Source organism: Pedosphaera parvula Ellin514, from assembly GCF_000172555.1.
Classification (GTDB): domain Bacteria; phylum Verrucomicrobiota; class Verrucomicrobiia; order Limisphaerales; family Pedosphaeraceae; genus Pedosphaera.
Window position 1 is genome coordinate 1 of the sequence record NZ_ABOX02000030.1, and the last position, 57,671, is coordinate 57,671.

50 protein-coding genes (1 of these 50 running past the window's edge) are annotated in these 57,671 nt (G+C 53.2%); 24 read left to right on the forward strand and 26 right to left on the reverse strand.

Going from position 1 to position 57,671, the window contains the following annotated elements:
• On the forward strand, positions 1–395 hold a 395-nt coding region (locus CFLAV_RS35635; protein WP_007416668.1), incomplete at its 5' end, for a HEAT repeat domain-containing protein.
• Between the two features lie 318 nt (positions 396–713).
• On the opposite strand, the gene CFLAV_RS20175 is transcribed toward CFLAV_RS35635, so the two are convergent.
• The 3 genes from CFLAV_RS20175 to CFLAV_RS20190 all read right to left on the reverse strand — a co-directional run bounded on the left by CFLAV_RS20175 (position 714) and on the right by CFLAV_RS20190 (position 5,552).
• Positions 714–2,339, reverse strand: coding sequence for a hypothetical protein (locus CFLAV_RS20175; RefSeq protein WP_007416670.1), 1,626 nt, complete (start codon positions 2,337–2,339; stop codon positions 714–716).
• A gap of 610 nt (positions 2,340–2,949) precedes the next feature.
• The gene (locus tag CFLAV_RS20185; RefSeq protein ID WP_007416672.1) at positions 2,950–3,852 is read right to left on the reverse strand and encodes a hypothetical protein; all 903 of its coding nucleotides are present in this window, start codon (positions 3,850–3,852) and stop codon (positions 2,950–2,952) included.
• The gene (locus CFLAV_RS20190) at positions 3,849–5,552 is read right to left on the reverse strand and encodes an RNA polymerase sigma factor (protein WP_007416673.1); all 1,704 of its coding nucleotides are present in this window, start codon (positions 5,550–5,552) and stop codon (positions 3,849–3,851) included. The genes CFLAV_RS20185 and CFLAV_RS20190 overlap by 4 nt, the downstream gene beginning before the upstream one ends.
• A gap of 506 nt (positions 5,553–6,058) precedes the next feature.
• Between CFLAV_RS20190 and CFLAV_RS20195 the strand changes: the two genes are divergently transcribed.
• The 5 genes from CFLAV_RS20195 to CFLAV_RS20215 all read left to right on the forward strand — a co-directional run bounded on the left by CFLAV_RS20195 (position 6,059) and on the right by CFLAV_RS20215 (position 10,982).
• Positions 6,059–8,554 (forward strand): DUF6600 domain-containing protein, encoded by a 2,496-nt coding sequence (locus CFLAV_RS20195; protein ID WP_007416674.1) that lies wholly within the window; start codon positions 6,059–6,061, stop codon positions 8,552–8,554.
• A 124-nt stretch (positions 8,555–8,678) separates the two neighbouring features.
• Positions 8,679–9,290 (forward strand): crossover junction endodeoxyribonuclease RuvC, encoded by a 612-nt coding sequence (gene ruvC / locus CFLAV_RS20200; RefSeq protein ID WP_050785892.1) that lies wholly within the window; start codon positions 8,679–8,681, stop codon positions 9,288–9,290.
• Positions 9,291–9,327: 37 nt separating this feature from the next.
• Entirely contained in the window at positions 9,328–9,933 is a 606-nt protein-coding gene (gene ruvA, locus CFLAV_RS20205) for a Holliday junction branch migration protein RuvA (protein WP_007416676.1), read from the forward strand.
• Positions 9,933–10,625 (forward strand): lysophospholipid acyltransferase family protein, encoded by a 693-nt coding sequence (locus tag CFLAV_RS20210; protein WP_007416677.1) that lies wholly within the window; start codon positions 9,933–9,935, stop codon positions 10,623–10,625. Before ruvA ends, CFLAV_RS20210 begins: the two co-directional genes overlap by 1 nt.
• Before the next feature lie 9 nt (positions 10,626–10,634).
• Positions 10,635–10,982 (forward strand): response regulator, encoded by a 348-nt coding sequence (locus CFLAV_RS20215; protein ID WP_007416678.1) that lies wholly within the window; start codon positions 10,635–10,637, stop codon positions 10,980–10,982.
• 30 nt (positions 10,983–11,012) lie between these two features.
• Here the strand turns inward: CFLAV_RS20215 and CFLAV_RS20220 are convergent, their stop codons facing one another.
• A complete protein-coding gene (locus CFLAV_RS20220) occupies positions 11,013–11,573 on the reverse strand; it encodes a lytic transglycosylase domain-containing protein (protein ID WP_150107516.1) in 561 nt (186 codons plus the stop codon).
• Positions 11,574–11,668: 95 nt separating this feature from the next.
• Here CFLAV_RS20220 and priA point away from each other — a divergent pair, with 95 nt between their 5' ends.
• A complete protein-coding gene (gene priA / locus CFLAV_RS20225; RefSeq protein ID WP_007416680.1) occupies positions 11,669–13,990 on the forward strand; it encodes a replication restart helicase PriA in 2,322 nt (773 codons plus the stop codon).
• Positions 13,991–14,245: 255 nt separating this feature from the next.
• On the opposite strand, the gene CFLAV_RS20235 is transcribed toward priA, so the two are convergent.
• Complete coding sequence (locus tag CFLAV_RS20235; RefSeq protein WP_007416682.1) at positions 14,246–15,169, reverse strand: SCO family protein; 924 nt, start codon at positions 15,167–15,169, stop codon at positions 14,246–14,248.
• Positions 15,170–15,283: 114 nt separating this feature from the next.
• Between CFLAV_RS20235 and mntR the strand changes: the two genes are divergently transcribed.
• Positions 15,284–15,721: a transcriptional regulator MntR gene (gene mntR / locus CFLAV_RS20240; RefSeq protein WP_007416683.1), complete on the forward strand. Its 438-nt coding sequence runs from the start codon at positions 15,284–15,286 to the stop codon at positions 15,719–15,721.
• Between the two features lie 49 nt (positions 15,722–15,770).
• Here mntR and CFLAV_RS20245 read toward each other — a convergent pair whose 3' ends face one another.
• Positions 15,771–16,355: a TMEM175 family protein gene (locus CFLAV_RS20245; protein WP_007416684.1), complete on the reverse strand. Its 585-nt coding sequence runs from the start codon at positions 16,353–16,355 to the stop codon at positions 15,771–15,773.
• Between the two features lie 10 nt (positions 16,356–16,365).
• Positions 16,366–17,592 carry a Glu/Leu/Phe/Val family dehydrogenase gene (locus tag CFLAV_RS20250; RefSeq protein ID WP_007416685.1) on the reverse strand — a complete coding sequence of 409 codons (1,227 nt, stop codon included), beginning with the start codon at positions 17,590–17,592 and terminating at the stop codon, positions 16,366–16,368.
• Positions 17,593–17,733: 141 nt separating this feature from the next.
• Here CFLAV_RS20250 and CFLAV_RS20255 point away from each other — a divergent pair, with 141 nt between their 5' ends.
• From CFLAV_RS20255 to CFLAV_RS20275, 5 genes are read left to right on the forward strand one after another with little or no spacing between them, the layout of a single operon-like run.
• Positions 17,734–18,468, forward strand: coding sequence for a radical SAM protein (locus CFLAV_RS20255; protein ID WP_007416686.1), 735 nt, complete (start codon positions 17,734–17,736; stop codon positions 18,466–18,468).
• Between the two features lies 1 nt (position 18,469).
• Positions 18,470–19,783 (forward strand): aspartate aminotransferase family protein, encoded by a 1,314-nt coding sequence (locus tag CFLAV_RS20260; RefSeq protein ID WP_007416687.1) that lies wholly within the window; start codon positions 18,470–18,472, stop codon positions 19,781–19,783.
• A gap of 11 nt (positions 19,784–19,794) precedes the next feature.
• Entirely contained in the window at positions 19,795–20,616 is an 822-nt protein-coding gene (gene rsmA, locus CFLAV_RS20265; protein ID WP_202796929.1) for a 16S rRNA (adenine(1518)-N(6)/adenine(1519)-N(6))-dimethyltransferase RsmA, read from the forward strand.
• Complete coding sequence (locus CFLAV_RS20270) at positions 20,617–21,186, forward strand: 3'-5' exonuclease family protein (protein WP_007416689.1); 570 nt, start codon at positions 20,617–20,619, stop codon at positions 21,184–21,186. It begins immediately after the preceding gene.
• 52 nt (positions 21,187–21,238) lie between these two features.
• Positions 21,239–21,772 (forward strand): NUDIX hydrolase, encoded by a 534-nt coding sequence (locus tag CFLAV_RS20275; protein ID WP_007416690.1) that lies wholly within the window; start codon positions 21,239–21,241, stop codon positions 21,770–21,772.
• Between the two features lie 25 nt (positions 21,773–21,797).
• Here CFLAV_RS20275 and CFLAV_RS20280 read toward each other — a convergent pair whose 3' ends face one another.
• The gene (locus CFLAV_RS20280) at positions 21,798–22,196 is read right to left on the reverse strand and encodes a VOC family protein (RefSeq protein WP_007416691.1); all 399 of its coding nucleotides are present in this window, start codon (positions 22,194–22,196) and stop codon (positions 21,798–21,800) included.
• Between the two features lie 142 nt (positions 22,197–22,338).
• Between CFLAV_RS20280 and clpP the strand changes: the two genes are divergently transcribed.
• The gene (gene clpP / locus CFLAV_RS20285; protein ID WP_237712431.1) at positions 22,339–22,971 is read left to right on the forward strand and encodes an ATP-dependent Clp endopeptidase proteolytic subunit ClpP; all 633 of its coding nucleotides are present in this window, start codon (positions 22,339–22,341) and stop codon (positions 22,969–22,971) included.
• A 5-nt stretch (positions 22,972–22,976) separates the two neighbouring features.
• The gene (gene clpX / locus CFLAV_RS20290; RefSeq protein ID WP_007416693.1) at positions 22,977–24,275 is read left to right on the forward strand and encodes an ATP-dependent Clp protease ATP-binding subunit ClpX; all 1,299 of its coding nucleotides are present in this window, start codon (positions 22,977–22,979) and stop codon (positions 24,273–24,275) included.
• An 18-nt stretch (positions 24,276–24,293) separates the two neighbouring features.
• On the opposite strand, the gene CFLAV_RS20295 is transcribed toward clpX, so the two are convergent.
• From CFLAV_RS20295 to CFLAV_RS20320, 6 genes are all read right to left on the reverse strand, one after another.
• On the reverse strand, positions 24,294–26,735 hold the full coding sequence (locus tag CFLAV_RS20295) for an outer membrane protein assembly factor BamB family protein (protein ID WP_007416694.1): 2,442 nt from the start codon (positions 26,733–26,735) through the stop codon (positions 24,294–24,296).
• A 2-nt stretch (positions 26,736–26,737) separates the two neighbouring features.
• Positions 26,738–27,364 (reverse strand): prepilin-type N-terminal cleavage/methylation domain-containing protein, encoded by a 627-nt coding sequence (locus tag CFLAV_RS20300; RefSeq protein WP_040549584.1) that lies wholly within the window; start codon positions 27,362–27,364, stop codon positions 26,738–26,740.
• A gap of 60 nt (positions 27,365–27,424) precedes the next feature.
• Positions 27,425–27,862, reverse strand: a complete 438-nt coding sequence (locus CFLAV_RS20305; RefSeq protein WP_007416696.1) for a nucleoside deaminase — start codon at positions 27,860–27,862, stop codon at positions 27,425–27,427.
• 9 nt (positions 27,863–27,871) lie between these two features.
• The gene (gene leuB / locus CFLAV_RS20310) at positions 27,872–28,999 is read right to left on the reverse strand and encodes a 3-isopropylmalate dehydrogenase (protein ID WP_040549586.1); all 1,128 of its coding nucleotides are present in this window, start codon (positions 28,997–28,999) and stop codon (positions 27,872–27,874) included.
• Between the two features lie 713 nt (positions 29,000–29,712).
• The gene (locus CFLAV_RS20315) at positions 29,713–31,293 is read right to left on the reverse strand and encodes an NHL repeat-containing protein (protein WP_007416699.1); all 1,581 of its coding nucleotides are present in this window, start codon (positions 31,291–31,293) and stop codon (positions 29,713–29,715) included.
• A 180-nt stretch (positions 31,294–31,473) separates the two neighbouring features.
• Positions 31,474–33,099, reverse strand: a complete 1,626-nt coding sequence (locus CFLAV_RS20320) for an RNA polymerase sigma factor (RefSeq protein ID WP_083809056.1) — start codon at positions 33,097–33,099, stop codon at positions 31,474–31,476.
• 1,000 nt (positions 33,100–34,099) lie between these two features.
• Between CFLAV_RS20320 and CFLAV_RS20330 the strand changes: the two genes are divergently transcribed.
• Entirely contained in the window at positions 34,100–35,299 is a 1,200-nt protein-coding gene (locus tag CFLAV_RS20330; protein ID WP_160164625.1) for an LVIVD repeat-containing protein, read from the forward strand.
• 556 nt (positions 35,300–35,855) lie between these two features.
• The gene (locus tag CFLAV_RS35055) at positions 35,856–36,245 is read left to right on the forward strand and encodes a DUF6869 domain-containing protein (protein WP_007416703.1); all 390 of its coding nucleotides are present in this window, start codon (positions 35,856–35,858) and stop codon (positions 36,243–36,245) included.
• A gap of 114 nt (positions 36,246–36,359) precedes the next feature.
• Here CFLAV_RS35055 and CFLAV_RS20340 read toward each other — a convergent pair whose 3' ends face one another.
• Positions 36,360–37,658 (reverse strand): tetratricopeptide repeat protein, encoded by a 1,299-nt coding sequence (locus CFLAV_RS20340; RefSeq protein WP_007416704.1) that lies wholly within the window; start codon positions 37,656–37,658, stop codon positions 36,360–36,362.
• Positions 37,659–37,785: 127 nt separating this feature from the next.
• Between CFLAV_RS20340 and CFLAV_RS32760 the strand changes: the two genes are divergently transcribed.
• Together CFLAV_RS32760 and CFLAV_RS32765 are read left to right on the forward strand one after the other, a co-directional pair.
• Complete coding sequence (locus CFLAV_RS32760) at positions 37,786–38,622, forward strand: HEAT repeat domain-containing protein (RefSeq protein ID WP_007416705.1); 837 nt, start codon at positions 37,786–37,788, stop codon at positions 38,620–38,622.
• Between the two features lie 190 nt (positions 38,623–38,812).
• Entirely contained in the window at positions 38,813–39,658 is an 846-nt protein-coding gene (locus CFLAV_RS32765; protein ID WP_007416707.1) for a HEAT repeat domain-containing protein, read from the forward strand.
• A 523-nt stretch (positions 39,659–40,181) separates the two neighbouring features.
• On the opposite strand, the gene phaC is transcribed toward CFLAV_RS32765, so the two are convergent.
• The 5 genes from phaC to CFLAV_RS20375 all read right to left on the reverse strand — a co-directional run bounded on the left by phaC (position 40,182) and on the right by CFLAV_RS20375 (position 44,641).
• The gene (phaC, locus tag CFLAV_RS20355) at positions 40,182–41,276 is read right to left on the reverse strand and encodes a class III poly(R)-hydroxyalkanoic acid synthase subunit PhaC (RefSeq protein ID WP_007416708.1); all 1,095 of its coding nucleotides are present in this window, start codon (positions 41,274–41,276) and stop codon (positions 40,182–40,184) included.
• 32 nt (positions 41,277–41,308) lie between these two features.
• Positions 41,309–41,818: a hypothetical protein gene (locus CFLAV_RS20360; protein ID WP_150107517.1), complete on the reverse strand. Its 510-nt coding sequence runs from the start codon at positions 41,816–41,818 to the stop codon at positions 41,309–41,311.
• Between the two features lie 152 nt (positions 41,819–41,970).
• Positions 41,971–43,149: a thiolase family protein gene (locus tag CFLAV_RS20365; RefSeq protein ID WP_007416710.1), complete on the reverse strand. Its 1,179-nt coding sequence runs from the start codon at positions 43,147–43,149 to the stop codon at positions 41,971–41,973.
• Between the two features lie 66 nt (positions 43,150–43,215).
• On the reverse strand, positions 43,216–43,707 hold the full coding sequence (locus CFLAV_RS20370; protein ID WP_007416711.1) for a hypothetical protein: 492 nt from the start codon (positions 43,705–43,707) through the stop codon (positions 43,216–43,218).
• A 316-nt stretch (positions 43,708–44,023) separates the two neighbouring features.
• The gene (locus CFLAV_RS20375; RefSeq protein WP_007416712.1) at positions 44,024–44,641 is read right to left on the reverse strand and encodes a polyhydroxyalkanoate synthesis regulator DNA-binding domain-containing protein; all 618 of its coding nucleotides are present in this window, start codon (positions 44,639–44,641) and stop codon (positions 44,024–44,026) included.
• A gap of 288 nt (positions 44,642–44,929) precedes the next feature.
• Between CFLAV_RS20375 and CFLAV_RS20380 the strand changes: the two genes are divergently transcribed.
• Together CFLAV_RS20380 and fabG are read left to right on the forward strand one after the other, a co-directional pair.
• On the forward strand, positions 44,930–45,745 hold the full coding sequence (locus CFLAV_RS20380; RefSeq protein ID WP_040549608.1) for an SDR family NAD(P)-dependent oxidoreductase: 816 nt from the start codon (positions 44,930–44,932) through the stop codon (positions 45,743–45,745).
• Positions 45,746–45,894: 149 nt separating this feature from the next.
• The gene (fabG, locus tag CFLAV_RS20385; protein ID WP_007416714.1) at positions 45,895–46,641 is read left to right on the forward strand and encodes a 3-oxoacyl-[acyl-carrier-protein] reductase; all 747 of its coding nucleotides are present in this window, start codon (positions 45,895–45,897) and stop codon (positions 46,639–46,641) included.
• An 87-nt stretch (positions 46,642–46,728) separates the two neighbouring features.
• Here fabG and CFLAV_RS20390 read toward each other — a convergent pair whose 3' ends face one another.
• Positions 46,729–48,045 (reverse strand): patatin-like phospholipase family protein, encoded by a 1,317-nt coding sequence (locus tag CFLAV_RS20390; RefSeq protein WP_050785893.1) that lies wholly within the window; start codon positions 48,043–48,045, stop codon positions 46,729–46,731.
• Between the two features lie 317 nt (positions 48,046–48,362).
• Here CFLAV_RS20390 and CFLAV_RS36575 point away from each other — a divergent pair, with 317 nt between their 5' ends.
• The 3 genes from CFLAV_RS36575 (at position 48,363) to CFLAV_RS20410 (ending at position 52,857) form a co-directional block, all read left to right on the forward strand.
• Complete coding sequence (locus CFLAV_RS36575; RefSeq protein WP_007416716.1) at positions 48,363–48,809, forward strand: HEAT repeat domain-containing protein; 447 nt, start codon at positions 48,363–48,365, stop codon at positions 48,807–48,809.
• A gap of 449 nt (positions 48,810–49,258) precedes the next feature.
• A complete protein-coding gene (locus tag CFLAV_RS20405; protein ID WP_040549610.1) occupies positions 49,259–51,622 on the forward strand; it encodes an FdhF/YdeP family oxidoreductase in 2,364 nt (787 codons plus the stop codon).
• A gap of 278 nt (positions 51,623–51,900) precedes the next feature.
• Positions 51,901–52,857: a hypothetical protein gene (locus tag CFLAV_RS20410; RefSeq protein ID WP_007416718.1), complete on the forward strand. Its 957-nt coding sequence runs from the start codon at positions 51,901–51,903 to the stop codon at positions 52,855–52,857.
• Here the strand turns inward: CFLAV_RS20410 and CFLAV_RS20415 are convergent.
• The 5 genes from CFLAV_RS20415 to CFLAV_RS20440 form a co-directional block, all read right to left on the reverse strand.
• Positions 52,766–53,353: an LOG family protein gene (locus tag CFLAV_RS20415; protein ID WP_007416719.1), complete on the reverse strand. Its 588-nt coding sequence runs from the start codon at positions 53,351–53,353 to the stop codon at positions 52,766–52,768. The genes CFLAV_RS20410 and CFLAV_RS20415 overlap by 92 nt on opposite strands.
• A 67-nt stretch (positions 53,354–53,420) precedes the next feature.
• Positions 53,421–54,515 carry a sugar-binding protein gene (locus tag CFLAV_RS20420; protein WP_007416720.1) on the reverse strand — a complete coding sequence of 365 codons (1,095 nt, stop codon included), beginning with the start codon at positions 54,513–54,515 and terminating at the stop codon, positions 53,421–53,423.
• Positions 54,516–54,970: 455 nt separating this feature from the next.
• Positions 54,971–56,173 (reverse strand): serpin family protein, encoded by a 1,203-nt coding sequence (locus tag CFLAV_RS20430; RefSeq protein ID WP_040549594.1) that lies wholly within the window; start codon positions 56,171–56,173, stop codon positions 54,971–54,973.
• 18 nt (positions 56,174–56,191) lie between these two features.
• A complete protein-coding gene (locus CFLAV_RS20435; RefSeq protein WP_007416723.1) occupies positions 56,192–57,421 on the reverse strand; it encodes a serpin family protein in 1,230 nt (409 codons plus the stop codon).
• A 12-nt stretch (positions 57,422–57,433) separates the two neighbouring features.
• Positions 57,434–57,671: the 3' end of a serpin family protein gene (locus CFLAV_RS20440; RefSeq protein WP_063816446.1), read on the reverse strand. 986 nt of this gene lie beyond the right edge of the window; 238 of the gene's 1,224 nt are visible here — the last part of the coding sequence; the start codon falls outside the window, past its right edge — the gene reads right to left on this strand; its stop codon occupies positions 57,434–57,436.

The following is a 57,671-nucleotide window of genomic DNA, read 5'->3' on the forward strand; positions in this document are numbered from 1 at the left end:
GATTTGACCAGGTGCGCTTGAAGGCACTTTGCGAACTTACACCCACCAACACGCCGGAAACGTCAGTGCCCCTTTTGATACAAGGGCTGGCCGATCCGTCGCCGATGAACCGGAGTATCGTTGCCTCCAAGCTTTGCAAATTTGGAACGAATGCGTTGCCGGCCGTTCCCGCTCTGGTGCCTTTGGCTGCGATGAGTGCGACGAACCCCGGTTATGGTCCCGCAAGACACGCGTTAATTGTGCTGGACCGGGCCACTGCGGCCAAGGTGCTGACGAATGGACCTTGGACGTATGAACGGTTTACCAATCGGATGGGCATGATGAAAAATCGGAGACTGCAGGAATTTAAGAAAAGTGTTTCTCGAGGTTCGGTGGATGGGAGTCAGACGAACTGATGGGGTGGCGAGTATCGGCAGTGCGTGACTATTTACGCTTGCTCGGGGAGAAGTTTGATCCGGCTCACCTCCTGATGCTACGAGGGTTAATTGCTGGCGCGGAGGATTGCATCGTTGGTCGCGTACGCGAATTGAGGTGGAGAGATGGATTGGAATCGTGGGCCGTGTCAGTGCGGCGCGGTAGGGACACCGCAGCCCTACCTGGTAGAACGAGCCTGGCGGTGGGATTGTATCGCAGGTCGCGGGAGCGCTGGGGGTGATGAATTATTTGAGGGCGCTGATTTCGAGGCGAAAGCGAAACTGGTTGGTTTGCCCGGCTTAGGGCGTTTTAAGGATGAAAAACCGGCGTGTGTCTGAAGCACCAGGGGCGATGGTGTTGGTGAAATGCCCTCCGGCTCCGAAGAGTCCTGTTGTATTTGTCGTCCAAGTGGTCAGCGGGGCGTCCAAATTAGTTGAACTCAGCACGGAATAGGTGTCCCCGGCTGTACCGGTGACATTGGTGCCTGACACGACCAGGTTGCCGCTGGTATCGAGGTAAGGAGGATAGAATGCCGTCGGCGAGGCATGGGCATTCCAGAAGCGAAATAAATCTCCGGTGCCGCCTTCCAAGTTCCAGTCCAGAAAGTACTGCGAGCCGGTCAGATGTGTCAGCGGGATCAATTCGATCTGGCCAGTATCGCGGCTGAGGAGTTGCAATGAGTCGAAGCCTGAGGTGCCGAAGTCGAAAGTGATATGATACCATTGTGACTGTCCCGCAGCGGTACCTGTCGATGCTCCGTTGACAATCATGAAATGCGTCCCATCGGCGAAAGGATAGGCACTATTGTTGGTCAGTAACGGTTCCAGGTAACCGATCAGGACATCGCCATAACTGGTGCTATTGTTTCCTCCCGGTGTTGTGATGGGTGTGATTGAAGTGATGTAGCTGTTGTTCCCGGCTCCTTGAGCCCAGGCAGAGATGCCGGTGGGCAGTGAGTGGCCGGTGCCGGGAATCATGCGGAGGTCTGTGCTGGTCAGCCGGATTAGCGCAGGGCCGAGATTGAGGCTTTGGCGGTTCGCTTCGGCGACTTCATTAAATATGACCGTGGGTTGATTGTCGCCATCGCTTGCAAAAAGAGCGGGATAGACGGTTGGGTTATTCGGCTTGTTGTAAACAAAGGCGGTGACAAACGTGTAGCCGAACGCCCAACTGGCGAATTCCTGCAGGCGCACAAAGGACTCATCCGGCAGGGAGGCGGTGTAGCTGGTGCGATACAGATCCAGATACTGGGCATAAGGAATCGGTTGCTGGCCGGTGCCATCAATACCGGCGAGTCCGGCGATACGGTACTTCTGCATCTCAGCATACCAGGTCGACAGCGTTACATACTGGCGAGGGTAAGCGTCGAACATGAGCATGTCAGGGTTCGTGGCCCGCATGTAGCTGGCGAGGCCGGCGGCGGTCATCGATTTCGATGCATTGTTGGCGCCAAAGTTTGAGTAAGCCAGAAAATTGCTGCCAAACTGAGTATGCCAGGTTGCGTAGTTTGTGGCCATGGTGCTTAACGTGGCGGCGTCGATCGTGCCGGTGCCATGCTGGTTCAGCTCGTCACCATATTGCAAGCTCACCAGATCGTTCGGGTGCTGAGTCTTCTCGTTATTGGTTAAGGGATTGCTGCCATCGGTTTTTATCCAACGGCTCCAAGGCATCGTCCACCCCAGCGTTTTTTCCGAGTTTGCATCATTCCAAGAATTGAAGGTGGTGAAGTTGGCACTGGCCCATACGGAATAGTTGGTGGGCGGGGCGGGAGTACTCGTGATAAAGGCCAGTGACTGAATCTGCAGACCACGGTTCAGTATGACCTGCCGTCCGTAGCCAAGACTTGCGCATGATGCATCCGTGGCGCCACCCCACAAGCTTAAGGCGCACAAAGCGCCGATGGAGAAAGTCTGGCTGAGTCTCATGCTGAGTTCTTTTTTTGGCGATGGCAAACGGTCGGGTCTGTCTTCAATCGGGGCGTGTCGTTCCTCCCTGTGGTGCCGGTTTGGTCGGCTCCCGCCTTCAGCATCACGGATTTTTTCTGTGTTGAATCAGGTGCCATATTGAAGATTTCAAATCGCAGAGTAAGGGGCTGTATTTCCATTAAAGCGTGATTAAAAGAGACGTTGCGATATTTGAGTGGGTTACAACGTTTTTCATACGGTTTGTGATGACTTTCATACGTTCTGGGGTACGTCTTGCGTGTGGAGAGATTTGATCAGGCTCACGCTGGGTGAATGGAATCATGGTTTTATTTATTAATTGTCGGTGAGGAAAAAGAAAAGTTAGATCCCGCTCATGCGGAGATGCTACGCAAGTGAACGTGCCTGGGGTTGGCTCCATGGGTCGCGTACTCGAGTTAAATTTAAAGAAGGTCTGAAATCACGAACCTGACGGAAAATTTTTGCGGCGTTGGCCGCGTACGCGGGTAGAGGCAGCGGATTGATTAGAATCCCGGGCCATGTCACGGAATCGACGCAGCGAGTTCCCTACCGATTAGAACGTGCCTGGCGGTTGGATTGGGAGTTCGGAAGTTTATTTTATGGTGAAGGGGCAGGGGCCATTGGGGCCGAAGAGGTGGAGGTATTCCCATTGGTTGGTGCGGTTGGGGACCTTGATGTAGGTTCGGGATTTCAAGGAGGCATCGCTGCCATCCGTGTAAACGTATCGGACGGTGAGGGCGCTTCCATTCTGGAGGAATTCGCGAGGGACAGAACCGAGGCAGTCGCCGCGCCCGTTGAAGAAGATTGCGGCTTGTTTTTCCAAGAGTTCGGTACGGGTGGTTCCGATTGTGGATTCCAGGGATTCATGGGCTTCTTTCCGCAACGGGGCGACTTCGGATTTGAGCGAGGGGATGCGGGCGAAGACATTGCCGGATTGGTCTGTTTGCGGTGGATCGACGCGTTGGATGTTTGCGGCTTCGAGGTCGCGGACTTTTTGGGTGAGGTTGTCATAGGTTTGTTCGACGGAGCTTTTTTCAGCTTCGGTGAAGCCGAGGAGTATGGCCATGTGTTCGTTGAGGTGATTGGTTTGGAACAAGCGATTTGAAATTGTGCGGAGGCGAGGCTGTCCGGGTTTGGGGTCTATCCGCTCAGAGGTGAGATCACGAATACGAACTGTTTTCAGAAGGTCTTTGTGCAAATAGAAATAGGGTTTGTTCGTGGGCCACCAGCCTTCGGATTGTGGATCGGGAAGCGGTGAGGCATCGGCGATGATGGTTGTGTCTGGCGTGCTTGAAATCGGATGAGCGTGGAGTTGGCGGAGGCGTTGCTTGAATTGGACGAGGCGGGTCTGGTCGCTCTCCAGAGCGGAACGTGTTTCGAGAATCTGGTGGGAGAGTTGGGCAATCTCCTGGTGCAGATTGCTGATGGATTGGCGTTGCCAGGCGGCGGCGCTGACAAGACCAACAACAGTGAAGAGAAAAAGGAGTGTTTTCATTTGTTCTTTGTGGGAGCATCCGGGATTTCGGGGTGAGCTTGTTGCCATTGGCGGAGGTAATCAACCAGTTGCGGAGGCATGGGCCGATCGATAAAGCCGCGCATGGGATTGAACACGCCCTCAGGAGCGGAGTTGATGACTTCCGAGATGCGAAGTTTGTCAATACTTTGCCACTGGGGGTGCTCGCCATTGTCAAATCTTCTGGCGAGGCTGACGCCTCCGGCTGGAAGAGGGGTGAGAACAATCATAGGCTGTGTTTTGCCGAAATCCTGAAAGAGGAGGAACAAGCTGCGATCCTGACCCGCCTGGTGAAAAAGTGCCTCCGTCCGTTCTTCGCCGATGAGTTGCACAACCCCTTCTACAAACTGATTTTTCAAGTTGGTATCAGCAGATTCGTCGAGCGTAGGGAGCGACCAGACACGGGTATCTGAGTTGGTTTTGACAAACGATGGAGTATTGGCGGGGAGAGCCTCAGGACCTTGGATGTGGGCCAGGGAGTCTGCATGCAAGGAGTATTGTTGCACGCCGGCTTGAACATAGGATTGGAGACGGGATTGTCCGTTGGCATCGAGTCCGAGGGCTTTCAGGAGAGTGGGGGAGAGATGGCCGTAGCCAGTAATGACCTTCTCTTCATCGCCTGGAATTGAGCCGAAGTCCCAGGAGGAATTGTGGCCGTCGAATGCGAGCCATGGGAGGCTCTTCTTTGGCACGCGGACGTAATCGGCGGATTCATCCCAGCTGAAGAGTCGGGGATCGAGATTGTTTGTGGAGATGAGAGCGCTGGGCGAAGTCGGTTGCGAATTGGCGCGGGCTAGGCGATTGGAAGCGGCTTTGAGTTGGCGCAGGATTTCAGATTCCGAGGTGGCTGCAAGGTCGCGTGAGGATTGCAGGGAAGCGAGGAGTGTTCGCATGCGTTCCTGTTCCTGATGCAGAGAAAATAATTGTGCGCCCTGCCAGAGAAGCGGTGTGAGCAACAGGACGGCACCTGCGAGAGCGAGGTGCACGCGATTCATGCCGAGGAGTTTTGCGAGGGCTGCAGTAATAATTGGAAGAGTGCCTGCTGAAGCCTTGGCGAGGGCGAACTGAGCGGCGGTTGCGGAGAGTCCAGCGGGCGCGGCCTGGGATGCGGCGGTGAGTGAAGCGGCAAAGGCAGCGGTGGCACCGACCACGAGACCGCGTTTGCGGAGGATGCCGGAGAGTTGGTCGAGGGCCTTGTCGACCCGCTTGCGGGCGGCGTCTTCGCCAATGCCGAGGGCGAGGCCGACTTCGCGATGATTGCGTCCTTCGAAGAAGCGCAGCAGCAGGGCTTGCCGATCCCTCTCAGGCAATGCGAGAAGGGCTTCGTCGAGGGCATCGGAAAGTGCGTGCGAATCTGCCGCGGGAGTTTTCATGGTGGTTTCCAGGGCGATGGCGGTTTGTTCGCGGCGTTGACGACGGGATTCGCCGCGCCACCATTGGCGGGCTTCGAACAAGGTGGTGTGATGCAGCCAGGCGGCGAGAGAGGTGTGGGATTGGAGCCAGATGGCCTTGCGGGCGAGGATCAGGAAAACGTTTTGGGTGATTTCCTCGGCAGCAGTGGCGTTGCCGGTACGGCGCAGGGCGGTGCCGAAGACAAGATTCGTATGCTGCTGAACGAGGGCGCGGAAGGCATCCTCCGAATGCTGATGGAGGTATTCCCTTAGCAGAGCTGAATCATTCATTTGAGTTGCCATTTCATCCTAAAGACTGCCGGGAGGGGGAGCAAACCGGAATGATTGAAAGGGTTTCAGATTGAAAGCTGAGAGTTGAAAGGCAGGTCGGGCAGAATTGAGTGAATTGTCGCGGGTGATAAATGAGGATTTTGCAACGAGAATTAAGCTTATTAAAGATATTTATTGAAATAGTTAGACTTCTTGCATAAAAGTGAGTTGATTGAGAATGCTCGTGAAAGAGTGTAGCTAACAGCACCTAACGGGCAGTTAATGGTAATTTCGGAATATTAAAATTTATATAGAAAGAGGGCAAAGGACGGGCAAAAGCGCAGAGGTGAGCGATAAGCCTCTGGTTTTAAGGCATCTGACGGGTTGCCGTTGAAGGGTGAATATCGCAGAATGTTATCGAGTCTATTAGATATATAGCACACAATGCTTCTTCAAATGGGTGCAGCTTATAGAGGAGTCTATGAGCGGGATCTGCCCTTAAAAAGAAGCAAACTAGCGAGCGATGTATGAAAAGCAGAAACTTTAGGAGGTGTCTTAAGCTTGGGGTGATATTAACCGTGGTGCCTTTGTTTTTGGCGTTAAGTTTGCGGGGACGTCAAACCAACACCGACTCTACAGAGGCAGTAGCCGATCTTTCCACGACCGAACCTGTAGTGTCGGTTAGCGACACGAATTCCAGCGACATGACAGTGGGGGTGGATGAGCCTGAGCCAGGCGAATTTCTGAGTGGCACGAACGCCGTGCCCGTTCCCGCGCCAAAACCTGCGGCGGCGAATGTGATGTTGAGTGGTGGCGCGGCAGAGGTGGCAAAGATGGCGCAATCGGGAGTGGATGAACAGGTGATGCTCGCCTTCGTGACGAATTATGCCAGCAAGTTCAATCTCGGTTCAGATCAAATCATTTACCTGAACGATTTGGGCGTGTCCGGGAATGTGGTGCGATCGATGATCCAGCGGGATTCGGATTTAAACACCTTGATAGCGCAAGGGCAGACGAATTTGACGCCGCAGGTTGAGACGAATGATTACGCGGCAACTAATCCGACGAATCTTTATTATCCGCCGAATTACACAGAGCAGCCGGCCACGCCGGTTGAGACTCCCCCCAATCCCGATTACGCGAACAACACCCCGGCTCCCTATGTGGATGGCGGGGACAACAGTTATTTCGATGACTCGCTGCAGCCGTATGGCAACTGGGTTTATGTGAGTGGTTACGGTCGTTGCTGGCAGCCGACAGTGTGTGTTTCCAATCGCGGTTGGCAGCCGTATTGTGACCGGGGTCGGTGGTTATACACCGATTGTGGCTGGTATTGGCAATCGGATTATTCCTGGGGCTGGGCACCGTTTCATTATGGGCGGTGGTTCTGTGATAACAATCGCGGTTGGATGTGGTGCCCGGGGAGAACGTGGGGACCCGCATGGGTGAGTTGGAGAAATTCGTCAGACTACTGTGGCTGGGCCCCATTGCCTCCGCAAGCGCATTGGTCAGGTCATGGGTTTCGTTATGGAAATCGGCCGGTGGGAGTGGGTTTCGAATTTGGTTTGCGCGCCAATCAGTATTGTTTCGTGCCCGTGGAGCGGTTTTGTGATTATGCGCCGTATCGTTACCGGGCTTCGGCGGGACAGTCGGCAAAATTTTACCACAACACAACGGTGGTAAATAACTTCACCTTTAAGGACCACAAAATCATCAATCAGGGTATTGACCCGAAGCACGTGGCAGCGGTGTCGCATACACAAGTGCCCACGGCCACGATCCAGGATACGCCTACGGGGCATGGTCAGCCGGCGCATGGGGAGCATTGGGCCAGAAATGGCGGGACGATTGAGGTGTTTCGTCCGCAGTTGCCGCCCAAGCCTGCCGGGCATCCAGCAAGCGGCGACGTGAAGGCTGGGGGAATTGTGCGTGGCGGGTTTGGATCGGGTCACACCGCAGCCGGTTCTGCAACGCAGCAACAGACTAAGCCAGTCATAGCTCCTCCGAAAGCCTGGGAAGCGCCGAGAACCGTGGTTGCCGGGAATCAACCAGCGACACCGGCAAAACCCACAATCCCCAATACGGCAATGGACACGAAGCCTGAAGCGGAACACGGGCACCATGGCTTGCCATCAAAAGGAACCGTGCCGATTGTGGTGAAGAAGGATGATCCAGCACCAACGACGGGTACCAGCGCTGGAACGAAAGCGCCAGTGCCATCTGCAAGCGCTCCGGCGAACCCAATTTACCTTAGCGGTGCAACCCATAATTCGCACGAAACCGTGCCGCCGAATTCATTGGTAATGATTGGTAAGAAGGATGCAAATCCCACAATTCCTCCAGCTACGAAGCCGGCTTTGCCAGCATTGCCCAATATGAATTTGGCGAATCAAACGGCTAACAATAGCGCGAGTTCTCCGACTCCGACGTGGCATCAACCCAATTCCAGTTACCAGCCGAATGTGCGTTATCATCCCAACACCGGATTGCCATCAACTGTAAATACGCTACCGAAGCCGACTGTTCCGCAGGCTTCTGCGAGTGCGAACCAGGCTGGCAATTATTACAATCCCGGCAACCGTTTCAATGGTTCCTCTGCAGCCATCACTGCGCCAAACACTGCGGTCGCACAGAATCAATGGGGTTCGCTGCCGCAGGCGACGCGTGCCGATCCATCAAAGGGGCAGGATTTCGGCAGGCCTTCGGGGCCTGCTTTTGGCAAGCCGTATTCGGCTGACCATGCGGCACCGAGCGTACCCCAGTGGACAATGCCAACGCGTCCTTCCACCAGTGTTTCCGGAGGAAATCATTCAGGAAATGGCTCTGCTGCGGCAGCCTCAACCTATCATGCCACGCCGTCCGCTCCAACGGTCCACTCGGCCTCGGCGGAAAGTCACTCGGCCCCGGCATCCTCTCATTCCTCCCCGGCACCCAGTTACTCGGCCCCCGTGCAGCATGCCGCTCCAGCAAGCTCAGGATCATCCCAGTCATCATCTTCCTCCTCCGGGAAGTCGAAGCCCTGAGCGCAGATAACCGCGTGGTTGCAAGCGAAAGCCTGTGTAAAACATCTGACAGGATATTGTGGCCAAAAGAAGTCTGAAACCGCTTTCTGCTTTGCAACCACGGTCTCTGTGGCACTATTAAGGCGTGGGCATAAGTATCCAGCAATTCAAGCAAATGAAGGAACGGGTGGACGGTTCCTCCAGTCGTGCGCCGTCGCCGGTCATGGGATCGGGGGTTCGCGGGCCAGCGAGCAAGCATCAAACAATTCTTGGCGTCGATCCCTCCCTGCGTGGAACGGGGTTTGGAATTATTCGGCTGGCCAAGCCGTATCCACAGACGCTGGTTCATGGAACCATTTCGTGTCCGGCTACCTGGGAGCATTCACGGTGCCTGGTCAAAATTGCCCAAACTCTCCGTGATGTAATCAAGCAGCACCAACCAACAGTGTGCGCCATCGAAGGCTTGTTTTTTGCTCAAAATTTGCAAACGGCGCTGATCATGGGTGAGGCACGCGGAGCTGCCATGGCGACGATTGGCGAGGCGGGATTGGAAATATTTGAAATCGCACCGCGGAAAGTGAAACAGGCGATCGTTGGTTATGGAGCGGCCCAAAAAATGGCCGTTGCCAAGATGGTCCAGCGCATGTTGCATTTGTCCGAACTGCCTGAACCCGATGCCGCAGATGCCCTGGCGCTGGCGCTCGCGCAAGCGCAGGATGGCGGTCGTTATGCCATCAACGCGCCAAAACGGATTTGAAAGCCGCCCTACTTTCGGGTAGTCACCCTGCTGCACAATGATCAATTTTTTACATGGCAAGTTAGTCGAGGCGCTGCCGACCCAGGTAACTGTCGACGTTAATGGCGTGGGCTATGAAGTGCTTATTCCGCTCTCATCGTTCGACAAACTCCCTCAGCCCGGCGGTGAAGTGAAGCTGCTGACGCATCTGGCCATTCGTGAAGATGCGCACGTGCTTTATGGGTTCATGACTGCGGGTGAGCGGGAAATGTTCCGCTTGCTCATGAACACGGTTACCGGCATTGGCCCTAAACTGGCCCTGAACATTTTAAGCGGGATGAATGTCACCATGTTAAGGGGGGCTGTCTCCAACGGTGATGTTAAATCACTTTCGCAAATTTCCGGTGTGGGCAAGAAAACCGCCGAACGCATTGTGGTGGAGTTGAAGGACAAGATGGGAGCCGCCGGCGCATGGGAGGCTGCCAGTGCACAACGCAGCCTGTCTGAGCCTGATCAACGGGTGAATGACGCGGTGCTTGCCTTGATGGCGCTCGGCTTTAAACAACCCGAGGCACATGACACTGTCCGGTCGGCCCAGGTTCTGTTGGGCCAGCAGGCGACAGTGGAAGATTTGGTGCGAGCCAGTTTGAAGAAAGGGGCGTGATGACGAGGGTCGCGGTTAAATCCTCTGGTGTGGTGGTGCCTCATGCGCCCAAGTGGTATCAGCGGCTTGGGGCATTTATCGTGTACCTGCTTATCCGCGCTGTTTCATTAACCATCCGCTTCAAGCGCATTGATCGTTCCGAATATTACGAGGGCAAGGAACCAGGCCCCAGTATTTATTGTGTCTGGCACAATCGACTGCCACTTTCGATGTATTGTTATTATAGCTACATTAAAAAGTACAACCGTAGCGAAGGTTTGGCCTCGATGGTGAGCGCGAGCAAGGATGGGGGATTTCTGGTGGGTGTGCTCGAATGCTACGGCGTTCAGCCCATTCGCGGCTCCAGCAGTCGGCGTGGCGCCCAAGCCTTGCGCGAACTCACATCGTGGGCGCGCAGAGGTTATGATTTGTCAATCACTCCCGATGGACCGCGCGGACCTTGTTACCAGGTACAGGAGGGGATCGTTGCATTGGCACAATTGACCGAATTTGCGATCATGCCGGTTACCTACAACCTAAGCTGGAAAATCACGTTGAATAGCTGGGATAGATTCCAAATACCGCTGCCATTCTCCCGTTGCGAAATCATTTACGAGAAACCGATTCGCGTTCCCCGCAGCGCCACCGAATCCGAGCGCGAAACTTATCGTCAACAATTGGAGCAGGTGCTCAGGGGCATATCAAAGGATTGAGTTCCCGATATGAAAATTCTCTATGTCGAAAATCATTCAATCTTTGCGCAGCAAGTTATAAATTTGTTTCTATCCGAACATAAGGTAACGGTCCGCCCCAGTCTGGCTCAAGCCAGGCAGGAACTCACGGAAGAGTCTTATGACCTGCTGCTAATTGATTACGATCTGGATGATGGCAAAGGAACAGAGCTGGTTATTGAGCTTCGCGAAAAAGCTTCGGCCCTGTTTATCATAGCAGGCTCTTCGCATGAGGCCGGAAACCAGGCCTTGCTTAAGGCCGGCGCCAATGCGGCCTGCAGCAAAATGGAATTCAACAAAATTGCCGAGGTGATTCGGCGTGTTCAGGCGCTAAATTAAATTAAAGAAGCTGTGAAGTGCTGCTTGATTCTATTTCGATGAAAATCCGGACCGGTAATGCTCGTAACGTTGCGTTACCGATTTGACATAATTTTTTGTGCTGGGAAAACCAATCTGCTCGATGAAGGCCTGGCTGTTCGTGGCGGCGGCACCGTGTCCCCATTTCAGGACATTGCTTCTTCCTGCATTATAGTCAGCCAAGGCATAAGGCAGAGGATTGTCCGTCCTGGCATATCGTTTGAGCAGTTTCTGCAGATACCAGGTACCCGCGAGAGTATTGGTGACGGGATCAAAAAGATGCTCCGGGTTGAGGTTGCCCAAATGTTCAGCATCGGTCCAATCCTTGCCCGCGGCTTTCGGAATGATCTGCATCAAACCGATTTCTCCGGCCCGGCCGGTCAGTCCCGGATTGAAACAGCTTTCCCGCCATACCACCGCTTTAACAAGCGCCGGGTCAACGCCATAGTGCGCAGCGGCGCTAAAAATCGGCCCATCCTGGCTATGTTCACGCCAATTAAACCAGCGCCAAAAGCCAATGAGCCCGCCCAAAAGCATTAGCAACGAAATTACGATGGCTGCAGGCCGTTTCACCTCCCTCTTGTACCGAAGGCGGGGCGTGAACGGGAAGCGAAAAACGAACGCTTCCAGCCTTTGCGAATCCCTGTTTTTAAACTATCTTGGTGCCGATGATCGCTCGCGTGACCTTGGAAATTGCCCTCCGCAAGGAATTCGACTACCTCATCCCCTCGGAATTGGCAAGCCAGGTGGATGTGGGAAGTCGTGTCCAGGTTCCGTTCGGTGCGCGCAAAGTTTTGGGCTGTGTGACGGCGATGGCGGAGGAATCGGCTCATGCGAATTTACGCCCCATCCTCAAAGTTATAGGAGCCCAAACACTGGTCACTCCCAAAATCCTCAAACTGGCCCGCTGGATTGGTGAATACTATTGCTGTCCGCCCGAGATCGCCCTTAAGAGCGTCCTGCCTGACGCCGTCCGCAAGGAACAGGCCGGATGGCGCGAGCGTTTATTTGTAAGGGCTTTGCCTCAAACTGAGCCATTACCCAAGCTGCCCAAACGGCAGCAAGAAGTTTACCGGATACTGGAAGAGCGAAAGGAATTGCCGTTACAGGAACTCATTGATCTTGCTGAAACCACGGCAGCGACGGTGCGGAGTCTGGAGGACAAGGGCCTGGTTACGATCACCACGGAAATCTCGGAACGCGACCCCTACGCACATGAGCATATTTTGCCTTCACAACCGCTGCCGCTGAATCCTCAGCAGGCCCGCGCGCTAGAGCGGATCATTGCCGCCATGGATGGCCAGCAAGCCAAGCCATCAACTGCCAGCGCCGGTGACATGACGCCGGTTTCCAGTTCAAATAATTTTCGGTTGCAGTCTGATGACGTCCCGCAGACGGAACCGAAGAATGCCAGCTCTGTTTTTCTGCTGCATGGCGTAACCGGCAGCGGCAAGACCGAAGTGTATTTGCAAGCCCTGGCCCATGCGTTGGAGCAAGGGAAGGGCGCGATTGTGTTGGTGCCGGAGATTTCCCTCACGCCGCAAACGGTGGAGCGATTTAAAGCGCGCTTCAGTTCCGGCCCGCTGCAAACGTTGGTGGCCGTTTTGCACAGTCATCTCTCAGCCGGCGAGAGGCATGACGAATGGCATAAGATTCGCCAGGGGCGCGCACGGATTGTCATCGGCGCACGCTCGGCGATTTTTGCGCCGGTGGATCCGTTGGGCTTGATCATCGTTGATGAGGAGCATGAGCATACCTACAAACAGGAGGAGTCGCCGCGCTACCATGCGCGTGACGTGGCGATTGTTCGGGGTCGAATGGAAGGCGCCACAGTGGTGCTGGGTTCGGCGACGCCCTCCATGGAAAGTTTTTATAATTGCAGCCGGGGGAAGTACATTTTGTTGGAAATGCTGGAACGGGTGGACGCCAAAAAGATGCCTTTGGTACGCGTGGTCGATATGAGGCAGGCAATGCGCAAGGGCAAGAGCATTCCCATTTACTCCCCGCAGTTAAAGGAAGCAATTCAGCAGCGCTTGGAACGCAAGGAGCAGACCATTTTGTTTTTGAATCGTCGGGGATATTCCACTTCACTCCAATGCCCTCTGTGCGGATTTGTAGCGCAATGCCCCAATTGCAGTGTTTCGTTGACCTATCATCGACGCGCGCAAATTCTTTGTTGTCATGTCTGTGGTCACACCGAGCCAGTTCCTTCCTTCTGCCCGGGGCCAAAGTGTGGCAATCCAGACATTCGTTATGCCGGCTTGGGCACCGAAAAGGTGGAAGACACATTGCTGAAGCTTTTCCCACACGCACGCATCAAGCGGATGGATTCCGACACGCTCAAGAAGAAGGATGATTACCGTCGAATTTTGGGAGACTTTCGGCTGGGTAAGATCGATATCCTGGTCGGCACGCAAATGATTGCCAAGGGACTGCATTTTCCCAATGTGACTCTGGTAGGGATTGTTTATGCCGATATGGCGCTGCATCTTGCCGATTTTCGCGCCGGGGAACGCACGTTCCAACTGTTGACGCAGGTGGCTGGCCGCGCCGGGCGCGGAGACATTGAAGGGGAGGTGTTCGTGCAATCCTTTACGCCCTTTCATCCGGCGATCCAATATGCCCGGCGTCACGACTTTGCCGGATTTTACGAGCAGGAACTTGAGTTTCGCGAGCAGTTGAAATATCCGCCGGTAAGTCGTGTGGCAATGCTCACCTTGAAAGGTCGTAACGAAGAGAAGGTGAAACTATCTGCGGACCATTTGCGACGTGAGCTTGAAAAGGCATTGGCTGGAATCAAGGAGCTCATTATCGCCGGCCCTGCTCCCGCTCCGCTGGCGCGAGCAGAGTCGCTTTACCGTTATCAGATAATGCTGCGCGCGCGTCAGATGTCAGAAGTGAGCAAACGCCTCGCTGTGATGAATCAATCGCTGTCGCTGCCGGAGGACGTTTCACTGTCTATTGATATCGATCCGGTGAACCTCGCTTAAATCAAAGTTCAAAGGGGACATCGCACATGTCACGCATCCGTCTCTCCTTTGCGCCCGGCATTGTATTGAAGAATATTAATTGCGCTTCGTTGATCTTAAACCAAATATCAGAGCTGACTTGAAACGATTTTGACTGGAGTGCCAGATCACAAGGAGGGTGAATGTTGAAAATGTAAGTAAAACGTTCCTCATCGCTCTTCAATCCTTTTCTGGATGCGTCGTTTCGTTCCATAATTCAAAAGCCTCAAACCATTACTAATTGACCTTCGCAGCTTTGACAATCTCTTCCACCAGCTCATCACTCGTCCACTGATTGCCTGTAAAAATCTTTTGCACCTTGCCCTGGGTGTCGATGACGACGGTGCGGAGATTGTGAGTGATGCTGCCACCTTCATTGCCGAACTTTTCGCCTACCTGGTCGGCAATCGCCGTGGTTTCCACAATATCGCCGCTCACAAAATTCCAATAATTTGAATCGTGATAATAACGGTTGGCATAGGCCTGCAAAGTTGCTGGTGTGTCCGATTCAGGGTCGAAGGAAATAGAGAGCAAATGCCAGTTGGTGGGGGCATTAGGCGTGGAGAGCAATGTCCTTTGGGTTTGGGAAAAGTTTTTGGACATCAAAGGGCAGAAATTGGGGAGAGGGCACTTGGTAAAGATAAAAGTGAAGGCCAGCGCCTTGCCCTTGAAATCGGCAGTGCTGACAGCTTGCCCCATCTCGTTGGTAAAATGATAGGCGGGCAGGGGATCGCCTATATTCAAAGGCTCCACATCGCGAACGATGTGGAAGGTCGAAGCTCGGGACGGCAATTCCGATGTCTTGGGAGCCACGTCCAGTTTCTTGACCTGATCGATCCACGCGTCGTCTCCGGCCACGACGAGGCGGAATGAGATAACGTCGCCCGATTTTAAGTCGTGCAGTTCGTTGGTATTTTTAACGTCAAACGGCATGGTCATCGCCGGCATATAGTTGGTGCCAGAACTAGTAACCGCTTCATGCTTGATGACGGCAGATTTGCCATCCGCCTTGATTTCCTTGATGACTCCTTTCACCTCATAAAACTGCTGATTGGTTGAAACGTTCACCGTTTCTTTTGTAGGTGCAGGGGCTTTCTCGCTGCACGAAGCGAGGGCGAGCGGCAACAGTGCGAAAATCAAAGTTTGTATCCAGCGAACCATAATAACGCTTTTATCTTCGTCAATAATCCCCGGACTGGCAAGGCCGACCCGCCGGATTCTGCAGACGCGCTTGCCAGAGCATAAGCTTTTGTGGTTTATTGCATAGGAATGCCGATGTCATCTTCACCCAGCCAAAGCGCGGAAGATTATTTGGAGCGCATCCATGAGCTCATCGAGGAGAAGGGCTATGCCCGGGTCGTCGACATAGCCTCGTCCTTGAAGGTCAAGCAGGCTTCCGTCACCAGCATGGTGCAGAAGTTGGGCGAGCTCGGTTATCTGAAATATGAAAAATATCGCGGCTTGATTCTGACCGATAAAGGCCGTGAAGTGGCCTGCAAAATCCAAAACCGCCACGAAACTCTCTCCCGTTTCTTTTCGCTCTTTGGCCTGGATGCTGAAACCCAGAAACAGGACATTGAAGGGATCGAGCACCATCTCAGCCCCGAGACGGTGGAGATGCTGGCAGACCTCGCCCAATTCTTCGAGGATGATCCCCAAATGCTCCGCATGTTTCGGCAGTTCCGCAGTGCGGCTAAACGCAAGGCTGGTTAAAAGACCCGTTTCGCAAACTTCAGTCTGTTGAAACCAGGGGCGCCTCCGCTCACCTCTCCCGCTTCTCCAGCGCACGCTCGATTCTACGGTCGGGAACAAACCACATCACGGCCACCAGCACGTATAGTGCGTCAGCCAACCATTGGTTAACGAATGCAAGACCGATGGCGAGGCTATAAAAAACGATCGAGAGCTTTCCTTTGCGGTCACGACCGAGTGCGCCGACCAACAGGGAGCCACGTCCCTGCTTGGCAATGATGGCGCGTTGCAGGATGAAATAAGCAATGGCAGACATCAGCAGCACGAAGCCGTAGAGTGCGGTGGGCAGCGCAGCAAAGTGGTTCTCGCCCATCCAGCCTGTGACGAAGGGCACGAGTGATTGCCAGAAAAGCAGGTGGAGATTCGCCCACATGATCGGTCCATTAACCTGCTGGGTGGCGTGGAGCAGATGATGGTGATTGTTCCAGTAAATGCCGACATAGACGAAGCTCAACACATAGCTTAGAAAAACCGGCAGCAACGGTCGGAGCGCAGAGAAGTCAGCACCGTGCGGCACCTTCATTTCCAGCACCATGATGGTGATGATGATGGCGATTACTCCGTCACTGAACGCTTCCAGCCGATTTTTCTGCATGAACTCGTAGTTAAGGGAACAACCCGCGCATCTTCTTCGCCTCACGGACGCGACTGACGCCCAAGCTCAACGCAGCCTGCCGCATGGACATCGTCTGCTTGCGGCTGAGATGCAAAGTTTGCGTGAAAGCGGTTTCCAAAATGCGGAACAATTTGTCCACCACTTCGGTTTCGGTCCAGAAGAAGCTCTGCAGGTCTTGCACCCACTCAAAGTAGGAAACAATCACGCCACCGGAATTACAGAGAATGTCTGGAATGATAAAGATTTCCTCGCGTTGATCCAAAATGACGTCGGCCTCGGGCGTGGTGGGGCCATTGGCCGCCTCGGCGAGGATGCGACATTGAATTTTGGCCGCATTCTTCTCGGTGATTTGACGTTCCAGCGCAGCAGGAACAAGGATGTCACAGGGCGTGGTCAATAATTGCTCGTTGGAAATCGGATCGGCTTCAGGGAAGCCGGCAACGGTATTATGCTCGGCCAGGTAGGTTTCCAATTTCCGCAGGTCGATTCCCTTCGCATTGTAAAGGCCGCCATTTACATCGCTGAGAGCAATGACTTTCGCTCCATATTTGGCGAGGGAATAGGCAGTGACAGAACCGACGTTGCCGAATCCTTGAACCACGGCAGTGCATTTGGTGATGTCGAGATTGACGGTATCGGTCGCACGATTCACGAGATAGGCGACTCCGCGACCGGTCGCTTCGCGCCGCCCAACTGAGCCTCCCAGATTAACAGGCTTTCCAGTGACGATGCTGGGAACCGTGTAACCCATGTGCATGGAATAACTGTCCATCATCCAGGCCATGACCTGCTCGTTCGTGCCCATGTCGGGCGCCATGATATCCACCTGCGGCCCGATAAAGGGAATCATCTCTTGCGTGTACCGGCGGGTAAGGCGTTCCAATTCCTTATTGGAAAGCTTGCGCGTATCAACTGCGATGCCACCTTTGGCACCGCCATAAGGCAGGCCGGTAAGAGCGCATTTCCAACTCATCCACATGGCCAAAGCCGCGACTTCACCGAGGGTAACATCGGGATGGTATCGCAAGCCTCCCTTGGTGGGGCCGAGGGTGAGATGATGTTGAACGCGGTAACCTTCAAAAACCTGAACCGAGCCGTCATCGCGATGGATCGGCAGGGCCACGGTCATGGAACGCTTGGGATATTTCAAGCGGTCGCGTTCGTCATGAGATATTTGCAGGCGGTCTGCCACCAGGTCGAACTGCTGGCAGGCCATCCGAAATACAGGATGGTCGTAGATTTGCACGGGCCAAAGATAGCCGCACGCCCAGGGTAAGTGAATAGTGAAATTAGTAGAAGAAACTCAAGCCGAGGAATTCCTATTCACTAATCGCGAATCAGCCGTTAAGTTGGTTGAATGTCAGAGACGCTGGTCGTAAACGAGATTTATTTGAGCCTGCAGGGCGAAAGCACCTTTGCGGGGCTGCCTTGCATTTTTGTTCGGCTTACAGCCTGCAACCTGCGTTGTTCCTATTGTGATACCGCCTACGCCTTTACTGAAGGTGCGAAGCAGGGGATGGCCGAAATGTTGGCTGAAATCAGGACATTGGCCGCTTCTTATTCCCAAACTGTGGGCGGTCATAAAATGCCCTTGATCGAACTCACCGGTGGAGAACCGTTGCTACAGCCCAATTCACTGCCGCTGATGAAAACCCTCTGCGATGAGGGTTTTACCGTGTTGATCGAAACGAGTGGCGCGCATGATATTTCCAAGATAGATTCACGGGTTCGGCGTATTATGGATTTGAAATGTCCCAGCAGCGGGGAAGTGCTGCGCAATCGCCGGGAGAATTTGCGTTATCTCAAGAATTCAGATGAAATTAAGTTTGTGATTGGCACCGAACAGGATTATGAGTGGGCCAAACAGCAGATTGTCGAACACAAGCTGGATGCCATTTGTCCGCTGCTCTTCTCATGGGTGCAGCCCTTGACCCCGGAACAGCAGGACAAAGCTTTGAAAAAAGTGCCGGCGGGGCAAACGCCAATCACACGGCTGCAACTAGTGGAGAGGATTATCGCGGATGCGCTGCCAGTGCGTTTCCAGTTGCAGATGCACAAAATCATTTGGTCTCCGGACCAGCGAGGGGTTTAGGGTGAAGCAAACGAAAAAAATTCTAAATGAATTGCGCGCTTATGAATCGCGCAATGTCACTTTCATGGAGTCGGATGGTTCCTGGCCCATCGTCTGGGAAAGGGCAAAAGGGGTTCACGTTTGGGACGTGGAAGGCAGGAAATATCTCGATTTGACCGCGGCGTTCGGAGTAGCCGCCGCCGGGCATGCCAATCCGCGAGTCGTCAGGGCAGGCCAAAGGCAGATGGGCAAGCTGCTACACGCCATGGGTGATGTGCATCCACACCCGCTTAAGGCGCAATTGGCACGTCAATTGAGCTTGTTGACCTTTGAACGGTGGACGAGAAGCAGGCGCGTGAGTTCGACCGGAAAGGTGATTTTTTGCAATTCCGGCTTTGAGGCTGTCGAAGCAGCATTAAAAACCGCTGTGCTCGCGACCAGCAAGCCTGGGGTGATTGCGTTTCAAAAGGGTTATCATGGACTCGGCTATGGCGCGTTGAATGCCACACATCGCGATCATTTCCGCTGGCCGTTTCGTTCACAACTTTCTGGTTTTGGTAATTTCGTTGAGTTTCCCACCAGGCCAGAACAGTTGAAGAAAGTTGAGCGGGCGATCTGCGAGCTGATGCGGGCCAAGGAAATTGGCGCCATTGTAATTGAACCGATCCAGGCACGCGGTGGAATCAACGTCCCTCCGCCCAGGTTTCTCAATCTGCTGCGCGATCTATGCGATGAGTTTGGGGCATTACTTATTTTGGATGAGGTTTATACCGGATTTGGTCGGACAGGGAAGTGGTTTGCCTGCGAGCATTGGAATACCATTCCTGATCTTATATGTCTTGGCAAAGCCATGAGCGGAGGCTTTCCAATTTCAGCCTGCGTGGGCCGTGCCGACTTGATGGATGCCGCCTGGCCGGTCTCGAGTGGAGAGGCGATTCATACGAGCACGTTCCTTGGTCACCCGGTCGGCTGCGCCATGGCACTGGCGCAAATTGAAGAGATCCGGAAACAGGGGCTCGTAAAAAGAAGCGAGCAGTTGGGTAATTATCTCTTGAAGATGTTGCGCGGTAAAATTAAAAATCCCCAATTTGAAATCAATGTGCGCGGCATGGGTTTGATGGTTGGGGTTGATCTATGCCTGGCCGAAGGTGTGCCAGCCACGATCGTGTCGCTGCGGATCATCAAGGAAATGCTCCATCGCGGCTTCGTCATGCTCCCGGAAGGAGAGCATGCCAATGTGATCAGTTTTACGCCCCCGTTGACCATCACGCGGGAACAGCTCGCAGAAACAGTGAAGGCGCTGCAATCTCTTTTGAGCCACGAGAAGACTTCATGAAGCTTACGGAAATGAAACAGATCCTGGCCTCGGGCCAGATTCAATTGACCAAGTCGCTCGGGCAAAACTTCCTGCATGACCAGAATCAATTGCGTCGCATCGCGGATGGGGCGGAGCTTTCCAAAAGCGACAAAGTCCTGGAGATCGGCCCGGGTTTGGGGCCGCTCACTGAACTGCTGATTGAGCGGGCGGGAGAAGTTCTCGCCATCGAGAAGGACAGGCGGTTGGTGGATTTCCTTGAGAAGCGTTACGCAAATACCGCCGGTTTTACTCTCCTTCACCAGGACGCTCTCGAATATATTCGGCGTGAGCCGCAGGATTGGAGCAGTTGGAAACTTGTAGCCAATCTTCCTTACTCGGTTGCTTCACCAATATTGGTTGACCTGGCACAGTCAAAGGGTTGCCCGCGGATGATGGTGGTCACGTTGCAGTTGGAAGTCGCGCGCCGGCTCGTGGCGCAAACCGACGATGATGATTATGGTGTGCTGTCATTGCTGATCCAGCTCTACTACGAGCCGCAGGGCCATTTCAAAATTCCCTCTGACTGTTTCTTTCCTGCGCCCGATGTTGATTCCGCATGCGTGGTCCTGAAGCGCCGTGAGCAACCATTGCTGACTTCGGAGTTGAATGATGCATTCGCGCGGTTGGTGAAGCTGGCCTTGTCGCAGAGACGAAAAATGATGCTGAAGCTCCTCAAACAGAACTGGCCAGTCGAGAAGTTGACGGCTGCTTTTGAAGAACTCCAGCTTTCGCCGCAGATCAGGGCGGAGAAAGTTTCATTGGAGCAGTTTGTTCGATTAACTCAAATTCTTGACGGGAGCTCCACGACCTGAGTGAAAGAGATCTACATCAGCACTGACGTCGAAACCGATGGCCCAATTCCCGGGCCGCATTCGATGTTGAGTTTCGGTTCGGCGGCTTATCGGCCGGACAAAACTCTGGTGGATACTTTTAGCGCGAACCTCGAAACCTTGCCGGGGGCAGAAGGCGCGCCGGAGACAATGAACTGGTGGAAAACGCAACCCGATGCCTGGGCCGCTTGTCGCAAGGATTTGCAATCTCCGGAAGTGGCCATGAAGAACTACGTGGCGTGGATCAAGCAATTGCCGGGAAAGCCTGTTTTCGTTGCCTATCCTGCGGGGTTCGATTTTCTCTTCGTGTACTGGTATTTGATTCGCTTCGCCGGGGAGAGTCCGTTTTCACATTCAGCCATCGATATAAAGACCTATGCCATGGCGATGCTAAAAACAGGATATCGCGATTCCACAAAGCGACAGATGCCAAGGCATTGGTTCGACAAGTTGCCGCACACACATTGTGCATTGGACGACGCCATTGAACAGGGAGCGTTGTTCTGTAATATGTTGGCGGAAAATTTAAAGTCTGGAACAAAGCAGAAATAATGAACGGGCCTTAACTCAAGACGTTGCGGCCAAGCTTTAACTGAAAGGAAAAATGGGTCTGGGACAAAGAGCAGATGAGATTTTTGATGTAGTGAATGAATTTGATGAAGTCGTTGGCCGGGAAAAGCGGGGCGAGGTTCATCGTTTAGGCTTGCGCCATCGCGCCGTGCATGTGCTGGTGTTTAATTCACGAGGTGAAGTTTTCCTGCAAAAGCGGTCCATGAAAAAGGATACGTTTCCCGGCGTTTGGGATTCTTCATCCTCCGGTCATCTGGATTCCGGGGAAGATTACGACTCTTGCGCAGTGAGGGAGTTGTGGGAAGAGATTGGTTTAAAGCTGGATAATGCTCCGGCCCGCCTGTTCAAGATCAGCGCCTGTCTGGAAACAGGCGAGGAATTCGTCTGGGTTTATCATTGCGAGGCAGAAGGGCCTTTTAACCTTCACCCGGACGAAATTGAAGAGGGGAGATGGTTTGCGCCTCAAGCGGTAAACCGCTGGCTGGCAGAGCGCCCGCAGGATTTCGCCCGGGCGTTTTTGCTAATCTGGTCGAAGGCGGCTCCGACTCTGGCAAAAGGCGCTGAATAGCCTCGCCGCCAGCCGAGTGTTGGCGTTAGTGGCGGAAGATGGAGTCCTTGGGCCGGTCTACAAAATGTAACAGATTGCCTTCACCATCCCGGAAAAAGAGCACCCTTCCACCACCGGCAGCAGGTTTAATCTGCTCTGTGAAGATCACTCCTTTTTTCTCCAACTCGGACTTGGCTTGTTCAATCGACTCAACCTGTAGAGCCAAATGTCGAAAACCCGCCAACGTATTGTGGCCGGTTACAGGGTTGACAGACTCACACTGATAAATTTCCAGCATGAGCCCACCGGGAAATTGCACGAAAAAGGCTGGAGGTATCTGGCCGCTTTCGAAAACGACTTTTGCTCCCAGTACGTTCACGTACCAATCTTTAAGTTGTGTCGGATTGCTGGCAGGCAAGCCCAAATGTTCAACTGTTCTAATCATTTTTTTAGAAATTAATGGAAATCCCCGCGGGAAGCACCACAATAAAAGTGTGTCGCAAGCGATCATGCCATGATGTGCCTGCGCTTGACGCATGGTTATACGTCCGTTACGTTGCGCCACTGAATCAATGAGAGATAATAATATGCAAAATTTTCTTGTTCCAATGGTGGTCGAGCAGACCGGGCGGGGCGAACGTGGGTATGACATTTATTCCCGGTTGCTGGTGGACCGCATTGTGTTTTTGGGTACGCCAGTGGATGACATGGTGGCCAACCTGATTATTGCACAGTTGCTGTTCCTGCAAATGAGCGACCCCAAGAAGGACATTCATCTTTATATCAATTCTCCCGGTGGCAGTGTGACTGCCGGCCTGGCGATTTATGATACCATGCAATTCCTGACCTGCGATGTGAATACCTATTGCATCGGCCAGGCAGCGAGCATGGGCGCCGTCCTGCTCTGTGGCGGCACCAAAGGCAAGCGTTATGCGCTGCCGAACGCCAATATCATGATCCACCAGGTTCTGGGCGGTGCTGAAGGCCAGGCCAGCGATGTGGAGATCCGCGTCAAGTATATGTTGCGCCTTAAGCAGCGCTTGAATGGTATTATTTCAAAGCATACCGGCAAACCGATTGAACAAGTGGAAAAGGATTGTGATCGCGATAATTTCATGACCTCTGATGAGGCAAAAGCCTATGGTCTCGTGGATGAAGTGGTGCAATCCCGCAAGGAGATTCACACCCTGGTGGCTGGACAGGTTGATAAAAAGGACTAGTTCTCATGGCGCGGCCGACCAATATTACGTTGTGCAGCTTTTGCGGGAAGTCTCATGCGGAAGTCAAGAAGCTGATTGCTGGACCAGGTGTTTACATCTGTGACAACTGCGTAGTCCTCTGCAAAAGCGTGCTCGACAAGGAAATGTCGGCACAGGCGAAAAAAGCCAGGCCCCAGTTTAACATTCCCAAGCCAATCGATATCAAGCGCCAGCTTGACCGGCATTGTATTGGCCAGGATCACGCCAAGAAAACCCTGGCCGTCGCAGTTCATAATCATTACAAACGCATTCTGCACGAACCCGGCGCTCAGGCGAATGAAACCGAAGGTGCTGAGGACTTAGCCGCCGATCGCCACGCCGAGGTGGAGATTGAAAAAAGCAACATCCTGATGGTCGGCCCAACCGGTTCCGGCAAGACATTGCTTGCCCGCACCCTGGCTCAAATCCTGGACGTTCCTTTTGCGATAGCTGATGCCACCACGTTGACCGAAGCTGGTTATGTGGGCGAAGACGTGGAAAATATTATCCTGCGTCTGCTGCAAAATGCGGATTACGACGTGAAACGCGCGCAACGCGGCATTGTTTACATCGACGAGATTGACAAGATCGCCCGCAAGACGGAGAACGTTTCGATCACGAGGGATGTTTCCGGCGAGGGAGTGCAACAGGCTTTGCTGAAGATTTTGGAAGGCACCATTTGCAATGTTCCTCCGCAAGGTGGGCGCAAGCATCCACAACAGGAATACATCCGCGTGGATACCAGCCATATCCTTTTCATTTGTGGCGGAGCGTTCGTGGGTTTGGAGAAGGTCATTCACCGCCGCCTCGGCAAGCATGTCATGGGTTTTAACGCGGTGGAGCAGGGACATAAGGCAGCTTCAGTGGATCGCCTGCAAATTTTGCAGCATATTGAACCGGAAGATTTGTTATCCTTCGGCTTCATTCCTGAATTCATCGGCCGCCTGCCCATGATGACCGTGCTCTCCGAGCTTACGGAAGATCAACTGGTCTCCATTCTTACAGACCCCAAGAACGCACTGGTGAAACAGTTTGGAAAACTTCTGGCAATGGAGGGTGTGGAGCTGGAATTCTCCGAGGATGCTTTGCGGGAATTGTCCTTTCAGGCTCTCAAAAAGGGGACTGGCGCGCGCGCGTTGCGTGGTCTGCTGGAAAGAATCATGCTCGATGTGATGTACGATATCCCCGGCAGTGATGACGTGCTTTCCGTGACGATCACCAGGCCTGTCGTGCGCAACGAGAGCAAGCCCCTCATCCGTCGCAAGCAGGACCAGGCGGCAGCCTGATCCCAATCAACAGCGACTCTACAGGCTGAGAAATTTCAGCACCTGCAACTCATCCCTGAACTCGATGAGTATCCAGTTTTGATTGGCTTCGGCTCTCATGCCGGGTTTGGTCTGAAAATAATTCCACATGATTTTGCCGTTGGACGGGTCCAGGCGATAGAAGTTGTAATGGTAATCTGGGCCCTCTTCCAGGCGCAACGCAACCATCATGGTTGAAACCTTGCCGATGTAGATGTATTTGCCGGAAATCAGGAGTTGCTCGCCGATTTTGACGACTTCCCAAAGTTTTTTGCCCGTCTTCGGATCCACCTTCAACATCACACTTTCCGGCCTGTTCTTGAGATTAACCTGCTTGGAGTATTGGATTGAGTCCGGGCTGGCCGTTGTGCTCGTCAGGTAAATATTTCCTTTCTCATCGAGCTGAATCTTGGAAATTCCCACACTGGTCAGGCGCCAGCGCACTGCGCCGTTCGCCAAATCGAAGCACGTGAGCATGCCTTGATCTGCAAAATAGACGGCATCGCCGGTTTCAATGGCCGGAGCCTGGGAATCTCCGCCAAACTCGAAATCATATCCGTAATGCGACCCGGCGGAATACGTCAGCTTGGCGTCCCAAAGCTTTTTATTATTCTTATCCAAAACCACGAGCGATTTCCCCGCCGCGACCACATCCACGGTCTTTAACGGGAAAATAGTTGGTGCTCCCACGACCTCGCCCGTCCAATCCGGCGTGCCTTTTGCCAGCCAACGATGCACCGTAACCTGATAACGGCTCACATCCTCCTGCACGCTGCTGCCGCCATTTTCGCGTTGCATATCATTCAGCAACTCCTCCGATGCATCCAGGCTCTGGGAAGCGGTCATATTGCCACTATCCAGAATGGATTTCTTTTTGGCTTTCATGGCCTCATGCACTTCAACCTTATGTTCCAAAAGCTTCACCTTCATTTCGGCCACGTTCGCGCCGGCCGAAATAAAGTTGTTTTGCGCGTACGGGCTGAAATCAAAATTCTCATCCAGAGCACTGGCCGTTGTTTGTGTCGTAGTTGGGGTGACCGCCTTCCTGGCAACCACACCCGTTACTTTGTTGGTTTTCGAACCGGCGCCTGTTTTCGCGGTTGCAGCCGTGGCACTGGCTGGCTGTGCCTTCGCCGGAGAGAGATCAACCTCTTCCGTTTGCATGGTGCCACTCGGCAATGAAATTTGGGTCAACACCCGATGCATTCGATCCGGCATCGAAACTGCCAGTATCCCATTCTCATCATGACTGAGATGAATGACTTCGGATTTGAGGTCGACATCCGGTTTCGCACTGCCGGTCTGGCGATCAAAGCGCGCGATGCGGTTATTAAACAGTATCCAAATGTCGGTTTCTGTCGGAATCACTTCCTTAATGTTGAATTCATCACGATAAGAAAAGCTCAGGTCATCATCCGATGAACTGCTGTTTTCTTCGGCAGTGGGCACCTTTTTCTTGACGATTTCCGCCGCTGCCTCCGCCTTCATCAATTCCGGATCAGAAGTGCGGATTTTATTATTGCTGTTCGTTTTTCCGGCTGGTTTCGGCCGCGGAGCGGGCACGCTGGCTTCAGTATTGAGTGGTGTGGCCCACAATTGCTTCTGCTGCGCCACATCGAAAAGACTGATTTGCTTTTCTTTAATCGAGAGCAATTGTCCCGGTCCAATCAACTTGTAATATCCCCGTGGTTGCTTTTGGACAAACGCAACCGAATAAACCTTCTTCGGCATGGAGCCAAACCACTCATACCAAATCCATCCGCCCAAGAGCAGCAACAGCACGCCCACGATGGCATAGGCAATCAGGCGCGCTTTTCCGCTCTCCTTTGCCTGCACCGCACTGCGTTGCTGGGCGTAAACAGGAATACTCATCTTCTTCGAGTTCGCCTGGTTGCGACAATAGACGGAGCAAACGTAGCCGAACATCTCCATGCATTTTAAGCACATCGGCTTGCCGCAAACGCGACACGTCTCCACCGGATCATCCGTGGGATGTTTCGGGCATTTGTTCGCGGCAACTGCCGGGGCCGAAGCCGCTGCCGTCGCTGCCGGAGCGGCATGACTCACCGCCGGTTTGGAAATGCGCAATCCCCCTTGCGACGGAGCGGGTGGTGTCGGTGCTGCGGGTACAGCCGCTGCTGTCGCCGGACTGGCTGCTGGAATCGCGGGCTGTGCAGAAATGGCAGGCACAGGCGCTGAACTCGATTGTGCCGTTGGCAGGCTGGGAATTTTAATCGCGGGAATGCCGGGGTTGGCAGAAGCAGCGGGCGTGGCAGGTGCCGGTTTCGCTGCTGCGAGTTGCTGCTTGATCACCTCGTTTGCCAACCCGGTCGCATCGGAATTGCAGCTGGGACAATTGATCGGCACCGGCATCCGTTCATTGACCGGTTCGACCTCAAATTCAAAACGCGTTCCGCACGTGCACTGGACTTTTACTTTCATGGCTAGGGTTTGGGATTGAGCAAAACAACTCCAGGCGCATTCGTCAACGTAAAGGCGGACTGCGCCGGGCTCGATTGCACATTGCCATCACAAAACATCACGTTGCCGCCGTATTTATTGTGATTCGCTCCGGGCGGTTTTCCATCCGCGGAAAACAAAGGTTGACCCGGCAACTTCGAGTTTGTGTTCACCTGCCGGTCAGACATCAGCGGTTGATCGGCTCCATCCTTGCTGGTATGACCCATGTAATAGGCATAGCTGATCTTGCGATCAATGAACGGTTGCGCATCGGGCAATGGCTTGTCCTTGGTGCCCGGGCAGGTGAAATACTCCGTGCCCGTCGTCGAACGCGGCACCAACTGGCTCAGCGGAGCCTCGGAGGTTTGCGCATTGACCAGCGTGGGAAATTTATCGTTGTTGTCCATGCTGTAGGTTTTCAAGCCCACATACGTATTCATCAAGTTCTTCTCACACGCCGCGATCTGCTTCATCTGATAAGACTTCGAACCCCCGCTGAAGTAGAGCGTGAACATGATGATGATGATGACCATCACGATGAGCAATTCCAACAGCGAGAAGCCGCGATCTCGCCCTTTAAAAGAGGCGCGTCTGTTTCGTTCTGTGCACATGGGATGTAAGCTCATTCTCATTATGCGCCAGAAGAAAAGGCGTGGCAACTCTTTACCGCGCTACACGCCAATATCTTCGTTCCAAAGCTCCGGACGCGCCGCGATGAAATCCCGCATCAGCTTGATGCACTCCTCGTTCTGCAAAATCTCCACCTTCACCCCTTGCGACCGCACATAAGCCTCCGGCCCTTGGAAAGTCACATTCTCACCCACGATTACATGCGGGATTTTGTAGAGCAACGCCGCCCCACTGCACATGGGGCAGGGGGACAGCGTCGAATACAACGTGCACTTCTGATAAACCGAAGCCTTCTGCCGCCCCGAATTCTCCAGACAATTCATCTCGGCGTGGTGAATCACGCTGCCGTGCTGGACGCGCTGATTGTGGCCGCGCCCGATGATCTTGCCTTCATACACCAGCACCGAGCCAATCGGAATCCCGCCCGCCGCCAGACCCTTTTTGGCTTCCTCAATTGCTGCCTGGAGAAATGTATCCATAGTTAAGTTTTATATCGCCGCTGCGATGGCATCGCCCATTTCGGTCGTGCCAACCTTGCGGGCATTCGTTTCACTCGCGCTGAAAATATCACCAGTGCGCAGGCCGTCCGAAATGACCTTGCCCACCGCGTTTTCAATCGCCAACGCCGCGTCATTCAAGTTGAAGGTGTAACGCAGCATCAACGCTGTCGACAAAATCTGCGCAATCGGATTCGCCAGATTCTTCCCGGCAATGTCCGGTGCCGTGCCACCTGCTGGCTCGTAAAAACCAAACTGCCCTGTGCTCCCTGCCGAACCCAAGCTTGCGCTCGGCAACATCCCCAGCGAACCACCCAATGCCGCCGCCTCATCGCTCAGGATGTCGCCGAACATGTTCTCGCACAACATCACATCGAACTGCGTCGGCTTCAGCACCAATTGCATCGCGCCGTTATCGACGAACATATGTTCCAGTTGGACATCCGGATATTCCTTCGCCACCGTGGTTACCACATCTCGCCAGAGCACTCCGTTTTCCAGCACATTCGCCTTGTCGATGCTCGTTACTTTCTTGCGACGCAGCCGCGCCGTCTTGAACGCCACATGCGCAATCCGCTCAATCTCCGGCGTCGTATACACCATCGTATCGATCGCGCGCAGGATCGTCGCCTTGCTCGCCCCCGCCGAAATCTGCTCCGTCTTCTTCGGTTGCCCGAAATACATCCCGCCCGTCAACTCCCGCACCACCAAAATATCAATGCCTGTTCCTTGACGTTCCTTCGCCAGCGGACACGCGTGCGACAATTCCTTCGGCAATTTCACTGGCCGCAAATTCGCGAACAGGCTGAATTCCTTCCGCAACCGCAGCAACGCCGCCCGCTCCGGACGTTCCTCCTTCGGAATCGTCGGATCACGATCCGGCAATCCCACCGAGCCGAACAGGATGCAATCCGATTCCTTGCACAGCTTCAACGTCGCATCCGGCAACGCCTTCCCCGCCGCATCGATGCCCGCCCAACCCACCGGCGCCTCCGTGATGTTAATCGTCAGCGCGAACTTCTTCTCCACCGCGCGCAATACCTTGATTGCTTCCCGCATCACTTCCGGCCCGATACCATCGCCCGCGAGGGCGGCAATTTTCAAAGTCTTAGAACTCATATTTGTGCGGAAGACTACGGCTCTCCCCGTTTCCCGAAAAGCAGATTTTCTCCCAGCCCCTTCGGCCCTCATTCGCAATTCGAAATTCGCCCTCCGAGATTTTCCTGACCTTCCGATACCTACCGATGGCTTCCGATACCTTCCGAACCCCCTAACACGTATCAATTTCCCAGTGCGACCAAAGACCAGCGCCTCAGAACGGTCCCCCGACCAATTCGTATCCCACCAGCTTGTAATCGCTGAGTTCATTCAAAAATCCAAAATCAAAATCCAAAAATAAAAAAGATGTCCCGTTAACTCACGTTAGCTCCCGATAACTCCCGTTAACTCACGGTTTGCGAATGGAACACCCTGCGCTGCCCCACCCAGATGCCCTCCTCCCCACGCGAACACTTGAACGGGGAGAGGATGTCCGGAGGACCGGTGAGGGGCTTCCTAACTTGATCACTGAGGACTTCAATCACCATGCATCCTCCAAAATAACTTTAATTGTTGTCTGCCGTTAAACTCTCCATTCAAAACTCGAAATTCTTTTGTCCCCTCCACAATAACAAAGGGGTTGGACATACGCTGTCCAGCCCCCTCAACAATCTTTCATTGTCCACCAACCACTTACAAAATGATCGCGAAAATAAGTGTTCCCTTACTCAAGAAAACTATCCCGAAAGGCCCCTGTAATCTCCAAACACAGAAGCCTCTGATGCAGCTGGATTCTATTTCCTTAGTCGGAAGTACCGCTCTCCTCCCGCCGTCGGCACCGTTACCCGGATCAACCCATTATTCGTCGTGCTTGTGTAACTCAACGACGCAAACGATTGGCTCAGATTTGGCGTGGCTTCCAAAACGTAATCCCATGCCACCAGTGGCCATGACAATTGCACTGCATTTGGCCCTGGGATCAACATCAACGCTGGCATCCCTGTCGCCAACTTTGCCACGAAGACGTCGCTCCCACCCACGCTCAACCGATTAATGGTATCAAACGAAGCACTGCCGGTGAAACGACCGGTCAGATACAATCCGCCGATCGCATCATGCGTTATATTCCGGCCATAATCCGCGGAAATGCTTCCTGCCTGCTTCACCCAAAGCAAGTCACCCCCTCCGCTATACTTGGCTACGAAGATATCTGTCGAGGAACCACCTGCGGCACCCAGATGATTCGTGCCAAAAGTCGCCGAACCTGTAAACCATCCGGTCACCACCGCATTTCCATCCGGATCAACTGTCAGATCATAACCCTCATCATCGCCCGTACCGCCACCCTGTCGAATCCAGAGCAGATTGCCCGATGGATCAAACTTCGCCAGGTACATGTCCATTGAACCGCTGCTGATGAGTTGTGTTCCGGAGAAAGTCGCCGTTCCACTGAAATAGCCGGTCACAAAACTATTGCCGGACTTATCCGTCGCCACCGCCCAGCCCCAATCACTGCCTGTTCCACCACCGCTTCGAGCCCACAACACGTTTCCTGAGCTGTCATACTTCGTCACGAACAGATCATGACTGCCGTTGCTTACCAGCATGGTGGTCCCAAAAGTGATCGAGTCATCAAAATATCCAGTCACGAATAGATTTCCCACACCATCTCGCGCAAGGCCGTACGCTTCACTATAAAAGCCGGGATCGCCACTATGCTTGGCCCAGATGAAATTGCCCGCGCTATCGTACTTCGCGAGAAGAGTATCTCCACTACCCACCGGGTTGATAGTGTTGCTGTTGAAGGTTATAGGATGCTGAAATGCTCCAGCCAAATAAACACCCCCACTCTCATCCAATACGATCCTGCGCGCGAATTCATACCCAGTCCCACTTGCCTGCCTGGCCCAGAGAACATTTCCCGCGCCGTCATACTTAGCCAGGAACAAATTCTGAGTGCCCAAACTGGTCAAAGTATTTGTTCCGAAAGTGGCTGTTCCCCCAAATCGTCCTGCCACATATACATTGTTGCCGGTGCCATCCGCCGCCACGGCATAAGCCGCGTCCGTTGATGCTCCGCCTGCCTGTCTGGCCCAAAGAGCATTTCCAGCATTATCAAACTTGGCCACGCAAACATCCAAACCGCCCTGCGTGTTCAGGTTGGTCCCCGCCAGTGTCATGCTACCGCTAAAATAACCGGCTACATAAATGTTTCCTGCCTTGTCCACATCCAAACCAAATGCATCGTCATCAGTTGCAGCTCCGAAACTTTTCGCCCAGTCAAAGCCTGGATTGATCTGCGCCGATGCGAGCGATGCCGCCGCCATCAGGGCACAACCTGCCCATGCCGACATCTTGATTGTAAATTTCCTCATACCTCTTTGTTGGTTGAATGTTCGCTTTGAAACTCCGCCATCCCCACAGACAATGGAACTTCAAGGCCCGCTATTCATACGCCTCTTCCTCCCCGCCTACAATTAAAAATACTTCATCCTTCGAAGCACCGAGCCTCGGCAAAATTCAAAATTCAAAATCCGCAATTTCCTCGCGCACGCCTACTGCAACTTTTTAACAACCGTCTGTAGTCGTGTTCCAGGCGGCATCGGCCACGCTTTATAAATTTCCTGAGGCGTCAATTCTTGGAACTTCGCATTATCCGGCATTCGATCTGGATTGGGCCGCAACCGCGCATCAAAATCCAAAACACCTGTGACACTGCCGGCCAATACCTGCTGTGTCTCCGGCGGCAGGACATCACTCAACTGCTGCAGTGTTCTCTGATCAAGAGCCTTCCACCGCTCGCGAGTTTGCGCCACTTTCTCCGGGTCTGCGGTCTGCGCGGGCTGCGTGTCTCCCATCAACCCGTCATCGTACGCTCTTATCCAACTCAGCCCTTTGAAACGTTCTTCATCCCGCGCCTGCTCCAAAATTTGACGCATCCGCCAAATGGTATCCTTGTCCTTGATATCCAGCAGTGATGCGAGATAACTCGACTGGAAATGCGCGAACTGATCCGGCTCTGCAACGCTTTTGCCCAGGTAAGGCCATGCTTTCGCGAGATGATATTCCTCTGCAGGACTGATTTTTCCCGAAACAAGTTTCTTGACGAGTTGGCTATAAGCCCAGGCATCTGGTGCCGGGTTCGGACTTCGGATCGGCGGCATTTGATCAGGCAACAAACCATAAGTGTTCTTCGTATTGGCAACCCGGTTCGACAACGAACCGACACTCGCCTGCAACCGCGTCACTTCTCCCCTTAACCTCAACAACTCACGATGCTCCCCCCGCAGCCGCTCCAGCTCGGCCATGTCTGGACTCACATTCGTGGACACCTTCAGCTTTTGCTCCGCCAGACTTGCCAGCTTTCGATTCTCCTGTTGCATGGCGGCATTTTCCGTCGACAAACGCGCCAACGACCGCTGTTGCCCCACGAAACCGGCAACCAACCCCACCCCCACCAAGGCGCTCACGCCAAGTTTAACTTTGCTCACGCTCATAATTTTAGAAATGATTGTTCCCATCCCCGTTTGATTCGCCATAAGGGCAGACGACGACTCAATAACCGCCTTCGCCAACCCAGCCGGCACCGCACTCGTGCTTTGACTGGCCAATCCCGCTGCCAGAGCCGTGCCGGTGAGGACAATTCCCCGGCCGGTCAGCAGATTCCTCAATTTCTCCAGCGCACGTTCCACCCGCATCCGCGCTGCGTTCTCACTGACTCCAAGACTGGTTCCCACCTCGGCAAAAGGTCTGTCTTCGAAATAGCGTAACAATATGGCTTCGCGATCTCCCTCTTTGAGTTGGTGCATCAGTTCATCCAACACCCGGCTCGTCGCCGACCAATCCACCTCCGACTCGGATTTTGATAACTCTTGCATCCTATGGGCCTCCTGTTCGCGTTCCCGCCTTCGTGATTCGCCCCGCACTGCTTTTGCCGCCGCATAATGCGTGCTCGTATAAAGCCAGCCTGTGATGGAAACCCGATTCTTCAGCCCCGAAGCCTTGCGTGCCAGGTCAATAAACACCGATTGCGTAACATCCTGGGCCAGGCCGGAATCCCCATTAAGCTGTCTCAACGCAGTCGAATAAACCAACGGGATATGCCGCCGCACCAGCTCGGCAAACGCCTCACTGGAATTTTCATCGGCAAACCGCCGCAACATTTCACAATCGGATGTCATGTTCTAGTGATTAACACCCGCAAAAAAGAAAAGCGCACAAAAAATCTGCTTTCCCAAAATTCGCGTAAGCGCCCCACGACCTTACGTTGTCCACCGTTTACGGTGCCTATGCTCCAATCTCTCCCTCAACCCATCCGCGCATGCGCCCCATGCTGCTGATCCCACCGTCAGGCATCAATCATTGCGTTGGTAGGGCTGTGCTGCGCCGCAGCCCTGATCTCTCTCGCGATCCAATCCAATTCATCGTGCCAACCGCGTAGGCGGTCAGCGACTCCCGATCATGCGCGAGCAATCAATTAAATGGTGGAATGAGACTCAGTCGAATTCTAACCCCGTCGGTGATCCGGCCAATTTCCATCGAGCCTACACGCGCACGCGGCCCACGATCCAAAAGTTCACAGCATCCATCGTTCATTGGGTAGCATCGCCGCGTGAGCGGGATCTAATTTTTCTTTTAACTCCAATTCGCGCACGCGGTTCACAACTCAACCGAACCCACACCCATCCTGGTTGGGAGTCCCGCATTCATGCGGTGCAATTTGCATTCAATTGCTCTCACTCCACAAATGGGGACCGCGCAATAATCCCAAGCACCTCCAACCACTTCAGCCGTACGATTCCCTCCTCGGGAGGGAACACAAGGGAGGGGGACCGAGATGCAAACCAACCAACGATTCGACGCGGCAAGCCCCACCACATCCCACCACCCCCCGCGCGCAACTCACCCAGGACAGCAACCGTGCCGCAATTCCAAATCAATCAAACCATGCCAGACGGTTCACCCTCGCCCCTTGAAATGGGAGAGGGCAGGGTGAGGGAAGATGCGCCTGGGCTTTCCACTACTCCGGGGCCACCCGCGATCGGTGCAATTTACTTCGTCCAATTGCCTTTGTGCCTTTTTGCGCCTCTTCGTGGCATCAGCCCAACTCGAAACTAGCACTTAAAAATGACGCTTGTAATTCCTCACCCGCCTTGCTTTTCTCATGGGCAGAAAATGGAGATGAAAAAAATCCTTATCATTTTTCTGTTGGTGATCTTCACCACCCTGCCCGGCATGGAATGCCGGTTATCAGCCCAAACCACACCTACACTAACTGGTTTCATTCCGGTTGTCCCCGCTTCTGCGGTGGCCATTTCAGGCAACTACGCTTTTCTGGCCAATAACACCAACGGCCTTTTTATATATTCCATTTCCAACAAAGCCGCCCCCGTTCTTATCAGTCACACCAACAACGCGCGTCCCGCTACTCTGGACGCCGCGCATGATGTTGCTGTCGCCGGGAACTTTGCCTTCCTTGCCAACGGCACGGATGGCATGCGGATATACAATATTTCCAATCCAACAAACCCCATCAACGTCGGTCATACCATCACCAACTACGGTGGCGCGGCCAATGGCATAGCCGTTTCCGGCAACTATGCCTATCTTGCCAATGATAGCGACGGCCTGCGAATCTTTGATGTATCGAACCCCACCAATCCCATCAGTGTCGGTCATATCTTCGATGGCCAGGCAAATGGCTTGGCGATGAAGGTCGCAGTCTCGGGTAATTTCGCCTATGTCGCCAAGTCAAAGGACGGTTTGTTCGTTTATAACATTGCCAACCCGGCCAACCCGGTCGGAATCTCAAATCATAAGGTGGGCCCCGGTGCCTTCGGCGCCGCTGTTTCCGGCAACCATGTCTGCACCGCTAATGTCACCGGGGGCTTGTGCACTTATGACATCTCCAATCCAACAAACCTGACTTTTCTCAGCTGTACCGCTACGAATACCACCGCGTATGCGTATTCCGTGGCCATGGCGGGCAATAATGTTTATCTGGGCGACACCTTGGGTGGATTGCGCGTTTACGACATTTCGAATCCATCAAACCCTGTCATTGTTGGTACCTATAGCAATGGGGGAAGTGCCGCTGCCTACGGTATCGCTGTCTCTGATAACTATGCCTATGCCGCGTGTTGGACCTCAGGGACGTACATTTACTCTCTCGATCTCAAACTGACCACAATGAGCACCGCCACCAACACCTTTGTGTTCACCTGGCCCACCAACTCCGCCAGCGTCGTTTTGCAACAAAGCGGCAACCTTGCCAGCCCCGCCTGGGTGAACGTGACGAATATTCCCGTATTAATCGGACCACAGAAACGCGTAATACTACCCAAACCAACCACCAACGTTTTCTACCGTCTGAAACTCTGATCGGCTCTCAACCACCAAACCGATCCGGTCCCGCATCGACGATTCTGACCAGCCCATCGAGCTTATCCGCGGACGCGGTGGGCGATGCAGCCCTCGCGCCAGCAATCAATTATTGGGGTAGGGAAAAGCTGCCGCTTTCTCCGTGACATTGCCAGGGATGATAGACTTTTCCTTGCCTCCATCGCGTAAGCGAACTGCGACTCCACCAACTCGCGAGCAATCAATAAAATGGTGGAATGAGACTCAGTCGAATTCTAATCCCGTCGGCGACTCTACAGAGCCCATCAAGCCAATCCGCGTACGCGACTCACGACTTAATCCCACCACCAGGCACGTTTTAAAAGGTAAGGACGCGTTGCCGCGCGTTCCCTGACAAAGCCATGGAGGCTATACCACCATATGCTTCAACTCGCGTACGCGACCCACATCTCAGCCAACACCACTCTCCCCTTTGTGCTTTTTGCGCCTTTTTGTGGCCCCAATCCGTGTTGAATCCGTGTTCCCTCTGTGGCTAAACTCCTCCCAATAGATCACCCATCACTTGCCACACTTCACCATGCCTCCTCCTACTGACTTCTGGCGCGCCTGGCAATCCTCCCCCGAAATTCGCACCCACGCCGAATCCTGGCTCACCCGCAACCCCGTCGACTGGACCGACGACGACAGTCGCCTCTCCACCCTCATCCACGAAAACCCCGACCTCGCCCTGTCCATCCTCTTCGCCATCATGCAACTCACCGACGACCCAAAACTTCTCGGCCCACTCGGCGCCGGCCCCATGGAAGACTTCCTCGGCCTCCACGGCCAAACCTACATCGACACCATCCACACCCTTGCCCTGCGTGAACGCCGCCTCCGCGAAGTCCTCAACCACGTCTGGCAAGGCTCCATGCCCAAATCCGTCTGGCACCGCATCGAAATCCTCAAACAAAGCCGCTTCACCTAACCCGTAGCGCAGGCTTGCAGCCTGCCGTATCGCCGATTTGCAATCGGCACTGCCTCAACCCAACCCGAACCGCCAAACGAAGATCTCCAAAACTCGCCATTCTCGATTTCCAACTCATTCTCCTGCCGCCCTGCGAACAGGTTTGTGCTGTTCAATTACTTTCAGATCCTCCTCCATTTCCTTGCGCTGTTTCTCGGTGACTCCCTCGAGGGTCAGCGCCTGCTTGGCATATTTAAGCGCTTCGTCAAAATTTCCTGCCTCAGCATAGGCAGCTGAGAGTGTTCCAACACAGTATCCCTTCTTCCACTCTGCCAGTTCGCAAGCTTTCTTGGCGTTCTTCACCGCCTCTTCTCCATTGCGAAATGATGCATTTTCACAAGTAGCTTGTAACCATGCGAGATTATTATACGAAAGCGAATCTGTCGGTTTGCGCTTGATCGCTTCCCGATAATCTTCAATTACTCGGTCGAATTTTCCTTGCTTGTGATACGCTGCGGCTCTGGCGTGTAGAGCGATCACGTTCGTCGGGTTGAGTTTAATTCCCCTACTGTAATCAGCAATGGCCTTCTCCAACTCGCCGCTTTTTTCGTACGCAAGTCCGCGGCTGCCATATGCGGCGGATTCCGCTGGGTTCAATTGAATGGCGCTGCTGTAATCGCTGATTGCCTTTTCATATGCCCCTGATTTGTAGTAGGCCCACCCTCGGTATTCGTAGCTTAGTTCATTCGTCGGATTCAGATCAGTCGATTTGGTGAAGTCACGGATGGCTAGCGGATAGTCTTTCTTGTCAAGATATAGCTGTCCGCGGAATGCATAAGCTACTTCATCATTCGGGTTAAGACGAAGAGCTTCTGCAAAGTCTTTCAGCGCGTCCTGCTCGGCCTTGTTGTACCAATGTGCCCGGCCACGTCTTGTGTAATAATCCCCTTCACTTGGTTTAATCTGAATGGCAATCGTGTAATTGGTGATCGCTTGACTATAATTCTTCAGGGAAACATAGGCCATGCCCAGTTGGTAATGCGCCTCCGCATACGTGGGCTTAAGATCAATGACTTCGTTTAGATCGTTGATTTGGTTTTGAACATCTCCTTTCAGCCGATAAACCAGGGCACGCGCTGCGTAGGACCAAGGGTTGCTTGGATCGAGCTTCACGAGTTTATCCATATCCGCAAGAGCGTGGAGGAAATCTCCTTTTCTCGAAAAAGCCCAACCACGATGTCTATAAGCATACGAGTCCTGCGGATCTAATTCCAAAATTGCCGAACACCGTTCAATTGTTAGATCATAATCATGATGCTTCCACGCCTCCTCGATGGCTTGGTGCATGTTATCCGCGCTCCACCCATTCTCGGACCACAGGATTCCCATCCCGAGAACAACCAGGAGCATCAATCTTTGTAAACTGAGTTTCATATTATCGCCGGAACCGACTATTTATGACCTTACGCGGAAAGTCCAGAACAGTAGCTATCGTCCCGTAGAGCAGCATGCTTGTACACGTGATTGACTTCCTCCTGTTATCAGATGCAAATTTAAAGCCATGAGGCGCCGGACCATCATCATTCCTCTGTTGCTCATTTTCGCAACGGCGATTGGTTTGTCCCTGCGCAACTATCACCCCGAACCGGAATATCAAAACCATCCGCTGAGTTATTGGCTGGACTACAATCCACGCGAAGAAAACCATATCGCTGCTGAATTGCGTTACAAGGCGATCCAAACCATCGGCACGAATGCGTTGCCGGTGTATATCTCTTGGTTGCGTTCCAAAGACTCATATCCAAAGCAATTGATAATGAAATTGCTGGCTCTAATACACATTCATGTTCGCTCTGCGGTAGAACGTCGAGACCTGGCCATGCTTGGATGGCAAGTCGCACAGTTATCACATGAGGTGATCAATCCAAATGTTTGGGAGGAACTCTCCTGGCTCGAAATCGGCGGCTGTGGGCTCGAGTCTGAAGGACAGGAACAGCGTACGATTAACTCCTTGCTGCATGGAACTCCGGAACAAAGAGAGAGCGCAGCCCGCGTAATGCACAGATATTTCTACTCACCTGAATCCATCGACGCCCTCACCTCAGCTCTCAAAGACCCGTCCTCGAGAGTCCGCTATTTCGCTGCACGCTCTCTTGCTTTATCCAGCGAAAACTCCAAACCCGCCATTCCCGCCCTCATTCAATCCCTTCAGGACAAAAATGAATTCGTCCGCATGACCGCCGCCTTCGCCTTGGGCAAATTCGGTCGAGGCGCAACCAGCGCCAGAACCTCCCTCCAGCCATTGTTAAAAGACCCCAACATCGATGTCCGCGCCTGTGCAAAACTCGCGCTCCAACAAATCGACGCGAAGGAAATTGTCATACAGGCGAAAAAATGACGGCTGACTCTGGAAACCACTGGCCTTTGCCAATTCTTCACTAAAACTTAATCCCCAAAGTCGAATGAATCTGCACCTCATCCGGCGTCACCCCCGTCGCTGATCTGGCATCATATGAATCTACCAGGCTCATCCGCTCTGAAAGAGACATGATTGACTTCCCTCCATCATCAAGTGCAAATTAAAAACCATGAGGCGCCGGACCGTCATCATTCCTCTGTTGCTCATTTTCGCAACAGCGATTGGTTTGTCCCTGCGCAACTACCACCCCGAACCGGAATATCAAAACCATCCGCTGAGTTATTGGTTGGACTACAATCCTCGGGAAGAAGACCACATCGCTGATGAATTGCGTTACAAAGCGATCCAAACCATCGGCACGAATGCCCTTCCATTTTATACCGCTTGGGCAAGTGCCAAAGACTCTGCTCCGAAGAAAGAGTTGATCAGATTGTTGGCCTTATTCAACATCCACCTCCGCTCGGCTGAGGGTTATCAGGAAATGGCCGAAACTGGATGGCACACCGCAAATCTGTCACGCGAGATGTTAAGTCCAATCGTTTGGGAAACACTCTCCCGTTTCGATGTCGGCGTATGCGGTCTTATCACCAAGGAGGACGAACAAGACTGCTGTCGTCGCTTGCTAAACGGAGCTCCCGAAGTAAGAGAGGGCGCGGCACGTGAGATGCCAGAATATTTTTTCAATGCACCCGATTCGATCAATACTCTCACTCTGGCCCTCAAGGATGGTTCACCCCGAGTGCGCTATTTCGCCGCTCGCTCGCTGGTGCTCGCAAAAAATTATACAAACTCCCAACCTGCCATTCCCGCCCTCATCCAATCGCTTCAGGACACAAACGAATTCGTCCGCATGACCGCCGCCTTTGCCTTGGGCAAATTCGGCAAAGCCGCAGCCAGCGCCAAAACCGCCCTCCTGCCATTGTTGAAAGACTCCAACACCGACGTCCGTGCCTGCGCCAAGCTCGCTCTCCAGCAAATCGACTCGGACAAGATTGTCATACAGGCAAAAAAGTGACGGCTAACTCTGGAACCCATCCGCGCCACCACCTGCTCTCCGTGGCTTCTGCTAAAACTTAATCCCCAAAGTCGAATGAATCTGCACCTCATTCGGCGTCACGCCCGCTGCCGGCCGGGTGTCATATAAATCAATGAGACTCAGGTTCAGCGAAAGGTTTTTTATCAAGGCCTGGGAAAAAGTGGATTCGAAGCGGATGCGGTAATGGGCGGGTTATTCCCCATGGTTCGACGTTCCAAAAGCCTATAATATCTGCGAGACAGTAGACCATGCTGCCATAATTGAGGGCCTGTACAATGGATTTTCCCACCGACAGAACCTCTTTTAACCGCTGTCGCTGTCAAAAGCATGAATTACCACATGCTGGCTAAAGCATGGTAAGCGGGTTGCTCCCAAGTAGCCCGCTTTTTTCATTTTCAAGATTGATTTGCGCGCCACATGAGCCGTCCAGTTCTGTTCCTGGCGAGCTCCTGCTTCAGATGCGAGTATGAACGAAGTGGCTGTCGGTAGCCGTAAGGCTGCCTTAGCTGCTTCGCTCCGCCAACCATCGATACGCCTCAGGCCAGGACTCTTTCTGCGCCTTGCCACCCACGGCCAGCCCGATGTGCCCCGCTGGCACGACGATAGTCTTGCGGTCCTTCGAACTAACCAGGTCGTTGAAGGGCAAGCTTTGTGCGCAGGGCACCAGATCATCGTTTTTGGCCATGATATTTAACACCGGACAAGTGATATTCTTGAGGTTAATGGTGTGCTTGCCTACGGGCATCCGGCCTTTAATCAATAAATTTTTCTGATAGAGTCCCTTCACAAACTCCCGGAATACCTCGCCGGGAACCGCAATGTTATCGTTCAGCCAGGTTTCCATCGTGAGATAGTCGTCCACAAACTTTTCGTCCCCCATTTTCTCATAGAAGTTGATGGGCTTCTCAATCAGGTTTTGCACCGGCTTGAGCATCTGGAAAGTCGCCTGAAGATACTCCGCAGGGACGTTGCCAAAGGCATCCACGAATTTATCCACGTCAAAATAGTCGGGGTCCGTCCAGAGGTTCAGCAACCCATCGCGTGGGGCAAAGTCAATGCCAGCGGCCAGCAACATCAGGTTTTTGACCTTTTCCTGGTGCAGGGAAGTATACATGGCGCTCATTGTTCCACCCATGCAATAAGCCAGCAGGTTCACCTGGGGGGAACCGGTCCGTTCGCAGACATAATCCACGACATTCGACAGATAACCGTTGATGTAATCATCCAGCGTGAGATGCCGATCCGCAAGAGTTGGCGCGCCCCAATCAATTAGATAGGTGTCAAAGCCGCCCTTCACAAAATGGCTGACGACACTCCGGCCTTCTTTCAGATCCAGAATGTACGGCCGGTTGACCAGCGCAAAAACGAAGATCAGTGGTGTCTTATGGCGCGGTTTAGTATCACTCAAATAATGGAGGAGCTTGAGGTCGCCCTCTTCATAAACCACCTCCGAGGGACTGGCGCCTTTTTTTACCGCCTTGGATTTCTGCAAAAGAAAGGGCAGTTGCGACATGCGGCGCATATGGGCAAATCCTTCGTCCAGCATGGCATGCTGCCATTGAAACCAGGGATTACTAGTAGTAGTATTCTCAGTCATATAGCTCGTTCAACAGATTAGTTGGTTGTGATTCACTTGCTCTTTGTTTGAACCTTTTTGGCCGTGGCCTTGGGTTTCCTCGCCGCTGCTCCCCGCGAGACTTTCGGATTGCCATTCTGGACCGCGCCAGCGACTTTGCCTTCCAACTGCTCCAGGCGTTCTGCCATTGCTTCCAGGCGATTCAGGACACGGTCTTCCGCCTGCCTGATCGCCGCCAACACATTGTCAATGTCCTCCCGCGCTGTTCCCTGGACGGCATGTTGTGCCTGGGTGAAGAAGTCATTGTTCGCTTTGCGAAAGGCAATGGCATTGTCCATCATCGTCTTCATCGATTCCTTAAATTGAGGGGAGCGCATGTAATCCTCCCAGGATTCGGAGAGTGCATTAAATATGCTCCCGCGCAACTGGCGGAGCGATTCCGGAGGGGGTGTCCCCGGCGTGAGCCCAATAGAGCCCGCCTGGACCAGCTTGGTGAAGCTATCCATCCAGATCTTCTGGAACGCGGAAGCTTGGTCGTATGTTTTCTGAAACGAATCGTTCATCGTCATGCCTGATTTAAAAAAGTTAAATTGGTTTGCTGCTAATTTGCGCTAAAGCTAAAGATCCCAAATTGTCCGGGCTGCGCGAATCGTTTCCCGCATGCCCGGGTGGTCAGGATATGCTGGCCGCACTGCCAGCATATCCGGCCAGAAACTCAGCAAAGTTCCACGGCCATGGCGACCGCTTCACCGCCTCCGATACAGAGGGCGTTAATGCCGATTTTTGCTCCACGCTCTTTCATCGCGTTGAGAAGTGTTACCAGCGTCCGCGCGCCACTGGCGCCAATGGGATGGCCCAGGGCAATCGCTCCGCCGTGAACGTTCACCTTATCGTGAGGAATATTCAGGTCCTTCATCGCGGCCATCGTCACCACGGCAAAAGCCTCGTTGATTTCAAAAAGATCCACATCCTGCACCTTCAACGAAAGCCTCTCCAGTAACCGGCTGATGGCACTGACCGGAGCGATGGTGAACAACTCGGGCTCACGGGAAAAGGTGGCGTAACCCAGAATTTTCGCCTGGGGTTTGACGCCCAGTTCCTTCATTTTCTCCTCCGAAAGGACCGCGATCGCCGCCGCGCCATCGTTGATGCTGGAGGCGTTGCCGGCAGTGATGGTTCCTTCCTTGCCGAAAGCCGGTCGCAGTTTGCGAAGCTTTTCTTCATTAAACTTTTTCGGTGTTTCGTCCTCCTTGACAGTGACCGTTTCCTTCCCGGCCGTGACCGCCACCGGAACTATTTCCGATGCGAAGCTGCCGCGGGCACTGGCTGCGACGGCCCGCTTGAAGCTTTCCACCGCATAGTCATCCTGTTGCTGACGGGAAAAGGCATACTTCTCCGCGCAACGATCACCGCACGTGCCCATGTGGAGGTTGTTGTATACATCCCACAAACCGTCCTTGATCAATGAATCGATGAGTTCGCCATTGCCCATGCGATAGCCATTCCTGGCTTTTTCCAAAAGATAGGGAGCCCGCGACATGTTCTCCGTGCCCCCCGCAATCACCACGCGCGCATCACCGCACTGAATGGCCTGTGCCGCCAGCATGACAGACTTAAGGCTGGAACCACAAACCTTGTTCACCGTGGTCGCGCCGACATCCGGGGCCAACCCCGCACCCATGCCCGCCTGCCGCGCCACGTTCTGGCCTAACCCGGCGCTAAGCACGTTTCCAAAGATTACCTCATCCACCTGATTCGCTGGAATGCCGGCACGCTCCAGCGCCGCATGAATGGTAATGCTGCCCAATGCCGGTGCCGGCATGCTCTCAAAAGCACCCCCAAAACTTCCAACCGCGGTGCGCGCTCCACCTGCCAGATAAACGTTTCTTAACATAGAATTAATTGTCCTTTCGCATTGCATGACCCCAAACAAACAGAATCATCCTCGCGGTATCTTTCTTCATTTCGCCGCGGCGGATGCAGCCGAGGCCGCTCCTTTTCGCATGAACTCAGTCCAGGATTGCATTGCCTTCGTCTGCGTTTCCGCGAGCGACTGCAGATTCGATTGCATCACATTCAGGGAGGATTGCCACAATCGCTGCACCTCCGGTTGCACATCCGCCGCCGCAGTGGCAGGCTGGCCATTTGTGGTTCTCTTCAGGAGATTCAAAGTCGTCTTGTTGCCCAGATCAATCAGTCTCAGTGACTCCTCCATGTTTCGCTGTATCGCGGGGATGGCTTGAGACACGACTGAATGCATCTGCTTTTGCAACTCCTGCGTCCACGTCGTTTGCTGACAAATGTTCGTCCACCATTTGGCCGTATCCTCTTGCAGTTTCACACTGGTGCGCAAAGCCTGTTCATAGCTCTTCATCGCTTGACTGAACATTTCAGTTCCAGCCGGCGCCGATTTTTGCGAATGCTGAGAATGCTCTTTTGCTTTATCTTGCATATTTTTACTCCTTTTCAATGCTTGCGGAGTCAGATGGTTCATCGGGTCCAAATCATTTATTTACCTGGGCGCTTCACCGTTCAGCCGGGACCGTTAAGCTTGTTCACTCACTATTGTGCCTCTGCACAATCACAATCCTGATACTGTTATGGTCCACTTGCCGGGAAACGCTTCAGTTGTCAGAAGGCTTGAAAAATCGATCTTATACCCAAGCCTGCATCAGAATTGCCTTCCCACCTTAATGGCAGGTAATACCTCTTGTCAAGAACGGCGTTGTGCACTTGCACTACGTTCCAGTCTCTTCAGAACTGCGCGTTTATCGTGTTCTCCGCCTGGGTTTTGCCTTTGGTCGTTTTGCAGCCGCTGCCAGTTTCGCCTCCAGATTGGCGATTTGTTGCTCCAGATCTCTCACCTTGTCCTGAAGGTCCGGAGCCTCCTTGCTGGCTGAAGCTTCGCCCGCCGCGGCCCCCGGGTTTCGCCCCGGCAGCCCCATAAATTGCATCGCAAATGGATTCAGCATGGCCCGATTCCAGTTGGCCAGGGAAGAGTATATGGCCCCTAATCCGTCGCCACCCTGCAACTGCTCGGCAAACTGCTTGCGATACTCAAGAAACATAGACAGAGCTTGATCAAAATAGCGTTCCAAAAAGTCTTTCGCCATCTGGTCATTAACCCGAATCAAACGCATCAGGAGCGCCACTGGAAACATGTCGATTTTTTGGGAATCCAGCTCGAGAATAATCTGCGCCAGCACCTTGGCGGTAATATTTGCTGAGGTTTTTGAATCGGTCACGCGGATGTCAGATCCCTCGCGCACCAGGGAACGAATGTCCTCCAAGGTCAAATGCTTGCTGCGGGTAACATCGTAGTACCTGCGGTTGGGGTACTTACGAATTTCGATGTGTTTCGGATTATTTTCAGCGTTGTCCGGCATATGAGAATAGATGCAGCATATAGTGCAAGTGCATTACCATATACAAACTATACACGGTTATCGCCTTGGCAGTCAATAGCTATACTCAGTGTTAGCAGATTAGAAGTGGCTAACAATCAATGGATTGCATCGAAGCGTGAAGTTGTTTCCCATGCGGAAAGCGGAAATCTTTGGTGTAGTGCAGACGCACAATATTTGCTTGATAACATAATTGGTTCCATTTACTTTTTAATATTAACAATTATCGATTGGCTCCTCGGTCAATCGGCCAAACGAAAGAAACCTAGCATGAACATCAAAGGCAAAGTTGCGGTAATTACAGGGGCCGCAGGGGGCATTGGTCGCGCTGTGGCGAATGAAATGGCAAACCGCCAGGTCGGGTCTCTGGCTTTGGTTGACAAAACCGAAGCCGTGCATGAGCTGGCGAAGGAAATCAACCAACTCGCAGGTCGAACGGTGGCCACCGGATATCCCGGCGACGTCACGGAAGACTCCTTCCGCAGTTTCGTCTATCGGGATGTGCATGAGAAGCATGGGGTTGTAAACATCTGCGTGCCTGCCGCGGGCATCACCCGGGACAGTTTATCGGTTAAAGTCGACAAGCAGACCGACTCGGTGGTGATCTATCCCGGCAAGACCTTCCGGTTGGTGACGGAAGTCAATCTAATCGCTCCAATTTATTGGGCCTTGGAGTTGGTGGCTGGCATTGCGGACGATCGCCGCAAGAATGGACTCAAGCGCTGGCATCACACTGAGGGCGTGCAAGGCACAATTATTTTCATCGGCTCGGTTTCTTCCCAGGGTAACAAGGGGCAACTGAGTTATTCGGCCACCAAGGCGGGGTTGGAGGGGGCCGCGTCAACCATGAACGCAGAAGCCATTTTCCATGGTGTCCGCTGCGGTATCATCCATCCCGGTTTCACGGATACCCCGATGGTTCGGGCGCTGGGGGAAGAATATATCGAGCAGAATATCATTCCTCAGACTCAACTGCGCCGATTGATCAAGCCGGAGGAAATCGCTGATGCCATCTGTTTCATGATCTCGAATCCTGCCGTTAGCGGCTCAATTTGGGCGGATGCGGGTTGGCGTCCAGCGGCGTAAAAACGCACTTTTTGATTGCTTTTTCCTCGTAACTTTGGTATTCAAAGTTACGAGGAACCTGATGCTCACTCACCTTTCGGCAAGCCATCGAACGTGCAGATAGGGCTTAACGCCAGCTTTGCACTTTTACCACGAAAGAGAGCAATCAAATGAAACAGTTACAAGGGAAGGTTTGTCTGGTTACTGGGGGAACACGAGGCATTGGCCGCGCCATCGCTTTAAGCATGGCTGAAGCCGGTGCCGATATTGCGTTTAATTATGAGCGTTCCAGCGAAAAGGCGGAGGAAATTTGTCACGAGGTCACTGCCCTGGGAGTTCGCTGCCGTGCCTTTGCGGTGAATGTGACTTCGGTCGAGGAAGTGAACCGGATGGTTCAGGAGGTCAATGACTCGCTGGGACCGATCAGTATCGTAATCAACAACGCAGGCATTACGCGTGACCGTACTTTTTTGAAGATGACCAAGGAACAATGGGATGAAGTGATGCACGTCAATTTAGATGGGGTGTTTAACGTCACGCACGCGGCTCTTCCCTTCATGATCAACCTCGGCTGGGGACGAATCATCAACATCTCCTCTTTCGTCGGTCTTACCGGCAACTTTGGCCAGACCAATTACGCCGTGACGAAGGGTGGCATCAATTCTTTCACCATGGCTCTGGCCCGCGAAACCGCGCGCAAAGGTATTACGGTCAATTCGGTCGCCCCTGGCTTCATTGCCACCGACATGACAAAAGAGGTTCCTCCTTCCGTGCTGGACCAAGTCAGAGCCATGACTCCTGTGGGTCGCCTTGGCAACCCGGAGGAAGTTGCGGATGCGGTGGCCTTCCTCGCCAGTCCGCGCGCGGGCTATATCACCGGCCAGGTTCTCTCAGTGAACGGTGGCATCTATATGTAACGTCCGCTCACGCCTGGACACCGGAATCATGCCATGGCGGCAGCTTAAGACCTGCAGCCATGGCATTTCTAATTCAGCGCCTCCAAGCTATCTTCTTGAGCGCGAACGCTCAGTACGTGAATGGCGCGTTTTAGTCCTGTGACGCGAATGGCGTGCTGCGGAAACGCTGTGCGAACGATGTGCTGAAGTTCCATTACCCAAATGGCGCTGTGACTCGCCGTTGTGCGAACGGCGCGCTGGCGGCTCGACTCCTTTCTCCAGTTCCGGCTCTTCATGCGATTTCGGTTTTGAGCTCGAAGGTTCAGGCGGCAGATCATAAATGGTGGCTACCGAACCGTAGGTAGTCGGCTTCATCGTTGAAATGCTTCGTATCGAATGCCGGACATCTTCGAGTCCGGTTGCCCACAACTCCTCCACTGTGGCGCGCGAGAACTCATAATCCTTCGAATAGCCGGCATGTGACAGACCACGATTGGTCAGGCGCGCGATCGTCATCTCCCCGATATCGCGTACTGGCAGAAGAGCTTTTACGTCCGGATCATTCTTGAGCGAAGCTGGCAGCTTGCCCAGCAACCGTTTCAGTGCCAGGTGCATTTCAGCCAGTTTCCTGATCCGATCGCTACTGAAGGGTACCCGGCTCGCATAACGAATGTCCAAGTCCCGCCTCAGCACCTCATCAATATCCTTCGGCAGGTCTCCGTCCGCTTTGAAGATGTCGACTTGCAGCACCAACGCCTTCTCCCGCGGCAAGTGCTCCAATACATACCAGAGCGGCGAATTGGACACGACACCACCATCCCAATAGTACTCCCCGTCAATCCCCACCGGAGGAAGCCCTGGCGGCAATGCACCGCTCGCCCGCACGTGGTCCGGAGTTATCTGTGTCTCGTGATTGTCAAAATAGACGGATTTGCCAGTGCTTACGTTGACCGTGCCGAGCGAAAGGCGCACCTTATGGCGGTTGATCAGGTCGAAGTCGGCCAGTTCTTCGAGCGTAGCTGTGAGCATTTCCGTGTCATAGTAGCTCAGGCGTTCCGGCACTTCGTCCGGAATGGAAAAGGAAGGCGGCGGCACGCGCGGAATGAAAAAACCCGGCACCCCGTTTATGATGGAGGCGGAAGCGCTCAGTTGGTTTAGCGCGGGACGTATCGGGTCAAGCCATGGTGGCGGAATCAGCGGAACATGCGCCGAAACTCGCTCCCAGAATGCTCGCAATCGTTCCACCCTTCGCCCGGGCGGATTGCCGGCGATCAAAGCTGCATTCATCCCGCCAATTGATATGCCCACCACCCAGTCCGGCACGATGCCCGCTTCCACCAAGCCCTCGTACGCGCCAGCCTGATACGCCCCCAGCGCTCCGCCACCCTGCAACAGGAGGATAGTGTGATCAAATTTTCCATTCATACTCTTAGCCTTCTCAGTGATTGAATTTAATTGTGCTTTAACCGTCGCCCGGGCGTTGTCTCCATGCTGCGACCGCTCCTTATAAACAAAAGAGCCTAAGCCTGAGGTCAGACCACGACCACGTAGGTGAAACCCTACAACCCGGAAACCCGCGGCGAGGCACGTGAAAGCGGCATAAGCCCTCACGACGTTGTCATTCTGGCCGGTAACCGAACCATTATTTGGCATCTCTCCCTTCAAATACAGCGGCCGGGTTCAGTTCTGATTAGAAGGAGACATGCTTACTTCTTCATGATGTCAGGTGCAAATTCAAAGCCATGAGGCGCCGGACCGTAGCCATTGCATTGTTAACCATCTTTGGGATGGTGACCGCCAAGGTGCGATACTTCGCCGCTCGCTCTCTCGCTGAGCCTAATGGAAATTCCCAACCCGCCATTCCCGCCCTCATCCAATCTCTTCAGGACAAAAATGAATTTGTCCGCATGGCTGCTGCCTTTGCCTTGGGCAAATTCGGCAGAGGCGCAGCAAGCACCAGATCTGCCCTCTTGCCGCTGTTAAAAGACCCTAACACTGACGTCCGCGCCTGTGCAAACTCGCCCTCCAACAAATCGACGCAGACGAAATTGTCATACAGGCGAAAAAATGACGGCTGGCTCTGGAAACCACTGGCCTTTGCCAATTCTTTACTAAAACTTAATCCCCAAAGTGGAATGAATCTGCAATTCATTCGGTGTTACCCCCGCCGCTGGCCGGGTGTCATATAAATCAATCAGGCTTAGATTCAGCGAAAGGTTTTTATCAAGGCCTCTGAGAAGGTGGATTCAAAACGGATGCGATAATGGTCGATGTTGTTTACCTGATGAAAATTCGAACTTTTCCACCAGGCTCATTCGTTGATTGATTTTCCAATTAACATTTTCGGCCAGGCGCGCGCGTAAAAATTCAGGCTCCTGGTGTTGTCCACTCAAGCGTTGGCTGCACCGGCCAGATGGGGCGTTCACCCCCATGTCACGGTTTTGGTTGTAGGATAGCATGAAGGCGGGCGAGTTCCGTGAGGTCAGGATGCGCCATCAAACATCAGGCCCGAGCCCGCCATTTGACAGGGATTAATATGGCCGACAATACTACCGATGTGTTCCAGGAAAACCGGGTTGATGCCCAGCACTGGCCCAAGGAAAATCAATGGCAACAAACCGAAGCTGACAGGCAGGAGATGTTAAAGACCTGCAAGGAGAACGCCGCGGGTGATCCTGAGTTACGGCGGGCGCAATCCCCTGAAGAAAGAACAAAAGCCAGAATCGGTCACCACTCTGAAGCTGCCGCCGGAATTCCCGCAATTCTCAAGACTATGCAGTACGGCGTTGACGAAATGGGCGTGGATCACACTGTCAAAACGCTCCTTAAAATAAATCAAAAGGATGGCTTTGACTGTCAAAGCTGTGCGTGGCCAAGCCCGGATGGGAAGCGTCACATGGCTGAATTCTGCGAGAATGGGGCCAAGGCAGTCGCATCAGAGGCAACGACACGCCGGGTCACGCCGGAGTTCTTTCAAAAATGGTCGCTGGATCAACTGGCCGGGCAATCCGATCACTGGCTTAACGAGCAGGGGCGCATCACACATCCAATGATTCTGCGGGCAGGCCGGCGTTACTATGAACCGATCGAGTGGACCGATGCCTTTGCGCTCATTGGGGAGGAATTAAACCGGTTGGCTTCACCGGATGAGGCCGCCTTCTACACTTCGGGGCGCACGAGCAACGAAGCCGCTTTTCTCTACCAGCTCTTTGCCCGCCAGTTTGGCACGAACAATCTGCCGGACTGTTCCAACATGTGCCATGAGTCCTCCGGGACTGCCCTGGTTGAGAGCATCGGCGTGGGGAAGTCCACGGTGACGTTCAGCGATTTCGACAAAACGGACCTGATCTTCATCATCGGCCAAAACCCGGGCACCAACCATCCACGCATGTTGACCACGCTTGAACACGCGAAGCGGAACGGTGCAAAAATCATTGCGATCAATCCATTGCCGGAAGTCGGGTTGATGCGTGTCAAGAACCCCAACCCCCAGGAATATCCCAATCCGCTGACCTATCCCGTGGACCTCGTAGTGGGAAAAGGCTTCAAGCTTGCCGACCTTTTCCTGCAAGTGCGCGTCAATGGCGACGTCGCAGTGCTTAAGGGCATCATGAAAGGGATATTGGAAGAGGAGGATCGGCGTCCGGGACAGGTTCTCGCTCATGAGTTCATCAAGCAATATACGGCTGGGTTCGACGACTTTGCCGCCGATCTAAGGCGCACGAACTGGGAGGAGATTGTGGAGCAAGGCGGAGTTCCAAAAGATAGGATTGTTGAGGCGGCTCAAATGATGGCAGCTGCAAAACGCATGATTGGCTGCTGGGCCATGGGGTTGACCCAGCACAAGAACGGTGTCGACAACGTGCAGGCAGCCATCAACCTGCTGCTGCTGGGCGGCCATATGGGAAGGCCGGGTGCTGGTGCTTGTTGCATACGCGGACATTCCAATGTGCAGGGCGACCGGACCATGGGCGTCTGGGAGCGGATGCCCAAGGGATTTCTTGATGTTCTGGGACGGGAGTTCAACTTCACACCGCCATCAAAGCATGGATGCGACACGGTGGATACGATCAAGGCGATGCACCACCGCGCGGTCAAGGTATTCTTTGCCATGGGTGGAAACTTTCTCTCCGCCACACCGGACACCTGTTACACCGCCGAGGCGTTGCGCCGCTGCCGCCTCACGGCCCATGTTTCGATAAAACTGAACCGTGCGCACCTGGTTACCGGAGAACAGGCGCTGATCCTGCCATGCCTTGGCCGGTCGGAGAAGGATCGCCAGGCTGCGGGCGAACAGTTCGTGACGGTCGAGGACGCGTTGAACGTCATCAGTTCATCCCGCGGGGTGATCGAGCCCGCCTCACCCCATCTGCTGAGTGAACCAGCCATCGTGGCCGGATTGGCGAAAGCCACGCTGGGCAAGCGGAGCACCGTGGACTGGGATGCCCTGGTGGCGAATTATGACCGCATCCGTGACCATATCTCGCATGTGATTCCCGGCTTCGAGAATTTCAACCAGCGAATTCACGCTGATATTTTTTACCTGCCCAACGCGGCACGCAATCGCGTGTTCAAAACCAAAACCGGAAAGGCAAATTTTGTCGTGCACCAGATTCCGCACCACAATCTCAAACCGGGTGAGTTCCTGATGACCACAATTCGAAGCCATGACCAATTTAACACCACCATTTACGGGCTCAACGACCGGTACCGTGGAGTCTATGGCGGACGGCGCGTGGTCTTTCTAAATGCGGAGGATCTCAAGGAGGCCGGTCTGAGCTCGGGACAATTGGTCGATATCATCAGCCGCTTCAACGACGAGCAACGAATTGCCTGCCATTTTCAAGTGGTGCCCTACGAAATCCCCAGGCGATGCGCGGCGACCTACTACCCGGAAACGAATGTTCTGGTGCCGGTCAGCAGTGTTGCCGACAAGAGCAACACGCCCGTCTATAAATCAATCCGTGTTGTTTTAAGATCCTCGCAACAACAATCTGCTTGAGATGAACACCTCAGCAGGAAACACGCTGTGGCAACAACGACGATGCATTTCGCATCGTTTCATCACTTCCTCCTCACCACATCCTCTGGATTCACCATGAACTCAAACGGCAGCGGCTGGTTGCCGACAATCTAAACCGATAGCGACTTTACCCCTCAGGCACAGTAAGACCAGGTTTTCCTTTTCGCGTCCTGCTGCTGCTGTCATCATTCAGGAAAGGCAACCTATGACATGAGCAGCTGCTCCGATGTGAGTTGAACCCTCAAAACTGGATGCGAATGCAAATTAGTATTGAACTTAAGGAGCAAGTCCGCACTGTCTGGCTGGCCATTCGTTTTCTCATCTTCGGCCTACTCGGATTTTGGTTTGCCACCGCATGCAGTTCGGCGTTTCTCAGCACTGTTTATGATTCCCCAGTTTCCGAGTCGGGCGCCTTGATTTTCATGCCGATCTTCATCTGCCTCGGTGCGCTCATGATGCTGTTTGGTTTTAATGCCTGGCGACGCTGGGATTGCTTTTGGGTTTTTCTCAGTCTCCACGTTTCTTTTTTATATGCCATATGGGCTTATGAGAGGACGGAATCTGATAAAGCAAAGATGCTCGGCTCAATGCTCATCGTGGCTGCTGGTGTCCTGCTTGCCTGGATTAAATCTCGAAGCCACCACCAACAACAGGCCAGTCAGCAGCCACCAGACAAAAACGAAGTTTTGCGGCGACGCATTCGGCTCGGAGTTTCAGTGGCGCTGGCCGGAATTATCTTTTTCCTGGCCCTTCCTCATCGACCGGACATTTCCGGCATAAAGGTTGTTGGCTCTCTATCGCCCGCTGCCGTCCGGGAGATCATGGGCAATTATGAAATAAGTCAAAACTTTCAGATGCGTCGCAAAATATTGGCTGATCTTCATCAGCGGGAGATTAAGAAAGCCTTCTCCGATTGGCGCAAGGTCAGATATACAAGGGTGGACCGGATCATTGACAATCCTGACGGCACCGTCACGCTCATGTCTGCCATCTCCATACCCGGTGAACCTCTCGTCTTTCTGCCTCCCACTTTAATGAGCGGATGGACTTGCCCATTGGTCCAGCACCCGGAAAAATACCAATTCAACAGCCAAATAAAGTTCCTGCGCCCTGAACCGCCTCTCACGTCTGCTCCAGATCAATCCATTTATCCAAATCAGGCAGTCTTGCCTCGGTCAATAAATCCAACAACTTCTCCGGATCTTTTTCCGTGATCACCAGCTCCCGATGCACGGAGCGGATAAACTTCTCCGTCACCGCATGATCCAGGAATTTAAGAAAGCCATCATAAAATCCATCCACATTTAATAATCCATGCGGGTTGCGATGCTCTCCAAGTTGCGCCCAGGTCAGCACTTCGCAAAATTCCTCCAATGTTCCAAACCCTCCCGGCAACGCGATGAAGGCATCGGATAGGTTTACCATCACCGCCTTTCGTTCGTGCATCGATTGCACCACGCGCAAGTCCTTTAGCCCAAGGTGCGCCACTTCTTTGGCTACGAGCGCCTCCGGGATGACACCAATAACATTTCCGCCCGCTTCCAAAACCGCATTGGCAATCGTTCCCATCAGGCCAACCCTTCCGCCGCCGTAAACCAGTTCTATTCCCCGTCCCGCCAGTGCTTTACCCATCGCCTCGGCGGCATGCTCGTAGGATTGCCGTGCCCCGCTGCTCGACCCGCAATAGACGCAAACCCGTTTGAAGTCCATAATGCATCTGTACCACCAAGTGTCGATTCGGGCAAAGAAGAAGCGTTACAGAATGGCAACCTTTGAATTAATAACCTGTCGTCATGTTCACGCTCATCATGCGTGGCGCGACGCGGCCCAGCTCCTTGCCCGATTTGTCATAAACCATTCCAAGAAGTTGATACGCTCCGGGCGCTGCAAGGTCATACGACCATTCTGCCCTGGCCCGTTGGAAATTTCCTATTCTCTCAATGGTTTCCACCGTGCCAGGAAACTCGCCTAATTTCCTGCCGTCCAAACCCATGACGCGAAACATTACCTTGCCGATTTCTTCACAATTCGGCGGCAAAGCCATGTAACCGGTCACCATGGGACGCGCAGGCTGGCCCCACGCCACGTCGCAACGGATGGGCATCTGAACCGCAGCGCATTGTTTCCAATACTGCGGCTCCATTTTCTCAACGAACTGAATTTTGCCCAGGCTCGCCGGTTGTTGCACCGAAAGCGGGCTGCCATAAGCAAAGGCGCGATACAACCGCTTCCCGCCATCGCTATAACAAGCTTCCGCGTCCAATGCGATTACCGTGCCTATCTTTGGTTTGAATCCCGGAAAATTCGTCCACGGCAGCTTGAATTCCACATCCATCCCCACACTGGTACGTTTCGCGGCGACTTCCACGCCGATCTTTTTGATCGCATCCAAATAGCCGGGGCGCAGGCAGAAGCGACCCTGCACATTCGTTCCCTTCAATCCGGTCCAATAGCAATGCACCGCACCTTGTTCCCACTTCGTGCTGCGAGCGTTCTCGTCCTGGCGAGGGTCGAAATACCATTCCACCGCATCGCCTTCCCACAAATGGGCGTCATCGGCAATGTTGGCCGGATGCTCATCCAAGGTTCTCAGCGCGGCATAAAAAGCCTCGTCATCCCACATGTAAAAGAACTGCGCGGGTCGATTCTTCTGGTCGGCATTGAAATATTCCACCGGCGTGCAGAAGGCATCCTTGAACTCCGAAAGATCGCCATCAATTTTCATCTCCTTCGGCGCGCGCGTCGCCAGGCCGCGCACGCCCTCAGCTAGTTTGATGGGCGAGTCAGCAGCGTGGGTTAAGGTTGAGCCGAGGGCAAATCCGGCGATGAGAAGTGAATACACAACGCCCCTATAAAAGAGATTCGTGTTCATGGCTTCAGGTGATTGACGTCCATAGAACGCCTGTCATTCAATCCATGCAAGCCCAAAGTGCAGGGCGAAAAAACACGCATCACCAATCAAGGCATCCTGAGCCAAAATGTTTCAGACAAACCGGTCATGACAAATAACCATCACCAAAAAGAATCTCATTTATTGAGCCCGTCGTGGGAGGCTCCCGGCGCGCTATCTTCTCTTTCTCTCCGTCAAATCAAAATGGGAGAAGGTTGGGATGAGGGGTATAATCGCTCGCTCCGTTTCCGACATTCATTTTGAAGGACATTATAAACTAAAACTACCCGCATTGAAAACGGGCAATGCGGGTAGTTTAAAATGATCGGACTCCGTGTCGAGAGAAATTGTGTGGCGGCTAAAATTCTGAGGGTGGAACGCATTTATATGCGTCCGCCTTGGCTCAATGCCTTGGTTCCTAAAGAATTATCGGTCTCCTATTTCATTGGGTCCATCACCCGACCCATGAACAGAATGCTGCCTGTTCCGTTATCGCGAATCACAAACAAGAAGGGGTGATCGGCAAAGAATCCCTTGGGCCCTGGCTTTCCAGTATTGCCAAATGCAACACCGGCCATCGTAACCGCTGCCGCTTCGGTCTCTGTCTCGTTCACCTCCACGAATGATTTGTGCAGCACCTTCGAAAGGTGAAGTTCGCCAGAACTCATCATTCCCCTAAAGTCCGCCTTGGAACAAAAGGCATCGTGCAACCCCATCTCTCCCAGCGTGCTGTTTAGATCAAACTCTTCATCCATTTTGAATTTTGGTAGTTGAATGGCTACCTCTTGATCGTGCATCTGGCTTATCCAAGAGGAAAGACTTTGCGTTGTGATGAAGGATTCAAGGTCCGGAAGCCCATCTCTGGCGCTAGGAAGCAGAATTACCATGGACAGCTTGCGACCGGCATACGGCAGCTTAAGGGCTTTTAGCTTTGGATTTTCATAATAGTCGAAGTGTTCCTGCTGATACATCATTTGTGCGGTTACGGAGCCTTTCTTTCCAAAATAGAATGGATTTGGCATGGTCACTTCCTTAGAGAAAGGAGTTGCCCATGCTCCTTTAAAGTAAACCGCGTTGACCAGTACTAATGCCACTGCCCGGTCGAGTGCTTCCGGTTGCAAAATTGTCTGAATTCTGCCCTCGGTCTTTTTGGCCACCCAACCGTTTAGCTCATCACTGGCGAGCTGTGCTTGCGTGCCGAAATCAAACCGCATTGCGTCCGCTTGATATGTTTTATTGAGGCAATCCAGGAATTCCTTGCTAAAAGGCATTCCTTTTTGGGCGAGCAGGGCATTGGCAACCTTTAGGGTAACGCCCGGTTTTTTGTTCAACTCCTTTTGCAATTCACCAAAGCCTGTATGCAACGCGGCTTGATTCGTGCTGAAATGCAGGGTCTTTGCCATTTGCTTCTCGGTCTCACCGCGCGCACCGGCATAGGCCATTCCTAAACAGGTCGATACGCTGTAGGGGGAAAAGAAGAGATTGCCTTCCTTCGATTTGAGTTTGCCATAAAGCTCCAGGGCAAACGCATTATTCTCCTGAACTAATTCCGGAATGGCATTGGTGGTTTCTGATTTTACCGGGACGCTGGCGAACATTACACCAGTCAAAATCCCTAGCAGGGTTAGGTTCTTATACATTGACATTGTTTTCGTGGTTTACTTCGTAGGATCAATGACCCGGCCCATGAACAAAATGCTGCCGGATTTCCTCTCACGGATCAGGAATATAAAGGGATGATCGGCTCGAAAAGTCGGCGGAGGATCTAAATCCATTCCGTTTGACATCATATGAACAGACGAAGCGGCGGCTTCGGTTCCGTCTTCGTTTACATCGGCGACCGCCTTGTGAAATACAGCGGAAATATGAAGATCTCTGGCTCCATCCATGCCTGAGAAATCGGCATCATGTGCGCTAAAGGCCTTTTGCATGCCCATGGTTTTTAAGCATTCAGAAAGTTCTGCCCCAAAACTCAGTTTGAATTTAGGAATGAATACATCCACATGTCGCCCTCGCATGCCGGAGGTGAGATGCATCAACGTTTCGGCGCTCAGCTTTGCTTCCAATGCCTTGAGACCATCTTGCTTCCGGGGCAGTAAGATGAGCATCGAGAACTGTCCTTCCGTATAAAACAGTTCCGTTGCCTGAAGGTCTTCGTCCTGGTAGTAGGGAAAGCCCTCATTTTTATGCATCATTCTCACGTCCTTGCTTTCGCCTTGAGCAATGGTGAAGGGCTGTTGAGTGGTTGAGGCTGGATAGAACCGAAACATCCACCCACCTTTGAAGTGAACGGTGTTAACGAGGGCGATTTGCGTCAAATCGTCCAAGTCTCGGGGTTGTACTATTTCTCTAATTTTGCCCGAGGTTTTGTCCGAAACCCATTCGTTGATTTCCTTGCAGGCAGAGACCTTTTCGGTGCGGAAATCTACCTGTTTGACGAAGGCATGGTATGATTGGGTAACGATATTCTGAAATCCTTGGGAAAGTGGCTGGCCCTTTTGGACATAAATCGCGTTGGCAATCTGTGCATCCTCTGGTGTTGAGTTTCTCAGCAGCTTTTCCAAACCCTTTTCGTCAAAGTCACTCAGCAGTTGGCTGAACTGTGCATGAAGCTGGTTCTGATTTGTACCAAAGTGCAACGTCTGTGCCATTTGCTTTTCGGTTTCGCCACGAGCGCCGGCATAGGCCATTCCCAAAGATGTTGAAATGCTGAGGGGCGAGAAGAAGAGATTGCCATCGCGGGACTTTAGTTTCCCATACAGATCGAAGGCAAAGGCGTTGTTTCCTCGCACGAGGTCCGGAACAGCATTCGTGGGTTCAGATTTGATCGGCAAACTGGCGAACATCAAACCAGTCAAAATCCCTAGCAGGGTTAGGTTCTTATACATCTTTTTCGTGGTTTACTTCGTGGGATCAGTGACCCGGCCCATGAACAAAATGCTGCCGGATTTCATGTCACGAATGAGAAAAAGAAACGGATGATCGGCGCGGAAGGTGGGTGGCGCGTGCACTGCTGCGGTTCTCGACATCGTGATGCCAGTTGCTGCCGCGGCTTCGGTTCCCTCTTCATTGACCTCCACAAAGGCTTTATGAATCACCGAGGAAATAAAAAGATCGCGGGTGCCATCCATGCCCGAG

Excerpts from the sequence above, each read along its gene's own strand:
- clpP (WP_237712431.1), top strand. The coding sequence starts at position 22,339 with ATGCAAAATTTTCTTGTTCCAATGGTGGTCGAGCAGACCGGGCGGGGC.
- CFLAV_RS20175 (WP_007416670.1), bottom strand. The coding sequence starts at position 2,339 with ATGAGACTCAGCCAGACTTTCTCCATCGGCGCTTTGTGCGCCTTAAGC.
- CFLAV_RS20370 (WP_007416711.1), bottom strand. The coding sequence starts at position 43,707 with ATGCAAGATAAAGCAAAAGAGCATTCTCAGCATTCGCAAAAATCGGCG.
- CFLAV_RS20295 (WP_007416694.1), bottom strand. The coding sequence starts at position 26,735 with ATGAAAGTAAAAGTCCAGTGCACGTGCGGAACGCGTTTTGAATTTGAG.
- CFLAV_RS20420 (WP_007416720.1), bottom strand. The coding sequence starts at position 54,515 with ATGAACACGAATCTCTTTTATAGGGGCGTTGTGTATTCACTTCTCATC.
- leuB (WP_040549586.1), bottom strand. The coding sequence starts at position 28,999 with ATGAGTTCTAAGACTTTGAAAATTGCCGCCCTCGCGGGCGATGGTATC.
- CFLAV_RS36575 (WP_007416716.1), top strand. The coding sequence starts at position 48,363 with ATGAGGCGCCGGACCGTAGCCATTGCATTGTTAACCATCTTTGGGATG.
- CFLAV_RS20255 (WP_007416686.1), top strand. The coding sequence starts at position 17,734 with ATGTCAGAGACGCTGGTCGTAAACGAGATTTATTTGAGCCTGCAGGGC.
- CFLAV_RS20320 (WP_083809056.1), bottom strand. The coding sequence starts at position 33,099 with ATGACATCCGATTGTGAAATGTTGCGGCGGTTTGCCGATGAAAATTCC.
- priA (WP_007416680.1), top strand. The coding sequence starts at position 11,669 with ATGATCGCTCGCGTGACCTTGGAAATTGCCCTCCGCAAGGAATTCGAC.
- CFLAV_RS20250 (WP_007416685.1), bottom strand. The coding sequence starts at position 17,592 with ATGGCCTGCCAGCAGTTCGACCTGGTGGCAGACCGCCTGCAAATATCT.
- CFLAV_RS20280 (WP_007416691.1), bottom strand. The coding sequence starts at position 22,196 with ATGATTAGAACAGTTGAACATTTGGGCTTGCCTGCCAGCAATCCGACA.
- CFLAV_RS20340 (WP_007416704.1), bottom strand. The coding sequence starts at position 37,658 with ATGAAACTCAGTTTACAAAGATTGATGCTCCTGGTTGTTCTCGGGATG.
- CFLAV_RS20315 (WP_007416699.1), bottom strand. The coding sequence starts at position 31,293 with ATGAGGAAATTTACAATCAAGATGTCGGCATGGGCAGGTTGTGCCCTG.
- CFLAV_RS20405 (WP_040549610.1), top strand. The coding sequence starts at position 49,259 with ATGTTAAAGACCTGCAAGGAGAACGCCGCGGGTGATCCTGAGTTACGG.
- CFLAV_RS20235 (WP_007416682.1), bottom strand. The coding sequence starts at position 15,169 with ATGGTTCGCTGGATACAAACTTTGATTTTCGCACTGTTGCCGCTCGCC.
- CFLAV_RS32765 (WP_007416707.1), top strand. The coding sequence starts at position 38,813 with ATGAGGCGCCGGACCGTCATCATTCCTCTGTTGCTCATTTTCGCAACA.
- CFLAV_RS20375 (WP_007416712.1), bottom strand. The coding sequence starts at position 44,641 with ATGCCGGACAACGCTGAAAATAATCCGAAACACATCGAAATTCGTAAG.
- CFLAV_RS20430 (WP_040549594.1), bottom strand. The coding sequence starts at position 56,173 with ATGTATAAGAACCTAACCCTGCTAGGGATTTTGACTGGTGTAATGTTC.
- CFLAV_RS35055 (WP_007416703.1), top strand. The coding sequence starts at position 35,856 with ATGCCTCCTCCTACTGACTTCTGGCGCGCCTGGCAATCCTCCCCCGAA.
- CFLAV_RS20210 (WP_007416677.1), top strand. The coding sequence starts at position 9,933 with ATGACGAGGGTCGCGGTTAAATCCTCTGGTGTGGTGGTGCCTCATGCG.
- CFLAV_RS20190 (WP_007416673.1), bottom strand. The coding sequence starts at position 5,552 with ATGAATGATTCAGCTCTGCTAAGGGAATACCTCCATCAGCATTCGGAG.
- CFLAV_RS20330 (WP_160164625.1), top strand. The coding sequence starts at position 34,100 with ATGAAAAAAATCCTTATCATTTTTCTGTTGGTGATCTTCACCACCCTG.
- CFLAV_RS20410 (WP_007416718.1), top strand. The coding sequence starts at position 51,901 with ATGCAAATTAGTATTGAACTTAAGGAGCAAGTCCGCACTGTCTGGCTG.
- CFLAV_RS20185 (WP_007416672.1), bottom strand. The coding sequence starts at position 3,852 with ATGAAAACACTCCTTTTTCTCTTCACTGTTGTTGGTCTTGTCAGCGCC.
- CFLAV_RS20195 (WP_007416674.1), top strand. The coding sequence starts at position 6,059 with ATGAAAAGCAGAAACTTTAGGAGGTGTCTTAAGCTTGGGGTGATATTA.
- CFLAV_RS20415 (WP_007416719.1), bottom strand. The coding sequence starts at position 53,353 with ATGGACTTCAAACGGGTTTGCGTCTATTGCGGGTCGAGCAGCGGGGCA.
- CFLAV_RS20300 (WP_040549584.1), bottom strand. The coding sequence starts at position 27,364 with ATGTGCACAGAACGAAACAGACGCGCCTCTTTTAAAGGGCGAGATCGC.
- ruvA (WP_007416676.1), top strand. The coding sequence starts at position 9,328 with ATGATCAATTTTTTACATGGCAAGTTAGTCGAGGCGCTGCCGACCCAG.
- clpX (WP_007416693.1), top strand. The coding sequence starts at position 22,977 with ATGGCGCGGCCGACCAATATTACGTTGTGCAGCTTTTGCGGGAAGTCT.
- CFLAV_RS20245 (WP_007416684.1), bottom strand. The coding sequence starts at position 16,355 with ATGCAGAAAAATCGGCTGGAAGCGTTCAGTGACGGAGTAATCGCCATC.
- CFLAV_RS20435 (WP_007416723.1), bottom strand. The coding sequence starts at position 57,421 with ATGTATAAGAACCTAACCCTGCTAGGGATTTTGACTGGTTTGATGTTC.
- CFLAV_RS32760 (WP_007416705.1), top strand. The coding sequence starts at position 37,786 with ATGAGGCGCCGGACCATCATCATTCCTCTGTTGCTCATTTTCGCAACG.
- rsmA (WP_202796929.1), top strand. The coding sequence starts at position 19,795 with ATGAAACAGATCCTGGCCTCGGGCCAGATTCAATTGACCAAGTCGCTC.
- CFLAV_RS20365 (WP_007416710.1), bottom strand. The coding sequence starts at position 43,149 with ATGTTAAGAAACGTTTATCTGGCAGGTGGAGCGCGCACCGCGGTTGGA.
- CFLAV_RS20360 (WP_150107517.1), bottom strand. The coding sequence starts at position 41,818 with ATGAACGATTCGTTTCAGAAAACATACGACCAAGCTTCCGCGTTCCAG.
- phaC (WP_007416708.1), bottom strand. The coding sequence starts at position 41,276 with ATGACTGAGAATACTACTACTAGTAATCCCTGGTTTCAATGGCAGCAT.
- CFLAV_RS20305 (WP_007416696.1), bottom strand. The coding sequence starts at position 27,862 with ATGGATACATTTCTCCAGGCAGCAATTGAGGAAGCCAAAAAGGGTCTG.
- mntR (WP_007416683.1), top strand. The coding sequence starts at position 15,284 with ATGTCATCTTCACCCAGCCAAAGCGCGGAAGATTATTTGGAGCGCATC.
- CFLAV_RS20275 (WP_007416690.1), top strand. The coding sequence starts at position 21,239 with ATGGGTCTGGGACAAAGAGCAGATGAGATTTTTGATGTAGTGAATGAA.
- CFLAV_RS20390 (WP_050785893.1), bottom strand. The coding sequence starts at position 48,045 with ATGAATGGAAAATTTGATCACACTATCCTCCTGTTGCAGGGTGGCGGA.
- CFLAV_RS20215 (WP_007416678.1), top strand. The coding sequence starts at position 10,635 with ATGAAAATTCTCTATGTCGAAAATCATTCAATCTTTGCGCAGCAAGTT.
- fabG (WP_007416714.1), top strand. The coding sequence starts at position 45,895 with ATGAAACAGTTACAAGGGAAGGTTTGTCTGGTTACTGGGGGAACACGA.
- CFLAV_RS20380 (WP_040549608.1), top strand. The coding sequence starts at position 44,930 with ATGAACATCAAAGGCAAAGTTGCGGTAATTACAGGGGCCGCAGGGGGC.